Origin of the sequence: Paenibacillus helianthi, from assembly GCF_001909055.1 — a bacterium.
Classification (GTDB): Bacteria; Bacillota; Bacilli; order Paenibacillales; family Paenibacillaceae; genus Paenibacillus_AQ; species Paenibacillus_AQ helianthi.
The window spans coordinates 1-56355 of the sequence record NZ_LVWI01000057.1; the positions used below are offsets into that span (position 1 = coordinate 1).

Annotated in this window: 43 protein-coding genes, 1 rRNA gene and 4 pseudogenes; 18 read left to right on the forward strand and 30 right to left on the reverse strand. The window is 44.3% G+C overall.

Annotated features, from left to right (window positions below; genetic code table 11):
• Nucleotides 1-477: ribosomal RNA gene (locus A3844_RS21365) — 16S ribosomal RNA — on the reverse strand; the annotation flags it as partial.
• Nucleotides 478-952: 475 nt separating this feature from the next.
• Here A3844_RS21365 and A3844_RS21370 point away from each other — a divergent pair.
• The gene (locus A3844_RS21370) at nucleotides 953-1123 is read left to right on the forward strand and encodes a hypothetical protein (protein WP_167374717.1); all 171 of its coding nucleotides are present in this window, start codon (nucleotides 953-955) and stop codon (nucleotides 1121-1123) included.
• Nucleotides 1124-1164: 41 nt separating this feature from the next.
• On the forward strand, nucleotides 1165-1335 hold the full coding sequence (locus tag A3844_RS32840) for a hypothetical protein (RefSeq protein WP_167374718.1): 171 nt from the start codon (nucleotides 1165-1167) through the stop codon (nucleotides 1333-1335).
• A 433-nt stretch (nucleotides 1336-1768) separates the two neighbouring features.
• Here the strand turns inward: A3844_RS32840 and A3844_RS21380 are convergent, their stop codons facing one another.
• The 3 genes from A3844_RS21380 to A3844_RS21390 all read right to left on the reverse strand — a co-directional run bounded on the left by A3844_RS21380 (nucleotide 1769) and on the right by A3844_RS21390 (nucleotide 6037).
• Entirely contained in the window at nucleotides 1769-3976 is a 2208-nt protein-coding gene (locus A3844_RS21380) for an MMPL family transporter (RefSeq protein ID WP_074103448.1), read from the reverse strand.
• Between the two features lie 211 nt (nucleotides 3977-4187).
• On the reverse strand, nucleotides 4188-4841 hold the full coding sequence (locus tag A3844_RS21385; RefSeq protein ID WP_074085761.1) for a response regulator: 654 nt from the start codon (nucleotides 4839-4841) through the stop codon (nucleotides 4188-4190).
• A complete protein-coding gene (locus tag A3844_RS21390; RefSeq protein ID WP_074103447.1) occupies nucleotides 4838-6037 on the reverse strand; it encodes a sensor histidine kinase in 1200 nt (399 codons plus the stop codon). Before A3844_RS21390 ends, A3844_RS21385 begins: the two co-directional genes overlap by 4 nt.
• Nucleotides 6038-6262: 225 nt before the next feature.
• On the opposite strand from A3844_RS21390, the gene A3844_RS21395 reads away from it, so the two are divergent.
• Entirely contained in the window at nucleotides 6263-8209 is a 1947-nt protein-coding gene (locus tag A3844_RS21395) for an ATP-dependent DNA helicase (protein ID WP_244169820.1), read from the forward strand.
• Here A3844_RS21395 and A3844_RS21400 read toward each other — a convergent pair whose 3' ends face one another.
• Nucleotides 8210-9280 (reverse strand): SGNH/GDSL hydrolase family protein, encoded by a 1071-nt coding sequence (locus A3844_RS21400; RefSeq protein WP_074103445.1) that lies wholly within the window; start codon nucleotides 9278-9280, stop codon nucleotides 8210-8212.
• 116 nt (nucleotides 9281-9396) lie between these two features.
• On the opposite strand from A3844_RS21400, the gene A3844_RS21405 reads away from it, so the two are divergent.
• Together A3844_RS21405 and A3844_RS21410 are read left to right on the forward strand one after the other, a co-directional pair.
• Complete coding sequence (locus A3844_RS21405) at nucleotides 9397-10278, forward strand: AraC family transcriptional regulator (protein WP_074103444.1); 882 nt, start codon at nucleotides 9397-9399, stop codon at nucleotides 10276-10278.
• Between the two features lie 108 nt (nucleotides 10279-10386).
• Nucleotides 10387-11667, forward strand: coding sequence for a glycoside hydrolase family 27 protein (locus tag A3844_RS21410; RefSeq protein ID WP_074103443.1), 1281 nt, complete (start codon nucleotides 10387-10389; stop codon nucleotides 11665-11667).
• A gap of 146 nt (nucleotides 11668-11813) precedes the next feature.
• Here the strand turns inward: A3844_RS21410 and A3844_RS21415 are convergent, their stop codons facing one another.
• From A3844_RS21415 to A3844_RS21465, 11 genes are all read right to left on the reverse strand, one after another.
• On the reverse strand, nucleotides 11814-13157 hold the full coding sequence (locus A3844_RS21415; RefSeq protein WP_074108402.1) for a GH1 family beta-glucosidase: 1344 nt from the start codon (nucleotides 13155-13157) through the stop codon (nucleotides 11814-11816).
• Nucleotides 13158-13163: 6 nt separating this feature from the next.
• A complete protein-coding gene (locus A3844_RS21420; protein ID WP_074108403.1) occupies nucleotides 13164-14744 on the reverse strand; it encodes a glycoside hydrolase family 43 protein in 1581 nt (526 codons plus the stop codon).
• A 26-nt stretch (nucleotides 14745-14770) separates the two neighbouring features.
• A complete protein-coding gene (locus A3844_RS21425; RefSeq protein ID WP_074108404.1) occupies nucleotides 14771-17443 on the reverse strand; it encodes a glycosylhydrolase-like jelly roll fold domain-containing protein in 2673 nt (890 codons plus the stop codon).
• A 36-nt stretch (nucleotides 17444-17479) separates the two neighbouring features.
• Entirely contained in the window at nucleotides 17480-19060 is a 1581-nt protein-coding gene (locus A3844_RS21430; protein WP_074108405.1) for a type 2 periplasmic-binding domain-containing protein, read from the reverse strand.
• Nucleotides 19061-19126: 66 nt separating this feature from the next.
• Nucleotides 19127-19996, reverse strand: coding sequence for a carbohydrate ABC transporter permease (locus A3844_RS21435; protein ID WP_074085770.1), 870 nt, complete (start codon nucleotides 19994-19996; stop codon nucleotides 19127-19129).
• 2 nt (nucleotides 19997-19998) lie between these two features.
• Nucleotides 19999-20904: an ABC transporter permease gene (locus tag A3844_RS21440; RefSeq protein WP_074085771.1), complete on the reverse strand. Its 906-nt coding sequence runs from the start codon at nucleotides 20902-20904 to the stop codon at nucleotides 19999-20001.
• Between the two features lie 164 nt (nucleotides 20905-21068).
• Nucleotides 21069-22838 carry a family 43 glycosylhydrolase gene (locus A3844_RS21445; RefSeq protein ID WP_074108406.1) on the reverse strand — a complete coding sequence of 590 codons (1770 nt, stop codon included), beginning with the start codon at nucleotides 22836-22838 and terminating at the stop codon, nucleotides 21069-21071.
• Nucleotides 22839-22946: 108 nt separating this feature from the next.
• A complete protein-coding gene (locus tag A3844_RS21450) occupies nucleotides 22947-24527 on the reverse strand; it encodes a type 2 periplasmic-binding domain-containing protein (protein WP_074108407.1) in 1581 nt (526 codons plus the stop codon).
• Between the two features lie 144 nt (nucleotides 24528-24671).
• Nucleotides 24672-26255, reverse strand: a complete 1584-nt coding sequence (locus A3844_RS21455; RefSeq protein ID WP_074108408.1) for a response regulator — start codon at nucleotides 26253-26255, stop codon at nucleotides 24672-24674.
• A gap of 39 nt (nucleotides 26256-26294) precedes the next feature.
• Nucleotides 26295-27908 carry a sensor histidine kinase gene (locus A3844_RS21460; RefSeq protein WP_341864899.1) on the reverse strand — a complete coding sequence of 538 codons (1614 nt, stop codon included), beginning with the start codon at nucleotides 27906-27908 and terminating at the stop codon, nucleotides 26295-26297.
• A gap of 407 nt (nucleotides 27909-28315) precedes the next feature.
• Nucleotides 28316-28879: a PadR family transcriptional regulator gene (locus A3844_RS21465; RefSeq protein ID WP_074108409.1), complete on the reverse strand. Its 564-nt coding sequence runs from the start codon at nucleotides 28877-28879 to the stop codon at nucleotides 28316-28318.
• Nucleotides 28880-29135: 256 nt separating this feature from the next.
• Between A3844_RS21465 and A3844_RS21470 the strand changes: the two genes are divergently transcribed.
• The 6 genes from A3844_RS21470 to A3844_RS21495 all read left to right on the forward strand — a co-directional run bounded on the left by A3844_RS21470 (nucleotide 29136) and on the right by A3844_RS21495 (nucleotide 33315).
• The gene (locus tag A3844_RS21470) at nucleotides 29136-29612 is read left to right on the forward strand and encodes a tautomerase family protein (protein WP_074108410.1); all 477 of its coding nucleotides are present in this window, start codon (nucleotides 29136-29138) and stop codon (nucleotides 29610-29612) included.
• A gap of 48 nt (nucleotides 29613-29660) precedes the next feature.
• Entirely contained in the window at nucleotides 29661-30185 is a 525-nt protein-coding gene (locus A3844_RS21475) for a histidine phosphatase family protein (RefSeq protein WP_074108411.1), read from the forward strand.
• Nucleotides 30186-30398: 213 nt separating this feature from the next.
• Nucleotides 30399-30896, forward strand: a complete 498-nt coding sequence (locus A3844_RS21480; protein ID WP_074100503.1) for a DedA family protein — start codon at nucleotides 30399-30401, stop codon at nucleotides 30894-30896.
• 30 nt (nucleotides 30897-30926) lie between these two features.
• Nucleotides 30927-31502, forward strand: coding sequence for a class I SAM-dependent methyltransferase (locus A3844_RS21485; RefSeq protein ID WP_074100504.1), 576 nt, complete (start codon nucleotides 30927-30929; stop codon nucleotides 31500-31502).
• 18 nt (nucleotides 31503-31520) lie between these two features.
• Nucleotides 31521-32201 (forward strand): response regulator transcription factor, encoded by a 681-nt coding sequence (locus tag A3844_RS21490; protein ID WP_074108412.1) that lies wholly within the window; start codon nucleotides 31521-31523, stop codon nucleotides 32199-32201.
• The gene (locus tag A3844_RS21495; RefSeq protein WP_074108413.1) at nucleotides 32194-33315 is read left to right on the forward strand and encodes a sensor histidine kinase; all 1122 of its coding nucleotides are present in this window, start codon (nucleotides 32194-32196) and stop codon (nucleotides 33313-33315) included. The genes A3844_RS21490 and A3844_RS21495 overlap by 8 nt, the downstream gene beginning before the upstream one ends.
• A gap of 11 nt (nucleotides 33316-33326) precedes the next feature.
• On the opposite strand, the gene A3844_RS21500 is transcribed toward A3844_RS21495, so the two are convergent.
• Together A3844_RS21500 and A3844_RS21505 are read right to left on the reverse strand one after the other, a co-directional pair.
• Nucleotides 33327-33971: a phosphatase PAP2 family protein gene (locus A3844_RS21500; RefSeq protein ID WP_074108414.1), complete on the reverse strand. Its 645-nt coding sequence runs from the start codon at nucleotides 33969-33971 to the stop codon at nucleotides 33327-33329.
• A 443-nt stretch (nucleotides 33972-34414) separates the two neighbouring features.
• Nucleotides 34415-35644, reverse strand: a complete 1230-nt coding sequence (locus A3844_RS21505) for an NADH:flavin oxidoreductase/NADH oxidase family protein (protein ID WP_074108415.1) — start codon at nucleotides 35642-35644, stop codon at nucleotides 34415-34417.
• A 165-nt stretch (nucleotides 35645-35809) separates the two neighbouring features.
• Here A3844_RS21505 and A3844_RS21510 point away from each other — a divergent pair, with 165 nt between their 5' ends.
• From A3844_RS21510 to A3844_RS21530, 5 genes are all read left to right on the forward strand, one after another.
• Complete coding sequence (locus A3844_RS21510) at nucleotides 35810-36403, forward strand: TetR/AcrR family transcriptional regulator (RefSeq protein ID WP_074108416.1); 594 nt, start codon at nucleotides 35810-35812, stop codon at nucleotides 36401-36403.
• Nucleotides 36404-36443: 40 nt separating this feature from the next.
• Nucleotides 36444-36830: a MerR family transcriptional regulator gene (locus A3844_RS21515; protein ID WP_074100510.1), complete on the forward strand. Its 387-nt coding sequence runs from the start codon at nucleotides 36444-36446 to the stop codon at nucleotides 36828-36830.
• A gap of 62 nt (nucleotides 36831-36892) precedes the next feature.
• Entirely contained in the window at nucleotides 36893-37747 is an 855-nt protein-coding gene (locus A3844_RS21520) for an oxidoreductase (protein WP_425270619.1), read from the forward strand.
• Nucleotides 37748-37965: 218 nt separating this feature from the next.
• The gene (locus A3844_RS21525; RefSeq protein WP_074108417.1) at nucleotides 37966-38784 is read left to right on the forward strand and encodes an oxidoreductase; all 819 of its coding nucleotides are present in this window, start codon (nucleotides 37966-37968) and stop codon (nucleotides 38782-38784) included.
• Nucleotides 38785-38879: 95 nt separating this feature from the next.
• The gene (locus A3844_RS21530) at nucleotides 38880-39557 is read left to right on the forward strand and encodes a TetR/AcrR family transcriptional regulator (RefSeq protein ID WP_074100513.1); all 678 of its coding nucleotides are present in this window, start codon (nucleotides 38880-38882) and stop codon (nucleotides 39555-39557) included.
• A gap of 127 nt (nucleotides 39558-39684) precedes the next feature.
• Here the strand turns inward: A3844_RS21530 and A3844_RS33540 are convergent.
• From A3844_RS33540 to A3844_RS21545, 3 genes and pseudogenes are all read right to left on the reverse strand, one after another.
• A pseudogene (locus A3844_RS33540) lies at nucleotides 39685-39891 on the reverse strand (sigma factor); the annotation flags it as partial.
• 156 nt (nucleotides 39892-40047) lie between these two features.
• Nucleotides 40048-40659 (reverse strand): hypothetical protein, encoded by a 612-nt coding sequence (locus A3844_RS21540; protein WP_074108418.1) that lies wholly within the window; start codon nucleotides 40657-40659, stop codon nucleotides 40048-40050.
• Nucleotides 40660-40856: 197 nt separating this feature from the next.
• Nucleotides 40857-41054: pseudogene (locus A3844_RS21545) on the reverse strand (sigma factor); the annotation flags it as partial.
• A gap of 265 nt (nucleotides 41055-41319) precedes the next feature.
• Between A3844_RS21545 and A3844_RS21550 the strand changes: the two are divergent.
• Nucleotides 41320-42285, forward strand: coding sequence for an NAD(P)H-dependent flavin oxidoreductase (locus A3844_RS21550; protein WP_074085784.1), 966 nt, complete (start codon nucleotides 41320-41322; stop codon nucleotides 42283-42285).
• A 485-nt stretch (nucleotides 42286-42770) separates the two neighbouring features.
• Here the strand turns inward: A3844_RS21550 and sigK are convergent, their stop codons facing one another.
• From sigK to A3844_RS21580, 6 genes and pseudogenes are all read right to left on the reverse strand, one after another.
• On the reverse strand, nucleotides 42771-43319 hold the full coding sequence (gene sigK / locus A3844_RS21555; protein ID WP_143192125.1) for an RNA polymerase sporulation sigma factor SigK: 549 nt from the start codon (nucleotides 43317-43319) through the stop codon (nucleotides 42771-42773).
• A 10-nt stretch (nucleotides 43320-43329) separates the two neighbouring features.
• Complete coding sequence (locus tag A3844_RS21560) at nucleotides 43330-44172, reverse strand: sugar phosphate isomerase/epimerase family protein (protein WP_074108420.1); 843 nt, start codon at nucleotides 44170-44172, stop codon at nucleotides 43330-43332.
• 103 nt (nucleotides 44173-44275) lie between these two features.
• On the reverse strand, nucleotides 44276-45361 hold the full coding sequence (locus A3844_RS21565; RefSeq protein ID WP_074108421.1) for a Gfo/Idh/MocA family protein: 1086 nt from the start codon (nucleotides 45359-45361) through the stop codon (nucleotides 44276-44278).
• A gap of 11 nt (nucleotides 45362-45372) precedes the next feature.
• Nucleotides 45373-46269, reverse strand: a complete 897-nt coding sequence (locus A3844_RS21570) for an AraC family transcriptional regulator (RefSeq protein ID WP_074108428.1) — start codon at nucleotides 46267-46269, stop codon at nucleotides 45373-45375.
• A gap of 8 nt (nucleotides 46270-46277) precedes the next feature.
• Entirely contained in the window at nucleotides 46278-47282 is a 1005-nt protein-coding gene (locus A3844_RS21575; RefSeq protein ID WP_074108422.1) for a Gfo/Idh/MocA family protein, read from the reverse strand.
• A 268-nt stretch (nucleotides 47283-47550) separates the two neighbouring features.
• Nucleotides 47551-47880: pseudogene (locus A3844_RS21580) on the reverse strand (sigma-70 family RNA polymerase sigma factor); the annotation flags it as partial.
• A gap of 40 nt (nucleotides 47881-47920) precedes the next feature.
• Here A3844_RS21580 and A3844_RS21585 point away from each other — a divergent pair.
• Nucleotides 47921-49225, forward strand: a pseudogene (locus tag A3844_RS21585) (transposase).
• A gap of 399 nt (nucleotides 49226-49624) precedes the next feature.
• Here the strand turns inward: A3844_RS21585 and A3844_RS21590 are convergent.
• The 3 genes from A3844_RS21590 to A3844_RS21600 all read right to left on the reverse strand — a co-directional run.
• Nucleotides 49625-50338 (reverse strand): thioesterase II family protein, encoded by a 714-nt coding sequence (locus A3844_RS21590; protein WP_074108423.1) that lies wholly within the window; start codon nucleotides 50336-50338, stop codon nucleotides 49625-49627.
• Nucleotides 50339-51679: 1341 nt separating this feature from the next.
• Nucleotides 51680-54847 (reverse strand): non-ribosomal peptide synthetase, encoded by a 3168-nt coding sequence (locus A3844_RS21595; protein WP_074108424.1) that lies wholly within the window; start codon nucleotides 54845-54847, stop codon nucleotides 51680-51682.
• A gap of 204 nt (nucleotides 54848-55051) precedes the next feature.
• On the reverse strand, nucleotides 55052-56355 hold a 1304-nt coding region (locus A3844_RS21600; RefSeq protein WP_244169821.1), incomplete at its 5' end, for a condensation domain-containing protein.

Below are 56355 nucleotides of genomic sequence, written 5' to 3' on the forward strand. Positions count from 1 at the left end.
GGTAGCAGTTACTCTACCGGACGTTCTTCCCTGGCAACAGAGCTTTACGATCCGAAAACCTTCATCACTCACGCGGCGTTGCTCCGTCAGGCTTTCGCCCATTGCGGAAGATTCCCTACTGCTGCCTCCCGTAGGAGTCTGGGCCGTGTCTCAGTCCCAGTGTGGCCGTTCACCCTCTCAGGTCGGCTACGCATCGTCGCCTTGGTAGGCCATTACCCCACCAACTAGCTAATGCGCCGCAGGCCCATCCTCTAGTAGCAGATTGCTCCGCCTTTCATCCCTCGCCCAGGAGGGTGAAGGAATTATCCGGTATTAGCTACCGTTTCCGGTAGTTATCCCAGTCTAGAGGGTAGGTTGCCTACGTGTTACTCACCCGTCCGCCGCTAAGCTTACCCCGAAGGATAAGCTCCGCTCGACTTGCATGTATTAGGCACGCCGCCAGCGTTCGTCCTGAGCCAGGATCAAACTCTCCAAATTGGTATTTAGAAAGAGCGATTGCTCATTTTGAAACATCTGACGAGAATAAAATATTCTCTATTTTTGGATCTCACTTGCGTGAAATCCCACTCACTCGTTGTTCAGTTTTCAAAGATCAAGCTCGTCGTCGGCGCCGATTATCTCGTCACCAGCAACTCTTATAATATATCACGTTCGACCGAGTAATGCAAGCTCTTTTTTTCAACTTCTTTTCGAGCTCGGCGTTGATGTTTCTTGGCCGGACTAATAATATACCTCGACTTCCCTATATCATGCAACCTGTAATTTTTACCATTTAAATCAGAACATATAGACTAACGATTGGATATTAATAAAGCTCGAGTCACCTTAATTGATCTGCAAAAGAGGAGACCTACAAAATAGTGCAAACCTGCTCCGCAACGGTGTGAAGGTTGAGAAGACTGTCCCTCCGTTAAGCGTGGATGGTATCACTTATCCGGCAGGGACATATATAGTGAACATGCATCAGGCTAAACGCGGCTATGTCAACCTTGTCTGTAGATCGACTAACGAATTGCTTGTGATCAAAATGGCCATAACTTTGCTCTACAATGCTGGAACCGGGTATAAAAAAGGAAGCTGCCTGATCTCCAGATCGAATCTGAGAACAGTAGCTTCCAAATAGTTGCTCGACCTAGTACCTTTCAGCGCATCAGCGGACAAGATATGCAAGCTGCTCAAACCAGCGGAGTAGGCATTGCCGGAGCACCTTTATTCATATTGTCCGGTCTTGGATTTAAAGTGACAAATACGGCTACTGCAGACGTGCTGGTCAATGTTGACACGGGCTTGATTGCCGGCGTTAAACCTTTCATCGATATCGACGTACGATGCTGAGCAGTATTAAATCTCTGAATATCTTGCCGGGCTTGGATCACTCCAATCCGGTGAACCAGACGAAGAGCCGCAGCACATGAAGGCTTGTTCCATCTTCGCCATTATCGGCAGAAAACGATGCATCCCGTAATATTAATAAAGGCTATCAGCAACCTCACGCTTAAATAGCTTCATCAGAGAGTCTGTATCATCATTTCTTTTCAATAGAAGGGCATGAGCTTAAAAATATCCTTGGGATCTGTGCAGGTTGAGTTCTTCACTCCGGCCCAGATCGAAGCTGTTTGCCCGTAATTTCGCTCAAAATAGCTTTCTATTCTTCCCTTTAACGCGTCAGTGATGCTTAAGTACAGATCATATATATTTCCCTCTTCGTTATAGACAAGTGTGAACACCGAAAGGCGGATCATAGAGTGGTACCTATTGTTCCAGATTATTAGCCAAGGAGTCTTACTCTAGGCTCAATCTCTGCGGCCAGCCGCTTCTTCTCCACTTCCTCCATCACTCCCTCACCTTCCACATCGAGATTCGGAAGCAAGCGGTCCAGCCATTTTGGAAAATACCATGCCGACTTCCCAAGCAAGGTCATCACGCCGGGAACAATGAGCAGCCGGACAATGAAAGCGTCAAAGAGAACACCGAAGGCGAGCGCCAACCCCATAACCTTAACCATAGGCTCTTCTGCGAGAATGAATCCGGTAAAGACTGCAACCATGATCAGGCCTGCTGCCGTTACGACTCCGCCGCTGTTACGGATTCCGGCAAGAACGGACTTTTTGGCATCGCCGCTCTTCTTGAATTCCTCACGCATCCGGCTGACCAGGAATACTTCGTAGTCCATCGCCAGACCGAACAGGACGCCGACTACAATGATTGGCAGGAAATTAAACACCGGTGCCTTGGTATAGAAGTTGAACAGATTCTGGAAATGTCCATCTTGAACGACATAGGTAACGAATCCCAGGGTTGCACCAAGCGACAGGATGAATCCGAGCACTGCCTTGATCGGAACGAGAATCGAACGGAATACCAGCATAAGCAGTACAAAGGCCAAGCCAACAATAATGAGGCAAAATTTAGGCAATGCCTGGTTTAATTTCTGGGTGATGTCGATGTTGACAGCTGTGCTGCCGGTTACACCGATCTTAATATGATCCTGCCGTTCTATTTCCGGTGCCTTATCACGAATCAGATGGACAAGGTCTATGGTTTTCGAATCATTGGGTCCCGTTGTCGGCATAACAGTAATCAGCGAGATTTTTCCGGAAGGTCCAGTGACTGCCGGGTTTACCACCGCGACATTGGGATAAGTTTTTACTTCTTCAATAACTTTATTGAGATTAGCTGCTGCCTCTTTACCGCCATCCGTTTCGGCCAGAATGACTAACGGACCGTGGTATCCCTCACCGTAGGCTTCGGACAGGAGATCGTAGGCCCGCCGTTCAGTTTTATCCGGAGATTTTTGCCCGTCATTACCGAGCCCCGTCTCCATGTGGAAGAAGGGCAAAGCAATCGTTGACAGCAGGGCTACACCCAGTACTACAGCCATTAAGGGCTGCCCGGTAACAAATTTTCCCCACAGATTGGCGCGGCTTGCCGGCTTCTGATTGCTTCCTTTGCGCTTGGAACGCTTGGTGGGCACTTTAACCTTGCTCCCCAGCAGTTCCAGAATCGCCGGAACGACGAATATGGTCATAAGGATTGCGGTCAATACAGTAAGTGCTCCAGCTGTACCCATAGCGGTAAGGAACGGTACTCCAACGAATGAAAACCCGACAAGCGCAATAATGACCGTTACTCCAGCAAACACAACCGCACTCCCGGCTGTTCCGTTCGCGATGGCAATTGCTTCCCGTCTTTCGTAGCCTTCGGCAAGCTGCTGCCGGTATCTGGCGATAATGAACAGTGCATAATCAATACCGACAGCCAGTCCCAGCATCCCGGCCAGCGATAAGGCAAACGAAGGAATATCTAAGAAACTGGTTCCGATAATAATCAGCATAATCCCGAAGCCTAGGCCTAAACCCGCTGTAAGGATCGGCAGAACGCCAGTAATGATAGAACCTAATGCTACTGTAAGAATTACCAGGGCCAGCAAAACTCCGAGACCTTCGGTAGGACTGCTGGTTGCCATTTTCACATAGCCGTCTCCGATCAGTTCGGCCTGCCAGCCCGCATCCCGCAGACTTTCGGCAATCTGATTCACTGAATCCTTCGAAACGTCGGTGACATCTGCACCCGGAACTTTATAAGTAATTGTGGCATAGCCAATAGTGCTGTCCGCATTTAACGAATGGTTCTCGTACGGACCTACAACCGAAGAAACCTCCTGATCCGCTGCCACTTCTTTGAGCTTCACGGTTATAAGCTGCTGAGCTGCTTCAGAGGATAACGTCTCATTGTCCGGTGCCTTCAGCACCAGCTGGGTCTTGCCAAGGTTACCCTGTGGGTTTGGAAATTCCTTTTCCATAACTTCAAGCGTTTTTTGCGAGGCAAGCCCGGGTATACTGGTCTCCTCACCAAAATGGATTCCCATCGACAGCGCCACAATAGCGGCTACTACTAACAGAGTAATGCTTCCTATAAGGACTTTAATCCGGTTCTTCGCTGACCAAAACCCCAGCCGGTATAATAATTTAGCCATTTCAGTATCGCTCCTCCTTACTAATGTTTATCTATGTCTTAATCTTACAGACTGGATGACTGTTCAACATCGTCCAAACGGGCAGACCGCATTTGCCCATTCGGGCAGCCCGTTATCCCAAAAGAAAAAGCCCTACACACACCGTAGGGCCTCGCTTCAAAATGTGAATATAAAACAAAAACATGCGAAAGAATTCCTTCGCATGTCCAAGTTACATATGTAAGATCCCTCGTTCCAGACCGACAGCCACCGCCTGAGACCGCGAATCCACTCCAAGTTTGTTGTAAATACTCGTTAAATGTGCTTTTACCGTTCGTTCTGCAATTCCCATATCTGAGGCGATTTCCTTGCTTTTGAAACCCTGAGCTACGCTCTGCAGAATCTGAGTCTCTTTATCGGTCAGCAGGGATGCTTCCTCATTAGCAGAGTTATAAGCTTTGTGGTTCCCACGGGCGGCTATGACTCTTTCCATAATCTCTGGGGTAAGCAAGGTCTCCCCTCTCACCGCTGATTCAATATTCCTGAACAGATTCTCCCGGCTTGTATCCTTTAACAGGTATCCCCTCGCCCCCAAAGCCAGACCGTTAATCATTAAATCATCCTCGTTGTAGGTCGTCAGAATGATTACCGGAACGGGGCTGTTCTTGCTTTTCAATACCTTCATCGCTTCCAGTCCGCTCATCACCGGCATATTTAAGTCCATGAGGACAACGTCCGGCTGCAACTCATCAATGAGGTGTATCGCCTCCTGCCCGTTTCCTGCTTCCCCGACAATTTGAAACCGTTCGTCGGTTTCCATAATCAGCTTCAAGCCTTCCCTGACAACGAAATGATCGTCTACGATCAGGATTTTATACCGGTTCATATAGATTCTCCCTCGGTGAATGATACCTCAATTTGTATACTCGTACCTGCCGAACTGCTACGCACCTTCATTTCTCCTCCAATCAACCGCACCCGTTCCTGGAGGCCCAGTAGACCATAATGTCCGGCATCCTTTCCAATAGCGTCCGTGTTGAATCCAGATCCGTTATCCCTGATCTCCATAAATAACAGGCCTCTTTGATCAGACAGGGTAACCCATACCTTGTCTGCCTTGGCATGCCGGGCGATGTTGGTGAGACACTCCTTCACAATATGCAGACTGTGTTCCATTACCATCCTGGACAAGCGTTTGTCGAGTTTAAGATACGTTGCAACGGCTATACCTGTGGCCTCCGTAAAATGCTGGACCTCATCGTCAACGGCTTCCCTAAAATCAATCTCGGACGCTGATTTCGCCCGAAGATTATCAATAGCCCGGCGGGCTTCTGCCAAGGTTGTACGGGCCTGTTTCATGGACTGCTTGATGATTTCCTGAGTCCGCTCCATACGGCCTTGTGCCATGTGCGCATCTGCCGCTTCGAGTTGCATAATTAATCCAGCCACCCCCTGTGCCAGGGTATCGTGCAGATCGCGAGCCATACGTTGACGTTCATTGGAGAGTGTTAACTCCTCCACTTTCTTGTGGGCCTCCTGAAGATCCCGCAAGAAATTCTGGGTCTTGAGCCTTTCGTGAACCTGCTGAAAGAACAACAGGGCATAGGCCACAACAACAATCAGCATCAGGGTAAAAAAGGGAAGGAATAATATGAGTTCATCCGTATCTCCTAAAGTAAGCATTGCATCAAAAAACAAGATAATACTGATAAAGGCAACGAGAACGACTCTTTTGATCCGATAGGAAAAACCCAGACTTTGAGCGACTAAGACTGGAAGCAGGCCAATTAAAACGGCTTGATAACCGTCTGGCATCAGAATCGCGCATAAGTAAATCAGGATGCCTTGGATCGAAAAGTATAACCAGAATTGCTTGTTAGTCCTAATCCGAAATGAGTTCCAGTGTATTAAGACATGAACTGTGAAAAGACAAGTGAACGCTGAACTGGATAAAATCAAAGGGTCCTTAAAAAACTGCATGATTATTGCCGATACATAAACCGTTGACATCCAGATCAAAACTGAATGTCTGGATGTGAACAATTCATTAATAGATTGCATTCCAGCTCTTTGTTCTTTCACTTAGATATTCCTCCTTATCATCCATTATATATGACTTCTATTCTGACACTTGACTGTTAAGGTAGCATCGAAGATAATTACAACCTCACCAAAATACTCCAGCAGGAAGATCATTGATATAGAAAAGGGGCGGTTGTCATCAGTTGGTTAAGTGATCTCTATAAATTACAGAAGCGGGAGCTGAAAAAGGACGTCGAACCCTCTTTAATTAATGCCGTCTTCCGGATGTATGACAGATTCCCCAGGATCGGACTGAAGGAGCGGATCGGCCAGCAGGATATGTCTCTGGATATCGCTGACGCCTATATTAATGGCTATAACGCAATGATTGAAGCCGGAGTCGGCATCGGCAAGTCCTTTGCCTACCTTATTCCCGGCCTGCTCATTAACCAGGTCTCCCGGCAGCCGATCATTATTGCCACCTCCTCCATCCAGCTTTCAGAACAGATACATAAAGATCTCAGATTCATTGGAAGCCGTCTCGGATTCACCACGGTCCGCTCCGTTGTCGGAAAAGGCATGGGGCAATATGCCTGCCGGTACAGGGCAGCAGAGCTGTTCAAGCCTGATGATTCAAGCTCCTCCCCTCTGTCTACGCTCGCCGGGCGTATTTTGAATTACGAGATTGATGAAAGAGCGGACATTGAAGGTGGAACCAGTGATGCAGTATGGTCTAACGTTTGTGTAAATGACTGTAAATTTGAACATTGCCATTATAAAAGCACATGTACGTTCTACGAGATGAGAGCGAAGATTAATGCCAGCGCCGGCGATATGGATTTCATTATCGTAAACCAGGACCTGCTTATCCGTGATCTGATCAAGAAGAAAGAAGGAACCAAGGGCTTAATCACGGAACGGCCGGCCCTGATCGTCATAGATGAAGCTCATAATCTGGAAGCAAAGGTCAGAGATGCAAGAACACTCGAGTTCACCTTCCGGGGCACCTGCCGTATTCTGGACGACGTCTTGCAGATTCTCTTCAAGCAATCCGCAGATACGGGTCTTATGGGGCAATTCAAATTTGTAAAAAGATGCGTTAGCCATGTCTTTAAACAGGTAGAGGCGGATCTGCTTCACACAGCCAAACAGGACAATGACCGGATAAAAGTATCAGAGATCACAGGAATTCCGTTAAGACGGGCGGTGCAGATTTTGAAAGAGCTCAGTCTCAGCCTTTCCGTCTTAACTTCCCGGCGTGAGCGGGAAATCGACAATGCTTTTGAAGCCATGAATGGACTTATCGACCTCTTCGATGTGCTCGCCAGAGCAAAGGACAACTATCTCATCTGGGCAAGCAACAGCCAGCGGGAGAGTACCATTAGTATCTGTCCAAAGGGCATAAGCCAATTTCTAAAGTATACTTTATTTAACGGGAAGACATCCGTGATCTTAACGTCAGCAACCATGTGTCAAGGCGGAGAAACCCTGGAGGAACAATACGCTTATCTGACTGAGTCCCTCGGGTACAGGGGAGATTATATGGAGCGCCAGGCTTCACCGTTTGATTATGACGACCACACCATGATGTATATTGCCAAGGACGTCCCCTACTATAGCCATAAGGACCGGAAAAGTTATCTTGATGCGGCCTACAAGGAAATGCTTAGGCTCTGTAATTTAACGGGCGGGCGGACATTGGTCCTTTTTTCAGCTAAGGAGGATATGAAGTACATCCATGAGAAATTAAACTCTGAGGCGCTTACTTGGACGCTACATATGCAAAGAGAAGGATCGTCCCAAGACGGGGTGATCGCTGAATTCCGGGGCAGTAAAGGCGTCCTTCTTAGTACCGGTGTATTCTGGGAAGGCGTGAATATCGAAGGTTCCGATTTGTCGCAATTAATCATTTTCCGGCTGCCTTTCCCTGTTCCTTCCGATCCTATCTATGAATATAAGGCATCTCTGGCCGAGAATCCCTTAAAAGATGTGTTTGTACCGGACATGCTGCTTCGGTTAAGACAAGGAACCGGCCGTCTGATCCGCAGTGAAACTGACCTTGGTGTACTCAGCATACTCGATTCCCGGCTGTCCGCTGCAGCCAAAAAGGATTACCGGGAACAGGTGCTGGATGCTTTACCTTTTAAAAAGGTTACAGAGGATTTCAGGGTTCTGGAGAAGTTCGTAAACGAAAAAGGGATACAGCGTAGTGATCCGCACTCCCTCGCTTAATCACCACTCCATGAGCTCTTTAATTTGAGCAGTCAGTTTGTCCGCCGCTTTACGGTGAGTGGCCTGGGACGGGTGGAAGTCGGCTGCGTATCCGTCAGCTTCCAGCTGCACATCAAATTTCATTGCATTAATATTACTGTCGCCTGTTTGCAGGGTATATTGTTTCACGGCTAGTTCGACAAAAGGATACAGCCTGTCTCCCATGATACCCAGCGTACACAGAATCGGAGCATGCGGATTGTTGCGTCTGACCATTTTAAGAAATTCAACATATTGTTCAGCATATTCCGTCTGCTTGCCGGTATCCTCTTTGGTGTAGGAATCGTCATTCGTTCCTAGGTTAATGACAATCAGACCGGGCACAAACTTCCTGAAGTCCCAACGCAGATCCTGGGGCAGCACTCGATCATCAAATTTCCCCTCAGACTTCCCCACTTTTTCATAATAATCCGGGATCAGGTGCGTGCTAAGCTTTTGATCGTTTTCCGTATAGCCTGTAATGATGCCGTATCCGCTGTACGAAACCATGCTGTAGTCCGCATGGAGCTGCTGCGCGGTGAGGTAAGCATAGGTTTTGGTAACATCTTCCGTAGCCGTAGAAAAAGAATGCAGCCCAACCTCATCATCAACGCCATAGCCGCAAGTGATGGAGTCGCCGATAAATTCAATTTTATGTACTTCATCCGGGGTTGGCTTAATTCCATCCGCTGCATCAACAGCGATTTCCTGAATCCCTACCGTTGACATCGCCGCCTCTGATAATTTGATGAGCCTTATCGTGACGTTCTGCGCAGTTTCGCTTTCAAATACAGTATACGATTGGAGCGGTTGATCCACCTGATCGTCAATAACCCTTTTGCCGTTTACACTGATGCCGACTCTTGCGAGATTATTGCCGGATAAGGCAATAGCATCACCTCTTAATGTGATCTCCGCTTTTGTACCATGGAAGGAAAATTCCACGCCGCCGCCTGAGAGCGCCAGCCACAGTACATCGTTGGAATAATGAGTCCGTCCGATGATTTTCACATGTTCATTCGTTGCTTTATAACTTTGAGTTTTGGGGGACATAATAACCTTCCTTCGCAGCATTTATATGTGTAACAGTAACAAAGGTGCTTTCTGTTTTCAACAAGTCGCGTTAAAATCAATGCTGAAGCATCTTCACATACTGCTAGGAGGACATTATGGACATTCCCAGAGGTACCTATGGCTTTCGGTTCGCGGAAGATAAGGAGCTCCAGTTGTGCGTATTATTTGCGGCCGGGTCTGATTCAATCAGCACGCCTTCTTATCGCTGGGACGGTCTGGAACGGAACGATGGGCCACTTCTGTTGTTCCAATACACCCTCTCCGGAGAAGGCGTATTTGAGTCGGGGGACCGGACGCACCGTGTTACCGCCGGGCAGGCTTTTCTCGCCGAAATCCCCGGACCCCACCGCTATTATTATCAACCGGAATCAACAGAGCCTTGGGAATTCCTGTTCCTGCTCTTCCGGCCCGATCTGATTCTGCCTCACTTTCGCAAATTCTTGCGTGAAGCAGGAGAAGTTCCTTATCTGCCCGCAGACTGTGCGCCGATCCGGGTCTTACGGATGATTGTAAACGATGCCGCGGCCGGCAGAATCTCCGACCCTCTTATTGCCTCGTCGTGCATCTATCAGTTCATGACAGAGCTCTCCAGACTGCAGGTAACAACACTGCGGAACCGGGACAACTGGTCAGTGAACGTAAGGCGTGCAGCCGAATTTATTGAGCATAACTACTCACGAATGATCAGCATCGATCTGCTTTCCGAGCATGTAGCCCTGTCCAAATACCATTTGATCCGCCGCTTCTCGGCCAGCACGGGTCTGACTCCCGGCGCATATCTGACCCGTGTCCGTACGGAGAAGGCCATGGAGCTGCTCAGAGGAACCGGTCTCAGCATAGAAGCCATTGCTGAGCAGATTGGCTACTCCAGCGGCAGTTATTTCATCAAGGCGTTCCGCAGCTTAACCGGACTTACACCGGGAGAATTCCGAAGCGGGGGCGAAAGCCTAACCTACCGCAGGCTGTTTTTTGATTAACCGCAATATAGTGCTATTCGACTCGCAAGATTACTATAGATATCGCTAATCTCCTTTATTATGATGGAACTAGAAAGAGCAATAATACATCAGTAAAGGAGATTCACAATGGATCACAAGCTTGCAGCACCTACTCCGCCGCTGGGCTGGAACAGCTGGGACTGCTACGGCGCGGCCGTAACGGAAGAAGAAATACGCGGAAATGCACAGTATATGGCAGAACACCTCAAAGCCTTCGGCTGGAGCTATATTACCGTTGATATTCAGTGGTACGAGCCTTATGCGAACTCTTCACAATACCGGCCGTTTGTTCCGCTGATTACCGATGAATATTCCCGGCTGATGCCCGCTGAGAACCGCTTCCCTTCCGCAGCGGGCGGCCTTGGCTTCAAGCCCTTAGCCGATTATGTACACAGTCTTGGACTGCAATTCGGCATTCATATCATGCGCGGCATCCCGCGGCAGGCTGCCCATGCCGCCACACCGGTCTTGGGTACAACTGCGACGGCACGCGATATTGCACATACGAACTCCATCTGTCCATGGAATACAGATATGTATGGAGTGGACGCCTCCAAAGAAGGGGCACAGGCGTATTATAATTCTCTCTTTGAACTGTATGCAGAGTGGGGCGTTGACCTGGTGAAGGTGGACGACATCGCCGCTTCCAGGCTGTACGATACTCATCAGCCTGAGATTGCTCTAATCTCCCAGGCGATTGAGCGTTGCGGCCGGCCCATGGTGCTGAGCCTCTCTCCTGGCCCCGCTCCGGTGGAATACGCAGAATTCTTCACCGGACATGCCAACATGTGGCGGGTTACAGATGACTTCTGGGACCTGTGGCCGCTGTTGCTGGATATGTTCGACCGTTGCCGGAAATGGCAGGGCGTACCTCAAGCCGGCTGCTGGCCGGACTGCGATATGCTGCCGCTCGGCCATATTGGTATCCGCTCTGTGGATGGCGGCGGGGAGGACCGCTGGACCCGGTTCACGCGTGATGAGCAGCTGACGATGATGTCGCTTTGGAGTATCTTCCGCTCGCCGCTCATTTTTGGCGGTGAATTGCGGGACAATGATGACTGGACGCTTGCGCTGCTTACCAACCGTGAGGTTCTGCGCATGCACCGGGAGAGCCACGGAGCCAGGGAAGCGCTCTGCAAAGATGATCTTATCGTCTGGACCGCTGAGCACTCCGATGGCACTCGTTATGCTGCTGTATTCAACGTTGGTGAAAGCCCGCTGCAGTTGGATCTGGCCCTTGAAGAGCTTGGCCTGAGTGGTGCAGCCGCCGGCACCGAGCTGTGGAGCGGAACGCCTGCCGAACTTGCCGCAGGTGCGCTGAAGACCACAGTTGCACCGCACGGCGTACGACTCTATAGCTTCCTGTAGGGAAAGCCGGTTCTCCAGATTCGTCTGGAAAGCCGGCTTTCTTTTGGTGCAGAGGATTAGGCCTGGGTTATGCCAATGGAGATCAGGTCCTTCCATGTCTTCTCCCATATTGTCAGTTCCAGAAAACCTTTAATAAGTCAATCCGCTCAGACTTCTATCCACCCGTTGGTTATCACTTTTTCATACCAGAAAAAGCTGTCTTTTGGCATTCGTACTAATGAATTGAAATCTACATGAATCAATCCGAAACGCCTGCTGTAACCGTCAGCCCACTCGAAATTATCGAGCAAAGACCAGGCGATATAGCCCTTTACCAGTACCCCTGTCTCCATTGCCCGGTTTAACTGGGTTAAATGCTTGCTCAGATATGCAATACGCTTGTTATCCTGAACTTTTCCCTGATCCGGATTGTCATCATAACATGCTCCGTTTTCGGTGATGTAGATAGGGATTTGACCATAACGTTCCGTAATGTGTACTAGCACCTTATATAGACCTTCAGGGTAAATCGGCCAGTTAAAGTCTGTTCTTTCATAACCTTCATCTATGTCTTCAAGCTCAAATAGGCCGATATCCTTCTTATAGCGCCCCAAGGAGCCGGTATAATAGTTAATACCAAGGAAATCTATCGGCTGCTTAATATCTTCCATGTCCCCTTGCTGAACATTCACTTTCGCACCCTCGACCTCAAAGGCTGCAGTCATGAATTCAGGATATTCACCTTTAAAGATAGGGTCCATGAACCATTCAACCATCCACCCTATTCTGCGGCGGCAAGCACCGGCATCTTCCGGTTTAGAGCTAAACGGTTCACGCCAGCTTACATTGGGAGCATAACCAATTTGCCCAGGAACCCCCAGCTGCCGGAATAGCTTCACTGTTCTGCCGTGAGCGATCATCAGATGATGAGCAACATCAAGTGCGCTTTGCAGATTCTTCTCACCCGGAGCCAGGTCTCCAATATAATGGGCTTTGAAAGAGACACACCAAGGCTCATTGAAGGTAGTCCAGTATTTGATTTTTCCCTGGAATGATTTGAACATCTCTCCGGCATACAGGGCAAAAGCATCAATGGTATCACGATTCTTCCAGCCTCCTGTATCCTGAAGGGCCTGTGGAAGATCCCAATGATAAAGGGTACAAAAAGGCTCAATTCCGTTGTCGAGCAGCTTGTCCACTAGCCTATGGTAAAAGTGAAGCCCTTCCTTGTTAAGCTCTCCCGTGCCGTTCGGGAAAACTCTGGACCAGGATATGGAGAACCGATAAGTACGTAGCCCGAGCTCTTTCATATAAGCAATATCTTCCTCATAGTGATGGTAATGTCCACAAGCGATATCACCGTTATCACCATTTCGTATATTCCCGGGAGTATGTGCGTAGGTATCCCAGATTGAAAGGCCGCGTCCACCCTCGTTCCAGGCTCCTTCTACCTGATAAGCAGCAGTAGCTGCCCCCCACAGGAAGTCCTTAGGAAACTGTATAATTGACAATACAATTCACTCCATTTCCCTGTATATAAAATAATCAAAGTCTGCCTGCTTTCGGGTACCTCTCAAATCCTGTGCACACACTCCAACGAATGTCCCTGTAAATCTTAAAGGCTCAGCAGCTTCATCCGAAAGATGCAGAATATTAATCTCTTCGCCAACCGGGCACCAGTTATTATCCTCAGTTGCATAATAAAATTGCAGACGGTCCCGGTGGACTATAGCCTTTAAACGAACCGGACCATATTGCGGCAGCTGCAGATCAGCTGCGAGCAGCTCATCGTATACCCCATGCTTCGATTCAATAACTCCAATTACTCTGCCGTGCTTCTCGAGATGGGTAATCCTTAAGTACACATAATCTTCCGTGTTGTAATATAGAATTAGGCCTGCCATCTGCTGAAAGCTCTCCGGCTCGAACTCAATTACCGTCTCTGCCTCAATACTAAATGACTGCTGCCGACGGGCAATCAGACTCTGCCTGTGCAGAGAGCTTAAAGACTCCATTCCTTTTAAGCGCAGAAAACCCTCCCGTTCACTAAGGGTGAGCCAGCTTGAATCCGGCGGGATTCGGAGTGTGCTCCAATGGCCACTAAGCAAGGGTTCATCAAAATCATCCCGCTCCAGTTCCGGTTTAAACGGATGAAGCGGGAGGGCTGGAGCCTGTACCGTAGCAGAAGGAGCGTTCCCTCCCCCTTCCAAGCGGAGCCAGCCTTTCTCGTCCCAATAACATTTCTGCAGTGCTGTCTCCCTGCCCAGCGTACAATGATGACCATCCGCCGGTCTTGCGCAAAGATGGGCCATATACCATTCGCCATTTTGGGTTTCAACTAAGGAAGCATGCCCTGCTTTTTGGAGAGTCAACCCGGAATTACCACTGCTGGTCAGCACCGGATTAAGCGGATCAATTTCGTAGGGTCCATGAAGGCAAGCCGATCGCGCGACAGTAACGGCATGCTGGTACCGGGTTCCACCCTCCGCAGTAATCAGGTAGTAGTAGTCACCCTGCTTATACAGGTGCGGCCCTTCCGTAAATCCTAATTCTGTTCCTTCAAAGATGGTTGCAGCCGGACCCACCAGTCTTTGCTCCGAGTGTGAATATTCCTGAATGACAATGCCTCCGAACTTGTTCTTCCCCTTCCGGAAATCCCATAACATGCTCAGCAGCCATTTCAGTCCGTCATCATCATGAAATAAAGAGGGATCGAACCCGCTGCTGTTCAGATATACCGGTTCCGACCATGGACCTTCTATATCTGCTGCGGTCACAAGGTAGTTGTGGGTGTCCTTAAAAGCACCTTTGTGAGACTTAACATCTGTATAAATTAAATAGAAAAGACCGTTATCATAAGTCAGGCAGGGTGCCCATACACCGTCGGAATCTCCGTTCCCCTGCATGTTCAGTTGCGATATCCGGTCCAGTGGCCGCTTTAGCAATCTCCAGTGAATCAGGTCCTTGGAATGGTGAATCTGAACGCCCGGGAACCACTCAAAAGTGGAAGTGGCAATATAGTAATTGTCTTCTACGCGTACAATAGACGGATCAGGGTTGAATCCGCGTAGTATGGGATTAGTAATGGAATTCGTCATATTAATTCCCTCCTCATCAGGTCCCGTTAATGAGCTTCAGTTACCGATATCTGTGAAATTGTCACAGGACCAATAAGTCCGCTTGGCTCCTGCTGAGAGAAGGAAGACAAAAAGTCCCGCTGGTTTTTAACAAGCGTATTCGTAACCTCGATAACCAGGCTGTTGGTCCCTTTACGAATTGGACCCGCTATCTCCATCCGATAAGGCGGGCACAGGTTAACGCCTGCGTGTTCACCGTTAATCCACACTTCTGCCGTTTCATAGACCTCGCCTAGTTCAAGAAATGCGTTGTTACATGAAGCATTCCATTCAAACTCTGTCTCATAACGGAACGTACCGGAAAAGCTGGGCAGATCACCGGGACCACTCATATTCTGCAATGTGGTTAGTGTCCCCCACTCCTTGAATTGCGGATAATGATCAGCATCGGCAATGGAAACTGCCCATTCTCCACTCATTTCCAATATCGGACCCTCTGCCCTCCGCGGCAGACGGGCAGGATAATCTATTAGGGAAGGCCCATGCAAAAGGACAATGGATTCATATGGATGCAGAACAAGCTCCACCCTTCTTGCACCGGACTCTCCAGCGGCCTCCAGCCTGTTCACCTTATTAAGAAAAGCATGATAGGCATAAACATTACCTTGCACCGGCAGAACAATATTCGTAGAGATAATCTGATGCGGACTCTCGTTAAAAAACATAAACACATCTAAATCATCATGAGTATAGTGATAATTCCGGAGATAAGGTTCATATCCTTCAACTTTAACCTCAAAGTATCCATCTGCAGTCAAATCATCCGCCAGTTTGTCTAAAGCTACCATCCTCACGTTTGGATGAGCCGAAAGCAGTGACAGTTCACCGGTTACATTGATTCCTTCACTTGAGCGTTCCGGCAGTCCTTCAACAAAACGGACGGATAAACCTTGCTCAGCGAACTGGGCCAAGCGTTGTATCATCGCTGCCGGGAGTGCTTCCGCATAAGGTACAATCAGGCATCTATAATTTTCAAGATTGACATGCAGCTTGTTATCCTGAACATGAGCTGCCTCCAGAAGCACATCAACGGGAATCACTTCACAATCGATTTGATGCTGCATCAAGGCCTTGACCGGCTTATGAAAGTACATCGTGTTCCCTGACCATTCGGCTTCAGCATGATAGACGATGGCCGCAGACGCCACATGTATACCACCTGAGATCAGGTGACTAATCCGGTTAATGTACTGGTTCAGATAGCCATAGTAGCGGTACTGCGGATTCTGTCCGCCCGCATACATATGCGGCGGACAATCCGGCTCCGGAAAAGCTTTTTGGGTAAACGCATGCGGGACAAAATGATTGACGCCGCGGACGAGCATATGGTCTGTAAGCCACTTCATCAGCTTCAAGCCTTCCGTCCAGCCATAGGCCCCATAGACTTCACACATCGTCCGGCCTTGTTTCTTCGGATCCATGTGTCCCAGAGATACACCGAGCTTAGCGAGACCATAGTGGAAGAATTCACTATCCGTCTCTCCTCCCGTTGGCTGGCGGAAAGATAATTCATCAAAGCCGGGAACGATTTGCCACAGCACCACATCAATACCCGACATGTCTTGACCCCAGAGTGAGCGAAAGAAGTGTCCGGTGCCTGGACCCAGCCTTGCATGCACGTTGTTATCTTCAAGAACATGTCCGATGTATTCCACACCGCGGGCTCTGCACCAGTCTCCGATCTGACCGCAGAAATGTTCTGCATACAGCCTGCTGACGATATTCATATAGGTGTAGCGGATAATGTCCGATTGTTCCCCGGCATCATGCCAGAGAAGATACAGCTGTTTACGGTAGTCCTCTCCGAGCGCCTGCTCGAGCAGGGCCGGCATTTCATTGCTCCAAGGAAGCGGTACCCCTTGTTTACCTGGCTTTGAATTGAAATCAAAAGTCGTCTTATCATTATAAAATCCGGGTTCGTCTGAAAAGAATCCGGCAAATGTCTTGCCGAAATCATCCTTATAACGCTCATAAACAGGCTCATAAACCGTATCAAGCAGAATACGGACTGAATTTCGGACTAGCGGGTTCAGATAATCTTCCTGCTCCTTGCTGCCGCCATCCTTATTTTCCGAGATCATAAATACCCGCCAATACCCCTCTGGGATATCCCAATACAGAGTACCTTCATGTACAAATTCAGTGAGATCAACACATTCACTGAGTAATGTTCCACTCGATGGATCGCGGCGGACCGCAACCACTGAGATCAGTTTATTATTCCCTTTAGCGTTATGGCGCAAGGAGAAGGTTGGCCGGAGTCCGGTCATCAGCAAGGTATCCAGCAGCAGAGAGGTTCCTTGGGCAGGACCAATTGTATCGATATAGCGTTCACCCAAAAACTTACGCTGAAGCTCCTCTGGAGCCTCCTTCACCTTGCCTGCCGCATGCCCCGTAGGGAAATGATCATCATCCAGCAGCCATACCTTCATGCCGCGATTTCGCGCCTCATCCATAATGATATCCATATCCAGCCACCACTTTGGTCCAAGAAAGTCTGGATGAGGCCGTGCCTCCACGCACAACGCTCCAATTCCGGATTCATGGACACGGGCGATTTCTTCCCGGATTACAGCTTCTTCCTCCCCATGCTGCCAGAGAAAAGGAAGAATATAATTGTGTTCCTTGCCTTGCAGCACTTCCGTTATACGACTGCTCATGTTAACCTCCTGCAGAATCTAGTTCTGTTCTATAGTTTACTGCTGCACTTTGCTGTACCATTCTCTGGCACGCTTCGTGACCTCTTCACCGCCTGATTTGTTCCATTTCTCTACAAACTCATCAAACTTGCTGATGGGGTACTGTCCAATAATAATCTTGGCGGCATATTCAGCATAAAGGGTGCGGTTGTTAATGTCCGGGAAGCCGTCGTATACACTGGCAGGCATACCGTCACCGGCAATGACTTTGGCATACTTCTGAGCCTCCTTCATATTCCGGGTGACCTGATCAATGGCCCACTTACTGTCTTCTGATACCGTGCTGTTGAAAAGATCTATCGTAAGATCCAGTGTCGATATGCTTGTAGCCGGATTCAGAATCTGATTCTCCTGTGTGCTCTTGTCATCCGGGAGCTTAATGGCTTTTCCGTCTTTCATTGTATAGTGCATTCCTTCTACACCAAGAAACAGGTCTTTCCAGTTTTTCTTATCGTACACATTGTTAAGCAGCTTTAGCGTGGCCATCAGCTTTTCCTGATCCTTGTTGTTCTTGACAACCCACAGAGGAGAGGCAAATTTCTTCATCGTATAAAATCCTTTATAGCCTGCGACCTCAGGTACAGGAAGTACGGAAAACTCTGCCTTCACACCTGTGTTCTTATACAGGTTCTCAAACACCAAGTTCCCCTGCTCTACCCAGTGGAAGTAATTCCCCACCTTATTGGATTGGATCTTCCCTTCCCACTTGTCCTTACTATTAAGAACCGACTCCTTATCAATCAAGCCTTCCTTATATAGCTTGGCTATGAATTCCAATGCGGCTCTCATATTTGGCGTAACCGCAGAATAAGTCAGCTTGCCATCGTAAATATCCCAATCCGGATAACCCTCGAACATAGCCACACCATACATGGCGAACAAATGATCCATCCAGCGCACCTGCTCCCGGCCGCCAGTTGGAATCTCATCCTTCTGGCCGTTGCCGTTAGGGTCCTTGTCCCGGAAAGCCTCCAGCACCTTTACATATTCATCCTGTGTTTTTGGCATTTTCAGCCCCAACTTATCCAGCCAATCCTGGCGGATCAGCCCGGCGTATCTGCCGTATTCAACGACATTGGGAATATAATAAATTCTCCCCTGACCTGTAGGGTCATTTGCCTTGACCACTTTCCAGATATCTTCCGGAATAGCCTTCCACACGTTCGGCGCATATTTAGGCAACAGTTCAGTCAGATCGACAATCGCCCCGTTCTTCGCGAGACTGTCCTCAAGTCCTTGCTGAGGTACGAACAGATCCGGCATTTCGTTAGCGGCAATCTTAAGGTTCAACTGATTGAGATAGTTAGTTCCCCCGTTCCACTCCACATACGGATTAATAACCCCAACACCCAGCTTTTCCTTATAAAATTCGTACAGTTTGCTACCTTTGGTAACCGGCTGATACCCGATGTTGGTACCCCATACCTCAATATCAACTACTTGATCTCCGTTCGAAGCCTGATTCTGATTGGCGTTTGCGTTACCCGCTGAATTGTTTTCGTTCCCGTTACAACCGGTTACAGCAGTAACAGCGAGAGCGCTTGCGGCTAAGAATAAACCAACCTTTTTAAAACTCATGTTTCTGTATCCCCCCTCTAAAGCTATTTGTTACGGACTGAAGTCCTGATATCTTGTCTTAAGAAATCATCCTTTGACCGAACCAATCATTGCCCCCTTGACGAAATACTTCTGCAAGAAAGGATATACCACAACAATCGGAACAATTGCAAAGATAACCGTTGCTGCTCTCAGCGTTCGCTCATTGTAGTTAAGACTCATCGTCGATGAGGCCCCCGCCATAATAACGCTGTCATCGGTGATAAATTGGCGGATTTTGATTTGCAGCGGGAACCAGTTGGTGTCCTGAAGGAATAACAACGGATGCTGAAACTGATTCCATAGCACGACACCATAAAACAAAGCAAGGGTTGCCAGTACAGCCTTGGACAATGGAAGCACAAACTGGAACAGCATCCGGAAATATCCGCAGCCCTCCAAAAAGGCCGCTTCCTCAAGCTCCTTAGAGAATTGCTTGAAGAAGGTTCGCATGATGATCAGATTGAACGGATTCAAAATATGAGGGATAACCAGGACCAGCGGATTGTCATACAGGCCGATACCACGTACGGTCAGGAAATACGGTATGATAGGTGCCTTGAAAATCATCGCAACTACAACAGCCATCATAATGACCGAACCCCACCGGAATTCCGGCTTTGACAGCGGATAGGCGAACAAGGCTGTCATCAGAAGGGCCAGTACTGTTCCAATCACAGTCGTACTGAGCGTCAAAAAGAAGGACTTCCATAAATCAGGACGGTCGACAATGTACTTCCAGGAGTCCAAAGTAAATTGCTTCGGCCACAGAGTGACAAGGTTCATATCTACTGCACTTTTGGAGCTCAAGGAAGTAGAGATTACGGATACAAGCGGTACTAGCGCTACGACAGATAACAGGATGAGTAAGCCGGTAATGACTCCTACGAATACTTTTTCTCCTCTTGATGCAAGCATAGTCACCAGAGCCCCCCATCCGAAACCTTATTGGACAACTTGTTAAACGTATAGACCATGATAAATCCAATTACCGATTGGAACAATCCAACTGCTGTTGCAAAACTATACTGTCCTTGCTGAATGCCCGTTCGGAACACATAAGTATCCAAGATATCTCCCACGTTGTAAGTCATCGGAGTCAGCAGGTTATATACCTGATCGAATCCGAGATCCAAGAAATTCCCGATATCGAGCAGGAACAGTACAAGCACGGTAGGCAGCAGAATCGGGAATGTAATATGTCTGATTTGTCTGATTCTGGAGGCCCCATCGATCATCGCTGATTCATAGAGCTGAGGGTCAATTGCACTGATTGCGGCCATGTAGACCACGGTTCCCCACCCAGCATCCTTCCATATGGAAGCCAGCACATAAATCGGTCTGAAGTATGCGCTTTCCTGCATCGCCAGTACAGGCTCGGCACCAAACCATCCAAGGATAATGTTGAACATTCCGCTTAGTGAAAAGAAATCGAAGAGAATCCCTCCTACGATTACCCATGACAAGAAATGCGGGATGTATAGTGCAGTCTGAATTCCTTTCTTCAGTGCCGATTTCCGGATCTCATTAATCATTAGCGCCAGCAGAACTGGAACCGGAAAAACAATCGTAAGCTTGAATAATCCCAGCAGTAGAGTGTTGCTAAATACATTGAGAAAGTCAGGATGCTGCAGCAGGGTTTCAAAATGCTTAAATCCTACCCAAGGACTATCAATAAAGCCCTGGAATACGGAATAGTCTTTGAAGGCGATTACAGCACCAGCCAGCGGAATGAATTTAAATACGATGAGAAATATAATTCCCGGAATCGCCATCACATAAAGCGGCCAGTATAACTTCATCTGATGAGATGCAATAGATTTCAATGTTTTCCCTCCTAATATCTCGTGTTGAATTCGTTTACAATGTAACTATATAATTATCAGATTCATCGCTCAATCAGGCGTTTTTAAGTTCCTACCAGGTCATTTAAAGGAATATCTGATACGTATTTCTTAGGAATCCCTGCGAGCCGAGCGGCCCCCTTCTCTCAGACTGCCCGGTATACACACCCTTCAGTTATCCCTGTTTCATTAAAGGCATCAACTCTTACATACAGCGGCTGATCTTCAATCAACGCTTTAATTGTTAATTCATTACAGCCGAATACCATATGGCTATGGTACAGCTTGTCCGGAGCAAATCCCCAGAGCACATTATATCCTGCAGCTTCATCTCTCTCCCAACTTACGGAAAGATCAAGCTTGCTTATCCATTCTGTTTGGACGCCACTGACTTGTCCCGGGGACGTTCCCTTGCCGATCCCAAACACTCTAAGTCCGGAAATACAGGCAGACTGATTAAAGGGTAATGAAATTACTGTACATTTGATAAATCTGGCTTTCGTCCCCTCCTCTTGCAGGACTAGATCATGCGGCAAATTGGTATTTGCTTCAGATTTATCTTTCATTACAAAGTATTCCTTGCCGTCCGTTGAGCCTTCGAGAAGCCATCTGGTATAATACTGACGATCATCTATCAGTCTTTCACCTTGCAGCGTTGTTTCCATAGGAAGGGTTGCATTGATCTGATCATCAGCAAAATTGATCTGCACCGCATGCACATCGCATACATGCTCCAGATCGATTTCCAGCCATTCTCCAGGGGAGTTGGACTCCGCCCTCCACCAGGTCTGTACATTTTCGTCCGTTGCCTGGAATGCCTGTCTACCTTCTTCATGAGAAGAGGCTTCAGCCGGTTTGCCGTAAGATAGCAGCATCCACTCCGGATGGCTCCATGGATTCATCTGCCTTTGCTCGATTTTATAGGGCCAGTCTCCATACCGTTGATTACAGAATAACTCTCCGTCCTGATCAAATCCCGCCAGCCAGAGCCCAAGTCTTCTTTCGAATATATAATTCATACTGATTCTCATGGAAGAGGCATGCCATAGATTCCCATAATTATCTGTCATGGTTGACCCGTGTCCGGCCCCTGGTATAAATCCTCCCGGCTTGTAAGAAAACGGGTTATTGGCTGCCAGCGTAAATGGCCCTAGAGGTTTGTCCGAAATATAGACACCGTCCGAGTAGATGTTATGTTCTGTCCCGGGGCTGGCATATTGAAGATAATATTTCCCGTTATGCTTCTCCATCCAGGCTCCCTCAATGTAAGGATCGTTTCCTATAGTGTTTTTAAATTTAATCAAAAGTTCTTCCGGAGCATCAGGATGCATCCCGGCAAATTTTTGAACGATTTCTTCAATCTCTTCTGGTGATCTGAGGTTATGATTTTCACCTTTTCTTTCATAGCCAATCTTAGTACTGTTACCATAAATAAGCGGAGATGCTTCTCCTATAGGCTTCATATCCTCCAAATTAAGCTCTACTCCGTAAATAGGCGTCTGGTTGGAACACCCCCAGTAGAAATAGATCCTTCCGTCATCATCCAGGAACAAATTGGGGTCCCAAAAAGGGAACGTCCCCTGGATTTCCTCAAATTCACCGCTGATCGGATCTTTTGTCCTGTAAAATGAGCAGTTTCTTGATTTATTCGATGCTGAAAAATAAAGATACTCCCCGATTACCCGCACATCAGGAGCGTAGTCGTAAACCGGCACTCCCTTGAGCGGGTGGAAGGTCCAATCGGTCATATTGCTGCTTGTCAGAAATCCAGCCGTCATCGAAGGAAACAGATAATATTCTCCATGAAAGATAACCAGCGACGGGTCCGCAGCTTCCCTGAAGGTAACTCGGGTCCCTGCTGTCTCTACGATCTGATATTTATATTCAATATTCAGCGGATTACATACATAAGTCATTTCTCTTCACATCCCTTTACTTTGGTATCAACACCTAAATCTACAGGTTTTACACAGAAAATCCGCCCGACTGTAAAATGTGTCGAGCGGAATTTTAGCGTTAATCCTTTATTTCTTGACTTTTGCGTACCATTCTCTGGCCCGCTTAGTGACCTCTTCACCGCCGGACTTATTCCATTTCTCTACGAACTCGTCAAACTTGCTGAGCGGGTATTGTCCAATAATAATTTTTGAAGCGTATTCCACGTAAAGTGTACGATTGTTTATGTCCGGGAAGCCCTCATATACACTGGCTGGCATGCCATCACCAGCAATGACTTTGGCATATTTCTGGGCTTCCTTCATATTACGGTTCACCTGATCAATCGCCCACATTCTATCCGCTGAAGCAGTGCTCTTGTTGAGATCCATCATGAAATCAAGGGTGGATATTTTGGAATAGGGATCAAGAATCAGGTTTTCCTGTGTGCTCTTGTCATCCGGCAGCTTCGTGGCTTGGCCATTCTTCATCGTATAATGCATGCCCTCTACGCCTAAATACAAATCCTTCCAGACTTTTTTGTCATACATGTTGTTCAGCAATTTTAGAGTAGCCATCAGTTTTTTCTCATCTTTGTTATTTTTCACTACCCAAGCAGGAGGAGTGAATCTTTTCCAGGTATAGAAGCCTTCATAGCCCTCAACTTTTGGAACAGGCAGTACAGTGAAATTAGCTTTTACGCCGGTATTTTTGAACAAGTTCTCCAGAGGCAAATAACCCGATTCTACCCAATGGAAGTAATTCCCTACTTTATCGGATTGAATCTTGCCATCCCACTTGTCTTTGCTGTTCAGCAGCGACTCCTTGTCAATTAATCCTTCCTTATACAGCTTCGACATGAACTCCAAGGATGCTTTCATGTTCGGAGTCACCGCGGAATAAGTCAGCTTACCGTCATAAATATCCCAGTCCGGGTAGCCTTCAAACATCGCTACACCATACATCGCGAACAATTGGTCCATCCACCGTACCTGCTCCCGTCCGCCGGTAGGAAGTTCATCCTTCTGCCCATTGCCATTAGGGTCCTTATCCCGGAAAGCCTCCAACACCTTTACATACTCATCTTGGGTAGTAGGCATTTTCAAACCAAGTTTGTCGAGCCAATCCTGGCGGATCATGCTGGCGTATCTTCCGTAGTCAACCATACCCGGAATATAATAGATTTTGCCCTGGCCCGTAGGATCATTTGCCTTTACGATATCCCACATATCCTGCGGGATGGCATTCCACAGATTCGGTGCATACTTAGGCAGCAGTTCTGTCAGATCGGCAAGTGCACCGTTTTTGGCCAAGCTGTCCTCGAGACCTTGCTGCGGCAGAAAAAGGTCCGGCATTTCGTTAGCAGCAATCTTCAGGTTCAACTGGTTAAGATAATTCGTTCCTCCGTTCCATTCCACATATGGATGGATGACGCCAACACCGAGCTTTTCCTTATAGAATTCGTACAGCTTGCTTCCCTTCTCAATCGGCTTATACCCAATGTTAGTGCCCCAAACTTCAATATCGACAATTCCATCTCCGCCAGCAGCCTGATTCTGGTTAGCAGCTGTTGAACTTCCGGAATTGTTATTGTTCCCGCCGCAACCGGATATGGTTGTAATGGCCAAGGCGCCTGTCGCTAACATCAACCCCATTTTTTTGAATATCATCTTGTTCCCCCTTAACATTTTTTGAATCCGCTTACAATTAAAATGATACAATCAGTCAATTCCACACTCAAATGGGCATTTTTAAGTTTAAACATGTCATTTTCAATAAAATAAAAGCCATTCCTAAGGAATGACTCATTACGTTTAGCTATTCGGCAGATTTTTGCGAAAATCTCTGGGCTTGTATCCTGTAAACTTTTCAAACATCCGCGCAAAATGCTGCGCATCAGAATATCCAACCATCCGGCAAATTTCGTACACTTTCAAATCTGTATTCTCCAGCAGTTCTTTTGCTTTATCGATCCGCAGTTGGGTCAAGTAATTCAAGTAGTTGTCTCCTGTTTTTCTTTTGAACAGCTGGCTTAAATAAAAAGGACTGATAAAAAAACGCGCAGCCAAATCAGCAAGACTGATTTGTTCATTATAATGTTTAGACACATATAGCTTAATTTCCGATATAATATCTTTTCTATGAGATAGATTATGTTCCAACTTGAAATGGATGATCCCTCGAATGACTTGTATCATCCATTCCTCCAAATACTCAAGCGTCCTAAACCGCGAAAAGCCTTCCAAAGACAGAATGTGTCTGCCTACCAGTTCATTCTGCTGTAGCTGCTGGAATGACAGCCTTCGGATGCTTGACAGAAGGATGTTTAAACACCATAGTTGCAGATCTGCGGGAGACATTCCCGGTTCGGCTACCATTCCCCTGAAAATTTCGTGGATGATGTCCACACATTCTTCCTCGTCCATATTATCAAGTGCAGTTTCCAGTTTGGATATCATCTCCTCCGGCACCGGATGACTGTGGTCTGTCATTGTTATAATTTCATTATAGGAAATTACAGGATCTCCTGCCTTAATCACTTTGTAGCTTAGTGCATTCCGTGCTTCTTCGAAAGACTGGCACATCCCCGTTGTCCGCTTATACACTGCACCAATGCCTACGCTGATCGTCAGATTCAGATCACGGTAGACCGCCTGTTTCAGTTCTTGTATCACATGAAGCAATCTGCCATGCAAAATATTGCTGTTATGTGCAATCACAATCGCAATTTGCGGGCCGAAATACCGGAAGCAGTATACTTGATGGTAATTTCTTAAAGCTTGGTCTATCAGATGTAACAGTGGCTGAAAACCAATCTCCTTCAGCACATCCGTACTGCCCTCAATCTCAATCAGGATAGAATTGAACCAGATGCCTGCTGTAGGAATTTGAGCACTGCGAAGCAGCTCATCCACCAGACTGGTCTGATCATTCCCGATATCAAGAATGTCCCGTAGGGTTTCTTCCTGAATCCGGCTATGCATTGCATTCTTTAATTCGTCTAAACTCTGAAGCTTGATCCTGTCTGCACGAATCCGTTCCATGACCTGGTTCACACTGTCACGCAACTCTTCTTCCTCAACCGGCTTGTTAATGTAGAACTGTACTCCCAGCTTCATCCCTCTTCTGGCATACTCAAAATCTGCATATCCACTTAACAGAATGAATTTAGTCTGAACTTTCGTTTCTTCCAGCATTTTAATCATATCGAGACCATCTGCTTTGGGCATACGTATATCCGTTATTGCAATATCCGGGCGGAGCTTTTGTATGATTTCGTATCCTTCAAGCCCGTTATAAGCTACTCCAACAACCTTACATTCTGGAAGATAGCGGCCTATGATCTTTTTGAGTCCTTCCACGATACCTTTTTCGTCATCTATGATTACTACTTTCATCCCAATCTCCTCCTGCTGTCTGTTCATTGCCGTTGGTATTCAATTCCCTGGTATCAGGATTTCAATGGTTGTTCCCTCCACATTTCCGGGAACGATGGTTAGATAATACCGGTCGCCGTAATGGAGCTTGATACGTTCAGCAATATTTAAGAGACCCAGTCCTTTTTCCGTTTGTTCACCAATGATCTCCAATTTGTATTTATGTGAATCCGCTCCGTCTAAAAGCGCACGCAGTTCGGCTTCCTTGTCCGGGCTCATACCCATTCCGTTATCCATAATCCGAAATAACATTTCTCCTTGTTCTGTCCAACTGCCCTCAATCCTGATATCCATAATACGGCTGTAGTCCTCAAAACCGTGATTAATGCTGTTTTCAACAATCGGTTGAAAGACCAGAGGGATGATGCTGCACCCCAGCATTTCATCAGGTATCTCGAACTCAAACTTGAACATGTGATCAAAACGGATATTCTGAAGCTGCAGATAATTTGCTGTATATTCCAGTTCATGTTTAACTGAATGCTGCTTACCTTCCTTGGCTAAGACCAGCCGGAACATGCGTGCCAGAATTTTAATCATATCCGCGGTCTCATCATCATCTTTCATCAAAGCCTTCATACGAATGGATTCTAAGGTATTGTAGAGCATATGAGGATTGATCTGATTCTGGAGAGCGATGAATTTTGCCTGCCGCTGTTTGATTTCTCCGATATACACATCCTCTATCAAAGTTCGGATGGTTGTAATCATTTTGTTGTAGCTGTGCACCAGACTTCCGATTTCATCATTAGCCTGCTCTTTCTCTATAGCCAGATATTGTCCCACTTCTGCTTGCTTCATACTTCTCCGGAGAGCCTTGATGGGCTTGGTAATCGTATAGCTCAAACCAAATGAGAACAGCGTTATAACCAGACAACTCATCAGAATGACAACGACAGTCATGACTTTAATTTGATTAATTTTTTGAAGAAGCCTTGAGCGGGGGATATCCGTTCGAATTAACAACTCCCCTTGGGAGGTCCTTCCTAATAAAACAATGTGATCTTTAGTTTCGTTATTCTTAATATAGCTGGCTCCTGAGTCCATAACTTGTTTCCAGGATAACTGTCCGCTGGCAGCATCAGAATGGTAGACGATTTGTTGCTTAAGATTAGTGATAACTACACTTATACCGTACTTATCCCTGGCCAAAATGAACTCATGATCCAGCTGCAGCAATGTAAAGGGGTCTAGATCAATAAGCAGCATTCCTGCATATGCCCCATCTGAGCTGAACAGCACTCTTCCCGCAGTTACGACCGCTCCCTCCCCTTTATCCTCATAGTAGGAACGGTCATGTAGTCCCGTGATGAAGAAGGTTTCATTCGAATCCCTAAGCCCCTTGTACCACTCTTGAGCCAACAGCATGTTCTCATTCACTTTGTTCGTTGAACTGCTGAACTGATACACGCTGTCATCTCTGCTGACCAGCATCACCGTACTCATCTCCGATTTGAGCAATGCGACTCGCATCAGCAAACGCTGCACAGCAAGTCTTTGATTAACTATTTCGTCAAAAGGCAAATTTTTCGTATCGCCGAGACTGTAAATGATATCGTTGTCTACAAGTACCGACTTCGTAACCTCCTCATATTCTTTTAGAAATTCATTCAAAGTACTCCTTATTTGCGAAGTATAGAGTGAAGCAAACTCCTGAGAAGATTCCTCTAACCCCTTTGCAGATTGTTGAAATATGAATGCGCTTACAGATAATAGAGGAATAACACATACCAATACATAACCAAGCATCAGCTTATTTTGTAATTTCATATTTTTTAATCTTGTAAATATTCTTCTTTTCCAAGGATTGCGGGTTCGTTCCATACAGGGCCCTTCCTTCATTAAGATTGCATTTACAAGAAAGTATACTATAGGAGATTCTGAATTGAAGAGGGATTTTTAATTTTTTTCAGGGATATTTACATGATTTTTCCGTTTCTATAAATAAAATAGTGCATGCATAGAAGCCGAACCCTATACGGGCCCGGCTAGGCATGTAATCTTTTCTCACGACAGTGGATTCAAATGGATTTATTAAGCAAGCTAATACTGTCATCACACCACTGAATAAGGCTGCTAAATTGCTTTTTGCCATAATCATTGGTAATTAGCCAGTACTTGATATTAGGGTCATCCGGCTCTTGCTTTAGCAGCCATTCCTCAAGCCCCAAAAAAATCCGCAATGCTTCCTCCAGCTTTTTCTTATGATCCTGGATATGCCCGATAATAATGTCAGATGAAGTATTACTGCCGAAAAATACTTTTAGCAGTAATTCGTTCTTCTTCAGCATCACCATGTGTTCCATAGGCTGGGAGAGCCAATCTTTCAAGTGTTGCTTTCCCTGTTCTGTAATGCTGTATATTTTTTTATCAGGCTTGCCATCCTGGCGCTGAATTTCGACTGCCACATCCCTGTTTTTCAAAAGCTCGGCTAACCCCGGATAAATTTGGCCGTAATTTTCTTTCCAAAAATACTGCGTGCTATCTTCCATATGCTGTTTAATATCGTAGCCAGTGTGCGGACCTATGGAAAGGATACCCAGTATTGCAAGCATCGTATTCTCTTTTGCAGATAGTGAAGCCATTTGTTGTATAACCTCCTATGAAATGCTGCCAGAATCAATCCGCCAATGCACGACGAAGCTGGCATGTTTATTATAAAGCATTTTCAGCTGAAGGCACACTGCTTTAGTCCATATATTAATATAATATATATTTTTATAATAATCTTTATTGACAGGGGTTTATTTGCGATTTAGATTATAAGTATGAGCAGAACACTCATTCAGAAGCTGTACTACTTTTATTGGGCGTGACCTACAAAAAAGGAGCGAAAGTATCATGACTATGATTGCAGTTAACTATCCGGAAGGCCGAATTTCTCTAGAGCAACGCCGTATTCTCGCGGAGACACTGACAGATGCAGTGCTGGTTCCAGAGGTTGGACAGTTTTGCCCGCCGGCACGCGAAGGTTTCCAAGTACGTTTCTCCGAGTTTTCTACCGGACATATGGGGATTGGCGGAAAATTACTAGTGGATACACCGGAAAAGGATATCATCCTCATAAATATTCTGGTCATGGACGGAGATTGGAGAAATGAGGTTCGAAAAGAAGTTATTCAGAATACACTTTCCAGTTTGGCCGAGGCCCTTGACGTAAAGGAGCCCTCTCCGGGTTGGTGGGTATCCTTCCAAGTAATTGATAAGGGCAGCTGGGGTTCCCGTGGAGGAGTATTATCCATATTGGACCTGCTTGATTCAGGCGTCTTTACCGAAGAAAAAGCTAAGGCCATCCGCAACAATTTTTCATTCATCTAAATCTCAAAGAGATCAGGTCAAATTAATAGCTACGACAGGAGGTTAGTCATGCTTTATGTGATCAGGCACGGACAGACAGATCTGAATAAGGAAGGAAGAGTTCAGGGCCGCAAGGGGCTTCCCTTGAACAGCCCTGGAATCCAGCAAGCGGAGAAACTGAAAGAACAGATCAGCGGAATCCGGTTCGATTATATCTTCTCCTCACCACAGGAGCGGGCTGTTCAGACAGCTGAAATTGCAACTGTCATGAAGGCTAACATCGATGAACGTCTTAATGTTTTTGACTTGGGCACAGCCGACGGCCTGAAAAAAGAAGAGGTTAGACTGGCCGGCGGCATTCCCGATCCCAGCCTTTACGAGGGAGTCGAAAATGTCGCCAATTATGTCACCAGAGTGTTTGGATTTATAAAAGAGCTTGAGGAAAAATACGCTGGCAAAGAAATCAATATTCTCATATCCGGACACCAGTGTACCACAGGGACGATTAGAGCCTATTTCGAAGGGATGCCCGAGGATGGAAATGTTCTGAAACTTGCATCAAGAAATGGAGAACTGAAGACTTACGAGTTCTAACTTTCAATTGACCAATGTCCCGCCGCACGGCGTATACCTCTATAGCTTGCAACGAAAAGCCGGTTCCCCAGATTCGTCTGGAAAACCTGCTTTTTTTTATACTCCATCATCAGGTTTAAAACGTCTTCAGAAATCCTTTAGAATTCTTCTACCTAATTCCTCAGATTTTTTAGTTAAGCTTTATTTACTAAAGCAAGCAAAGGAGGTGGAATATTGGTCAGTAATACGATCTTAGAGCTAATCCATCAGTATGGATATCTGATTTTTTATCTTGCTTTTACGTTAGGTCCTTTTGGAATTCCAATCCCTAATGAAATTACAATCCTCACCGGCGCTACTCTGAGCCATATAGGAGTGATTAATCCGTGGATGACTTACCTCTGCGTTTTATCAGGGTTATTAACTGCCTTTACGCTTTCTTTTTTTGCAGGAAAATTCTTTGGTCAAAAGCTGAAGAACAAATTTCTGGAGAATAGACATTTGCAAAGGGCCGAGCAGATTCTAAACAAACGAGGGCATACGGCTATGTATATAGGCATGTTTATTCCCGTTGTACGATATATCATTCCGATGTTAATCGGACTTAGCGGAACAAGCTATAGACGGTTCGCCCTTATTTCATATTCTAGTGCTTTAGGTTGGACCTTACTCTTCTTCTCCGCAGGAACATTCTTTGGAAATCATATCCTCTCCAAATGGTTCAACACCTAAAAATTCCAGAAACTCATGGAGGAAAATCAAATGGGATTAAATGAAAATTTTTTATTCTTACGAAGCTTTATTCAAGATCCAAAACGGGTGGGCAGTGTTACGCCAAGTTCCCGATTTCTGGCGCGCAGCATGGTAAACCAAGCACCTTGGCATGAGATTAATGCAGTTGCAGAGCTCGGATCAGGCACTGGTGCGATTACTCGTATATTGAATACTAAGGTAACTAACACAACTAAAGTCCTGCTATTTGAGATGGATAAAACGATGCGGAATAACTTGAAGATGGAGTATCCTAACTTTTCTTGCCATCGTAATGCTGCTCATTTAGTAGAAACCATGAAAGATGCGAATATCCATCAGTTAGATTGTATTTTTAGCGGATTGCCTTTTTTTAATTTTGAACCTGCAATAAGAAATACTTTGGTTGAACAGATTTATGAATCCCTCAAACCTGAAGGATTATTTATCGCCTTTCAATATTCACTTCAAATGAAGAAGCAGCTTACCAAATATTTTAATATTGATACAATAAAGTATGTACCACTTAATTTCCCTCCCGCTTTCGTCTATGTCTGCCGTAAAAGGGGAAATGTTATAATTAAATGAAGAAGAGGAGCTGTCTAAATGAATACAATCCTTGTTGCGGATGATGATTCTGAAATTCGAGATGTAATTCATGTTTATCTACGGAATGAAGGTTACCATGTACTTGAAGCAGCAGATGGCCAGGAAGCGTTGAATCTAATACAAACAACTTCGGTTCAACTGGTTATCTTGGATGTCATGATGCCTCGGATGGATGGAATCACAGCCTGTCTCAAAATAAGGGAAATCACCAATACCCCAATTCTTATGCTGTCAGCCAAGCAGGAGGACATTGATAAAATCACAGGTCTAACTACCGGGGCAGATGATTACATGATCAAGCCTTTTAATCCGCTGGAACTACTGGCTCGTGTAAAAGCCCAGTTACGGCGTCAGTCTTTAATTGGAAAGGAAGAATTTAATTCTCTGATCATCATTAAAGACCTGATCATAGATAAAAACAAACATTCTGTGAAGATAAACGGTACAGATGTTTCATTGACTCCACTAGAGTTTGCGATTTTAACCCGGCTTGCCAGCCGGCCTGGGCACGTTTTTAGTTCGGAGCAGATTTACGAGAGTGTATGGAAAGAGCCTTATGGGTATTCCGACAATACCGTAATGGTTCATATTCGTAATTTAAGAGAAAAATTGGAGAAGAACCCACGAGAACCTTTGTATATTAAGACTGTCTGGGGAGTTGGATATAAAATTGACTGAATCTGTGCGAAAGCCGCGACAAAAAAAGCGAATTCAGACCAATATCTTAATTAGGATGGTGCTCAGTTTAATTATTACTAGTTCTATAAATATTTCTCTCAGCATTCTAATCATCCACCTTGGAAATGTAACCCAATGGGGATGGGTATTGAATGTCCTCTCCTTTCTTCTGACACCACTTTTTCTAGTGATCTTTGTCTTTACCTTTTTTACGTTGACCCGGGGAATCGTCAGAGATTTAATATCACTGGAGCAAGGACTTCAAATCATAGCGGAAGGCAATTTGGATTACCGTGTATCTGTAGCTCGGGAAGATGAACTGGGACGTGTTGCGTTAAATATCAACCGAATGGCAGAACGTTTGGAACAACAGATTGTAAAGGAACGTGAAGTTGAAAAATCGAAGATGGAGATGATCACGGGGATCTCACACGATTTGCGTACACCTCTTACAAGCATAATCGGATATATTGAGCTTCTACGTACAGAATCATACCAAGATCAAGAAGAATATACGCGTTTTATTCAGAACACCTACAATAAAGCGATTCATTTGAAGAAACTGCTGGATGATCTGTTTGAATATACCCGGCTTACATCGGTGGATTCCCGGCTTATTCTGGAGAGAAGTGATTTGTCACAGCTCTTAAATCAATTGTTGTTTGAATTCGAACCAATTGCTCAAGAAAATAACGTACACCTTGTGAAAGATATTACTAATAGTCCAATTATCACCTTAATCGACAGTGAAAAAATCGCCAGAGCCATTGATAACCTGCTCATGAACGCCTTAAAGTATTCCCTCAAACCAGGCAGCATCTGCATACGAATGATAACGGAACCGCAACAATGCATCATTGAAGTTGAAAATAAGGGAACGCCTCTCTCAAAGGACCAAGAGAAACGTCTATTTGAACGTTTTTATAAAGTTGATCATTCCAGAAAAAGCGAAGGAATTCAAACCGGAGCAGGTCTTGGCCTTTCTATTGCCAGGAATATCGCTGAGCTGCACAAGGGAACCTTATCCCTTGAACATAGCCATGACATCTTCACTTTTCGACTAAGATTGCCTTTCCAAGAGGTTCAAGAAATTAAATCAGAAAAGTATCCGTGAGTTAGATTGTATTATTTGCGGGAGCGTTGTTGCTTTTTTTGCACAAATGAAATAATAGTACCAGATAACCGGTAACATAATTCTGCGACTAGAATACCACCCCCAATATCCGCTAAAACATGTTGTTTTACCAGTACAGTAGAAACAATTATAAGAATAGACATTGCGGTGATCATTAACCAAATCTTTTGTCCGAAAATACGCGTTCCCCTTAGCATCAGATAGCTGGTGAGCACATGAATACTCGGAAAACAATTGTATTGCTGATCATTACTATACACAAAATTAACCACTTTATAGATGAAATCGGGTTCAGAATGAACATCGGGTCGTTGAATCCCGGTTTGAAACAGAGCGAAGAAAACATAAGAGATGATGAGACCGCTGCACTGCGCAATGAGTGTCTGAAAATAGATTTGCCTGTCCTTGAAAGCAAGAGCAATCAGTACAGCCGTAATAAACGGATACCATAGTAAGTAAGGGATAATAAAGGAAGCAACAAACGGGATCTTGAGATCCAGGCTCGTCTCAAGGCTATACACATGAACCCCCGGGTGATTCAGTATATTATAAAAAACATTTATTACAGGAACGATTAAAAGCCATAACAGGGGTAGCCATACTGAATTAGAGGATCCTTTGTTAGAATACTTCAAGTTCTCAACTCCTAAATGGGATTATTCATACACCATTTTAGAGGAAAATTCTGAAGAACTTCAGAGGAGATTTCTAAAGATTTTCTGAATGCAAGATCCGATTCTACAGATTCATCTGGAAACAGGCTTTCTTTTCACACAATCATCATCTTATACAAGCAAATTCCCGCATCGGACTTACCCGGCAATGAACTGCTGCAGGGGAACATATACCATTTTCCACAGAAACCAGGAAATGAGTAAACTTTCAAACCAATAATATCCGCTTTGCAGACCGGCCCCGTTACTGTCCCGGGCGTCGTGCGTTTTTATGAAATAATGTTGAATTCTTATTCTCATTCATTCAACTCCATAACGCAAAAATACTCTCTTTGATCTGCTTACATTCAGCAATTAGAAGAGAGTATTTTTTCAGTTGAAAAACAGGCACTCTTTATAGCGGCTTAATTTGACCGACGTGGCACAAGTGCCGCCAGGCCGTTCTGCATTAAAGCATGAGTTAAGGGACTCCAGGCATTTTGGTGACGTTTGGATTCTTTACCTTCTGCAACCCTTTTCATTTGCTGTTCATAATAGCTGAGCCCAATAATAGAGCCGAGTTTTTTGTCCAATGCTTTTAGACCTGTGGTTAACCTTGGGGTTTTTACAGTTTCATACCGGCCTTGCATAATCCGGTTCGCAATATCCGGAACCAAGACAAACGGACGTGCAATCCCGATCATGGAAGTCTTATTGTTCATAAGAGCTTCCTGCATACTTTCTTGTGATCTGAAGCCGCCGGTAACCACGATCGGAACATCTACGAGTGACTTGATTCTCTGAGCATACTCCAGAAAGAAAACCTCATGCCCACCTTCACCACGATCTGACATCATTTTGGGGTTCTCATAACTTCCGCCCGATACTTCAATCAGATCAATGCCTAAACCAGCCATTGTCTTTACAACTTCAATCGAATCCTCTTCGGTAAATCCACCTTCCTTGAAGTCGGCTGAGTTCAATTTCAGTGCGATCGGAAAATCCGGACCAAGGGCTTTACGCATTCCCTGATAAATTTCCACTAAAAATCTCATTCTGTTCTTCAGCTCTCCCCCATATTCATCCTTTCTCTGATTATCATACGGCGACAAGAACTGATTGACTAAATATCCATGGGCAGCATGAATTTGAACGCCTGTAAACCCTGCTTCTTTGGCGATGGCTGCAGTTATAACAAACCGGTTCACAATACTTTTGACTTCAGCGGTGGTTAACGCTCTAGGTTTTTTAAACGCACTTCCATAGCTGCCGCTGATCGGAACAGCACTTGGGGCTACCGCTTCTCTCGAAACCGTACGCGGAGATTGCTTGCCGGGATGATTAATCTGCATCCAGAGATGTGTATTATTCGCGGTTCCGGCCTCTGCCCATTTCTTCAAGATTTCAATATCTCTTCTGTCCTCGACAACGACGTTTCCCGGCTCGCCCAGTGCATTGCGGTCAACCATCACATTGCCGGTCATCACAATTCCCGCTCCTCCGTTTGCCCACTCCCGGTATAGATTCACATGCAACTGGCCCGGTTGACTCTTCCGGTTGGCCATTGTTTCACTCATTGCCGACTTGAAAAAGCGGTTCTTAATGAACGTCCCATTAGGTAGTGTTAGTCCTTCTGCAGCTTTGATTTTTGTCATTTTATTCTCTCCTTCTAAGCACTCCATGTTTTCAGTCGCAAATATATGGACACGTGCAAATATATTAAGTACAATAAGTGAAAATGTCATCTTCATCAAGAATCAATTAGCGGGTTTGGTCCAAACTTGGACAAAAAGAGAAAATTGCAAAAGGAGGCACAGACCGTGAAATATGATCTTTCCAAAAAAGCAACCAAGGGTGCACAACGGACCTTGGACGCTTTTTCGGCTGCCATGTTCCAAATACTTTCCGGCAAGTCTTTTTATGAGATTACCGTGAATGAACTATGCCAGCAAAGCAATTATCCCCGGGCCACATTCTACAATTATTTTGACGACAAATATGATCTGCTCAATTACTGTTGGCAATGTCTGTACAAGCAGATTCATCTGGAGGAGTATGAGAACCTTAGCCCGGAAGAGCGCTTGTCCGTTTTTTTTGACCGTGCATATGATTTCGTTGAGGCCAATCAAACGAGATTAAAGCAGATTTTGAAATCTAATACGGAAGAGAAGGTACTGCTGCTGCATTTTCGCATTCACTTGGGTGCCAAATTGCGGGAAATCTTTTATCTTGGAGGTTGTATAGAGCGATATGCTCTCCCCTATGAACTTGTAGCCGACCACTATTGCAATACGATCCTTCTGATTCTGGAATGGCGCTTTTTAAAAGAAAACGACTGCCCCAAAGCGCAAGCTTTGCAATATTTAAATCTTTTGCTGGGTGCGTTGAATATGAACGAAAAAAAAGGGGTCTGAACCTTAAAGCCAACTTTAAGATTAGGAGAGGAAGAATCCAATGTTTAGCATAAATGAAATCGTAAAAATAACAGGACTCCCCGCTTCAACCCTACGTTATTATGAAGAGGTTGGAATTCTACCCGTTGTAAACCGGAACTCCGGCGGAAGGAGAGAATACTCGGAGGAGATTTTGGAGTGGCTGGAATTAATTATTGCCCTGAAGAATACAGGCATGACAATCGAGGAGATCAAAGCGTATACAGACCTTATCTTACAAGGGGATGAAACACTGGATGCTCGAAAGAATTTTTTATCGGCGCACAAAATGAAAGTTGAAAAGTCCGTACTGCAAACCCAACTACATTTAGAAAAAATAATACGCAAAATTGCAATATACGATATATTAATGTACAAGCAGACATCAGACAAAAAAGCTTTACTCTAACGTCAGATTTGACTTCAAGTATACTTTAAGTAGTAGACTGAGTTGCATAACTACTTAAAGGAGTGATTATTTTGCCTACGCAGGAAAAAGTTTGGATTATCACTGGATGCTCTACCGGCTTTGGGCGTCACATCGCGAAACATGCCATTAACGCAGGTTACAAGGTGGCAATCACTGCACGTAATGTTGAAGCGATCCGGGATATTACAGAAGGACATGAAAAAAACACGCTTACTTTGCCGTTAGATGTAACAAACAAAGATCAGATTAACAGCGTGGTTTCTGAGACAATTGAAAAATTCGGCCATATTGATGTATTAGTAAATAATGCTGGCATTGGTTATTTTGCTTCCGTGGAGGAAAGTATCGAGGAAGAAACACGAAAGATGTTTGAAATTAACTTCTGGGGTCTTATGCATATGACCAATGCTGTCTTACCGTATATGCGAAACCGGAGGTCCGGCCATATTATAAATTTCTCATCCATCGGCGGATTAGCCTCTTTCCCTACACTTGGTTACTATCATGCTACAAAATATGCCCTTGAGGGTATTTCTGAGAGTCTTGCCCAAGAAGTAGCGTCATTTAATATTCATGTAACATTGATTGAACCCGGCGCCTTCCGCACAGATTGGGGTGGTCGTTCTTCAGTTAAAACTGAGACACAAATTTCTGATTACAGTGAATCCTCAGTAGGCCAGATGTTGAACTATTTACAGCAAGGAGGCGGGCAAGAACCGGGGGATCCTGCAAAAGCTGCAGAAGCAGTTATCATGATCACTCAAGCCGATAACCCGCCGCTTCGCCTGCTTCTGGGTGAAGGAGCCTACCTGGGAGCCACATCTAAATTTACAAACTTACTTGCAAGTATAGAAGAATGGAAAGAGACAACACTCAACGCTGATTTTAAAAACTGATTAAAGTGTTGCCTGACTTATAAAGTTGGGCAACACTTTTTAATTGCTCCGCTGTAATAGGGGCGGAGCCAAGGCGTAAGAGAATGAAAGTGGTGGCAAACGTGTATTTGATACGGTATGGCCCCGCTTCTCATCTGAATAAATTCCCCAATTGACAATTGACTATAAGTCAATTATAGTTGACTCAGAGTCAATTAACTAATATGGAGGTTTCACTTATGAGTCAAAAAGTTGCATTAATTACAGGGGCGTCGTCCGGCATCGGCAAAGAAGCAGCAATTGAACTAAAGAAGCAGGGGTTTACTGTTTATGCAGCCGCCCGGCGTATAGAAAAAATGCAGGAGCTTGAGGCAAAAGGAATTCGTCCAATCTCACTGGATGTGACCGATGACGAATCCATGGTTCAATGTATCAATGAAATTCTTAAAATTGAAGGAAGAATTGACGTTTTGGTCAATAATGCTGGATATGGTTCATATGGAGCGTTAGAAGATGTTCCAATCGAAGAGGCCCGGCGCCAGGTAGAAGTAAATGTGTTTGGTCTGGCGAGAATGATTCAGCTTGTGGTACCGGGTATGCGGAAAAATAAATCCGGGAAAATTGTCAACATTTCTTCTATGGGAGGTAAAGTCTGGACCAGTTTCGGTGGCTGGTATCACGCGACCAAGTTTGCAGTGGAAGGTCTTTCGGATTGCCTCCGACTTGAATTGTCACCCTTTGGTATTGATGTGATTGTTGTTGAGCCGGGGGGAATTAAAACAGACTGGGGTATTATTGCTGCCGAAAATCTTAAAAAGGTATCCGCTAAGGGCGCCTATACTCAGGCAGCTAGCAAAATAGCGGATGGCATGATTAAGAATTATACAGGGAATCAATTATCGAAGCCGGAGCTAATTGCACGTACAATCAGTAAAGCTGTGACCGTACGGAGACCGAAAACCCGTTATCTTGTTGGTTTTATGGCAAAACCCATGGTGTTTATGAAAAACCTTGTTGGAGATCGTGGCTTCGACAGAATCATCAAGATGTTGTTTTGATTGGCCAATATACAAGAATAAAAACCAATGGTTATTTTAGTTTTGACTCCAGATCAATAAGAGATTAAAATTGATCGAAATGGAGTGATGCAGTTATGGCAAAACGCGCGATGTCTCCGGAAGCTAAGGCTTTAAAAGCTCAGGGCATCCTCGATAAAGCAGCTGAAATGTTTATGACAACCGACTACGGAAAAATTAAAATGTCCGATATTGCTAAGCAGACGGGCGTGTCAAATGGTATTTTGTTTGTTTACTTTAAAACTAAAGAGGCATTGTTTTTCAGCCTGTTGTGCCGAGAGTATGACAAAAGGCTTACTCGTTTGACGGAAATGGTGAAAGAAATGCAAATCCGGAATTTTGATGACTTCAAAAGTCTCGTTTTGAATGAACTTACTGAACTGGCAGATCATAACCCCTTGTATATCCTGCTGGAGTCCATGCGAACGGCAGTATTCGAAAAAAATGTTGACGCAGAAACGATGCTGAATCAGAAACTGAAACTGTACCAGTTCATGTCAGAATTAGTCTCAATAATTTGCGAACATAACGAATTAACACAAGAGGATATTATGGAAATCCTTCAAGCGGAAGCCTCAATTATTACGGGCTGTAAATTATCTGCTACCTTACCTCCAGAGGTCATTGATATTATCGAAAAGAACGGTCTGGATGATTTCAAGCGTAATTTTAAGAGTGACGTGCTTAAGACAATGGCTTGTTATTTGGATGGTTATCAAAAGAATCATGTAGCTGATCGTACAAACAAACAATAAAGGAAAACCACCAGTAGACTCGGATGACAATCACCCGCTGCATAGGTTCTTCTTGCCAGTGTAAGCGCCCAACCACCACTTCCGTTTCCAGTCATCAAAAATATTCAGATTACTGTATATTTTGCTCTAATATATCGATTAAGGTGAATTCATTGCCTTCTTTGTCCGTCCCAATCGGATTATTCAGAGATACATCCTTTTTGGTCTTTTTAAGTGATCTCAAATGCATCAGGATTTCATTCTCAATACAGCGGGCAGCAAAAGTAGTGAGCTTCGTGCCCTTGTTTGGGCGGTAGCTCTCAATGGCCTTGATCAGACCGATGGTGCCGATGGACTAGGTCCTTTTGCTGCCTCATATACTTGTTTTCTCTTCTCAATATCTCCTCAGAAAGACCCATATGTCTTTGATCTGGGGTCAAGAAATTCAATCCACTATGTCGATGCTCCGAAGTTGTACCAACGGACAAATTGCTAGGTCCGGGAACTTAGGTTAATGAGCAGCTTGCCGAGAGACTTTGAACGAGCACATTCCCTCTTCTGACATATGAAGGCTGTAGGAAATGTTCCCGATTTTAGCAGTCTTCCAGCTAGCCTTTTTAGGATCTAATCTTGGCGTATGGTCAAACATAGCGATCACTTCTTGTTGTTCCTCTTCAGTGGCATTAGGTGAAATTATCGATAACAGCGTTTGCATTGTCAAAGCTATTTCTACTCCCCCATCACCCTCAATGCCATTTTTCTTCATATCATCCAATGTTTCTTGCGGATAGTACAGGTATTTTTGCTGATATATGAGGTTTCTCAAGCTTTTATCCACATTCATTCCAGCGGTCATCGTACCAGCTCCTCCAAGACTGGCCTGTAACTTAATTACTCCATACTTCTTTATGATCGTATAGGATTCAATCGGTCCAAGCTTGGAATTCTTATTGTATTGATTGATAAAAGCGTTCGCACTGCTGTATATGTGCGGTTCCGTCTGGATTACCTTTGAGGAAGCTTTGACCGTAGCGATTGCGAAGGGATGAGGATGCTTAAGTGTAGCTGCAACAATAGTAGCGCCAATTATAATTGTCATTACCTTTAACCATTTGCTCTTCATACTTAAATTCTCCTTTGTGAATCTCTTTTATTTCTTTCAAATAAATTTTTAATTCCGTTTCATTGATTAATTTAGAAAATCACTTCCTAAGAATCCGAATAGGAAAATAATGTAAAATCTCACCTTTGCTCTTCCTATTATAAAGAAACTTTGGACTTCTTTCAATAAACTGAAGTCCACAAACATTAAGAAGAAGCAGATACATCCTTTTTGGTCTTTTTAAGCGATCTCAAATGCATGAGGATTTCATTCTCTATACAGCGGGCAGCAAAGGTCGCGAGCTTTGTGCCCTTGTTCGGCCGGTAGCTCTCGATAGCTTTAATCAGCCCGATGGTGCCGATGGAGATGAGATCCTCCATGTCTTCGCCAGTGTTATCGAATTTTTTGAGGTTATGGACACGATACGATGAAGTATGACGGTTTTACCGGATTGATGGCTCTTTTTATGTTATTCATTGTCCATTTTTTAATAGTCACTTCGTTTTCTTAAATTTCCACTTGAAATCAACAGCTTAAAGAAAACAGTTGAAAGACATGATAAATAACATAGTTTGAGCATGTTTACAGTCACATCCGAAAAAAACTTAACTGTGTTACTATATATCTTATTACTCTAGAGGAGTTTTAATAATGTCAACAACTTGCGAAAGAGGTGTGTAATTGAAACTTCCAACAATCCAATTCGGACATATTAAATCGAGAGTTCCTGTTATTCAAGGTGGAATGGGTGTAGGCATATCCTTAAGTGGACTAGCCGCTGCTGTAGCCAGTGCAGGCGGGATCGGCACCATCTCTGGTACAGGAATCACTGCTGATGAGCTGAGAATGCATATTCGCAAAACAAGAGAACTCTCTAATGGGGTTGGATATATCGGTGTAAATGTACTATTCGCAGTGAAGGATTTTGCCGAAAAAATGAAGATTGCTTTGGAGGAAAAGGTTGACTTTATTATTTCCGGAGCCGGTATTTCTAGAGATATTTATGCTTGGGGTAAAGAATATGGTACTCCTGTCGTAACTATTGTTTCATCCGCCAAATTAGCGCGAATTTCCGAAAGACTTGGTGCCTCCGCAGTCGTTGTGGAAGGGTTCGAAGCTGGGGGCCATTTAGGTACAGACAGATCCATGTTTGATATCCTTCCTGAAGTCTTAGAGGCCGTTTCGATTCCGGTTATTGCTGCGGGTGGAATTCTGACAGGGGATGATATCGCAAAAGCCCTTCGGATGGGTGCATCTGGTGTTCAAATGGGCACCCGTTTTGTAGCTAGTCATGAGTGTGATGCTCCCTTAGCCTTCAAGCAAAAGTACGTAGATGCTCAGCAAGGAGATACTGTCCTCATCAAGTCTACTGTTGGTCTAGAAGGTAGAGCGATTCGGAATGAATTTACGGACCGGATCAGTAATGATGCCAAATTAAGGATAGTCAAATGCTATGATTGTCTAAAGGTTTGTTCACATCGCTTCTGTACAATGGAATCCCTGCTCACTTCCCTTAGAGGAGATGTTAAGAACGGTTTGGTTTTTGCTGGATCCAGAGTTCATGAGATAAAAGAGATTTTGTCCGTACAGCAGATTATCGACAATTTAATGAATGAGTATCAAGGGGCATTGAACCCGGCAACTTAAGGTTGTTATAAGATTCAAAAGCACGATTAACCACTTAAGCAAGCTTGGGATTTCCGAGCGTAAGTGGTTTTTTATTTCGCTTGATACTCAAATTTAGTTATATTTAATAAGCTTTTGGGTTGTATTTAACTAAAGATTTCCGTACCTTTCTTTTTAATTGCAACAACAGCTAAATATCTTCACAGCCAAATGCAATATGCAGAATACCAAGAATATTCGCAAATGATGACTGGATATATGTACTATTCAGAGCACCACTTAACAATTTGCCCTCTCCCTTTCTCATGTATTTTTATGAGTTGGTTTAATTCAAAAATTCGCTGAACTATATCTTCTGAAAAAATTCTAATATGGTCCTTGAAGCGTTCTTTGAATGCCATCATCATAAAGCCCCCCTAATCTATAAAATAATAAAAGCAACTCGTCCGTAGACAAGTTGCATAATAAACGTTCCTTTTGTAGCGGATGCTACTTGTAATGTGCACTCACCGCTTCGCCTTATAAAACTCATGATACAGCTTCATGAGCGCCCTCTTCTCTATCCTCGAAACATAACTCCGTGAAATCCCCAGCTCCTTCGCAATCTCCCGCTGCGTCCGCTCTTCCCCGCCTGTATCGAGCCCAAACCGCCCAACCACAACTTCCTTCTCCCGGTCATTCAGAATGTCCAGGTTGCGGTAAATCTTACTCTTCTCGATCTTCAGATCCACTTCCTTCACAATATCATCTGCGTCGGAGCCGAGGATATCGATGAGGGTGATTTCATTGCCTTCCTTATCCGTCCCTATGGGGTCATGCAGGGATACATCCTTTTTGGTCTTTTTAAGCGATCTCAAATACATCAGGATTTCGTTTTCAATACAGCGGGCAGCAAAAGTAGCGAGCTTCGTGCCTTTGTTCAGCCGGTAGCTCTCGATAGCTTTGATCAGCCCAATGGTGCCGACGGAGATGAGGTCCTCCATGTCTTCCCCTGTGTTGTCGAATTTTTTGAGGTTGTGGACACGATGCGATGTAAAAAACAAACCAATTACGATCGTTCCTGATTCAAATTTGCTTGTTTTTATATTCAAATACGCGATCAAAACCAGCCTTGGACCGCTTAATCAACTGCTCCGGCGTTTCCACCGGCGCATGCAGAGTAAGTATTTCTTGTGATACGACGCCATCATAACCGATATGCTGCAAAGCCTGCACAAATCCGGCTAAATCAATCACCCCTTCTCCGGGATACAGCCGATCGTTATCCAGCACCTTTTCCACCGGCACATTTCGTGCATCGTTGATATGCACATGAACAATTTGACAGGCCTGCAGCCGTTCGATATCCGCAATGGTCCCACCGTTTGTATACCAATGATAAGCGTCCAGCAGCAAACCGACATTCGGTTCCCCGATGGCATCAATCCAGTCCAGCGTCTCTTCCATCGTCCAAATAAATGGATATTTCCAGAATGTCCGCAAATGATACGGGCCGACGAATTCAAGTCCAAGCCGCAGACCGTAAACGCCGAGAATCTGGGCGCATAGCTTCAGCCGCCGGGTGGCAAGCGCCATGAAATGCGCTGGCTTCATATCTGTTGACGGTAAAATGTAAGTGCAGCAGCATGTGCAGCCAAGGGCTCTTGCCGCTGCAGCTTCTTCTATCAAGGCAGACAGGCCATCCCGGAATTCATCGTCACTCGCCCGCCATTCTACTGGTAATCCAATAGAGCCAATAATAACGCCATGCTTGGCTAGCTTCTCTCTTGCCCCCGCTGTTCCGAGCCGGTCGATCAGCTCTTTGGCACTGAAATCCACCGCCTGAAATCCGGCTTCAGATGCCAATTCGATCATACGCTCCGGACTTTCAACTGCCCCAATCCCCTCCTGTGTCAACCCTCTTAACATTGTCGAATCCTCCCTAAAGTTGTGGTAATTTCCGAACGCCCACACCTTCGAAACTGATTTACTATATTAACCTCAAAAACGAACATTTAAAGGGGATACCCTGTTACTCGTTAAAATAAACCGCTTTACCTGTACGTGCCGATTCGTAGATTGCTTCCAAAATTAATGAAACTGCATATGCCTGCTCAGGTTTTACGAGCGGTTCCTTGTCCTGATCAATGGCCTCAATCCACTTTCTCATCTCCAGGTCAGGCGCGCTTTCCTCTTTACCGTCATAGAAAGCCACTCCGCCCGCTCCAAGCTCAATCTGGTTCGTATACATACGGCCAAATTGTTCACCATTAATGCGCAAGCCATTTTTCATGTCTGCGCCTGCTTCCGTTCCGCTTAAGCTGCATTTGGCCTCATCCACTTCCAGCGAGTTAAGCGCCCAACTGGATTCCAGCATGATTGTCGCGCCATTCTCCATAACAATCATTCCAAAGGCCGAATCCTCAACTTTAAATTTCTCAGGGTCCCAAGGTCCCCATGCGTTGGCGGCATTTTCCCGTTGCGACAGCTCATGATATTTAGTACCCAAGACGACCTTTGGCTTATAATTGTCCATCATCCATAAGGTCAGATCAAGCGCATGGGTGCCGATATCAATCAAAGGCCCTCCTCCCTGCTTTTCCTCATCCAGAAAAACACCCCAGGTCGGTACAGCTCTTCTTCTGATCGCATGAGCCTTAGCATAATAAATGTGACCCAGTTGTCCTTCCTCGCAGAGCTTCTTCAAATACAAGCTGTCTTCTCTAAAGCGGTTGTTGTAGCCAACCGTTAATTTTTTTCCGGTTCTCTCAGCTGCTTCTACCATTCTTTTGGCATCTGCTGCTGTTTTAGCCATTGGCTTCTCACACATTACATGCTTGCCGGCTTCTAAAGCGGCGATGGAAATTTCCGCATGTGATTCGTTCGGTGTCAATACATGAATAACATCTATTGTACCGTCCTCTAATAAGGCTGTGTAATCTGTATAGACTTTGGCGTTTTTGCCTCCATATTGCTTGGCAGCCTGTTCAGCCCGCTCTTCCACAATATCGCAGAACGCAACGATTTCGATATTCTTTAACTTACTTAAGCTTGGAAAATGTTTACCGTTCGCGATTCCGCCACACCCGATTATTCCAATACGATAGCTTTTAGTCATCCTTATCATCCTCACTTTATAGAGTTTTCTTTGCGATATACAGCGGGGGTCATGCCGAGGCGCTTGCGAAAAACATTATGCAGATAGGTCGCATTGGCAAATCCTTCTGATTGAGCAATATGTTCAATAGAGAGAACGCTTTCAGATAGCTTGTGACAGACTCCTTGCAAACGTATATCCTCGAGAATTCTGCTAAACGTTTGTTCAGGGTTAACCTTTTTAAAAACCCTTTGCAACTGCCTGGAGCTGATATTCAGTTTTTCAGCAACAGTGTCCAGGGTTACTCCGCTTGAAATATTAGCCTTCATGTATTGAATGGCAAAATGGTACCTGTAGTTCAACATATCCCGTACTGGAGCTTCTGTAACTATTCCGCCCAGATCATACGCTCTTACGGCCTTCAACAGAATACTGATTACCTGATGCTTGATGGAGGTATAATATCCGGACAGCTTCCCGTCATACGCTTCATAGGCTTCAAGAAAGCAATCCATGGCATGATAACGATCCCGGATAGGAAAAAGGGGCAAATGCCGCAGCTTCCCGACACATTCTTCAGCTTCCGCTACCTCCCATGGGTCCGCTCCATCTCTAGGTTTCTCTTTGATATCAATATGCAGGCAAAATTCATCCATCGCCTCTTCGCAGTTCGCTTCCTGATAATGCATAACACCTGGTCCGGTTAAGTAAAGCATCCCCTCTGCTAATGCATACTCCTGCTCACCCAAGATTACCTTTCCCTTACCTTTGGGGATGAAATGAAATTCAAACTCGGCGTGATTATGGAAATCAATGATTTTCCCAGGCGGAAAGGATGTTAAGTGAAACCTGAGCACTGTAATTTCATAATGTCCCCATAGAATCGAGATATCAAGCCTTTCCAGAATATCCGGTTTTTGAGACATCATTTGGTAGATCAATTGTTTACCTCAGACAAAGCAACCACACGTCCTTCTTTAGCCGAGCGGTTAGCGGACTCCATTAAGGCAGTAAGTTCAACAGCTACCCGGATATTCTCATCAGCGCGTGTATCATGTTGAACATGGCCCACCCACTGCTGAAAAGCGCTCTCCCTATGGTCTTTCAGAGCTATTTCCGTCCAGTTGCCAGAGATTCCGTTACCTAAATTGGTCTTAAGCAGCAATTTTTCTTCCGGTGTTCCAAATAAAAGAGACCCTTCGGTTCCATGGACCTCGATCGTAAACGGGGAATGACTGTTCACAAACCCGGCTTCTACAACTCCGATCGCACCTGATTTCGTAAAAAGTGTCACAACAGCATTATCTTCTACTTCTTTGCCTGTGATGTAGCCGAAATTCGCATTCACCCCGGTAACTTCTTCGCTCAAAAATAGCCGGGATAAATACATAGGGTGGCAGCCAAGGTCAATTAGCGCGCCTCCTGCGCATTGCTCCAAACTATAGAAATGATCAGGCAACCAGTCCGCAAGCGCCCCATTATGTGATAAACGGACCCGGACATATGTGATCTCACCGAGCAAGCCTTGACTTATCAGTTCTTGAATGGATAGGGTATATCCATCGTTTAACCGTGGCAATGAAACCGTTAATTTCAGCTGTCTTGCTTCAATCGTCGAAATGATATCATTAACTTCCTTTACCGTTGGAGCAATCACCTTCTCAGTGAATATATGTTTTCCCGCCCCGGCAGCAGCCACCAGTACTTCTGTGTGCCTATTGGTTGGCGCATCCACAATTACAGCATCCACATTTTTTTGCGCAAGCATATCATTTAATGAAGTGAAAAAGGGAACTCCCAAAGATTCAGCCGCTTTCTTCCCACGCTCTGCATCTTCATCCCATACTGCTGCAATAAAAGTATCCTCATGCTCTTGTGCTTGTTTCACATAGTCCCAGGCATGGACATGCCAAAAGCTAATTACTCCTATCCCAATGCTCATCAGCCTTACCCTCCAATATATATAATCATGACATCTATTTATAAAGTATCATGATCGCAACTATTTTTTAATAGAGAATAACGACAATCAATATATAATATTACGACATTTGTTATTTCACAATTATTACTCTCTTAATGCCCCTTAAATGGTATTTTCCTATCATATCCCCTTGACCTGATCCATCAAAAACCAAAAAGCAACTCATCCGCAGACAAGTCGCTTTCTATTGGCTCTATTATTAACGAATACCGCCTTAATTTTAAGCTTACCGCTTCGCCTTATAAAACTCATGATACAGCTTCATGAGCGCCCTTTTCTCTATCCGAGACACATAACTCCGCGAAATCCCCAGCTCCTTCGCAATCTCCCGTTGCGTCCGCTCTTCCCCGCCCGTATCCAGCCCAAACCGCCCCACTACCACTTCCTTCTCCCGATCATCTAGAATGTCGAGATTGCGGTAAATCTTACTCTTCTCGATCTTCAGATCGACTTCCTTCACAATATCGTCTGCGTCAGAACCGAGAATATCGATGAGGGTGATCTCATTGCCTTCCTTGTCCGTCCCGATCGGATCATGGAGGGATACGTCCTTTTTATGTATAGAAAGTCTATTTTCCTTGTCCGATTTATTAGAAATGTCACCCCAAAATACGTATGCTTACCTGTTCGAGACATTGGATATTACGCCTTTCTTACGTCTGGTATCCAAGAAAGCCTTTCTGGGTGCACCGACTCAGTTGAATTATGCGGCCATGTTGAAATCCTTGTTTATTCGAATTGTAGAGTGAATCCCGACGATTAAAGATCTAAGGAGACGTTTGACAAGAAGTATCGAATTCAGCACGGATTGCGGCTTTAGTGGTTCCGATCGAATTCCAAGTGAAGCTTCGTATACCCGGTTAATTCAAAAGCTTCAAGCATTTCAGCAATCGCAAGAAGCATTGGTTCAGCAAACCTTTCAAGAGGGCTTTAACGATGCCTCCATGATCGCCATGGATGCCGCTCATATCGAGGCTAGAGATCGCCAACCCGAGAAGAAGAAAGACGATGCAAACCACCAGCCACGCCACTTCCCAAGAAAAACGCGGGCGTAAACCCAAAAGTGAGCGAGAGCAATGGCTAAAGGAACAGCTAGAACTTGAAGAAAATCGTGCCCTGTTCGAGAAGAAGGTCGAAGCCCAATTGCCATAGACCTATGACGAGTAACTGAAAGAAATTCCGCTACCCCCCGTTGGGGAGTGAAAAAGAACTCCGAAGGCAAAAACGTGTTCTTGTATGGCTTTAAAGCTCATCTTCTAGTGGACTGCAAAAGCCAATATATCCTTACCGCTTTACCGTCCTCCGGCAACATCAATGACGGAAATGGCTATCCCTTTACTTAAAGAACTCGCTGAGAGACATCCGGACCTCACTGTGACGCATGTGCTTGCGGATGCGGGCTATGATTTGGTACCGATTTACAAGCAAGCAGAGGCGATGGGAGCGCGAGCCCTCATCGATTACAATCGCCTCAATGAGTAACCCGATGTAGAAGTGGACAAATATTTCCGCCCTCTCTGTAAGGAAGGTCATTCGTATCGCTACGACAGCTTTGATCCGAAATATGGAACCCTAAAATACACACAGCCTAAAGCATGTACCGAATGTCCATTTAACGATGGTCAATGCCAAAAGGTATTTAAGAAAAAATTAGCGCTAGCCCTAAAAAATATACCATCCTTACACGTGGTAATGACAGTTATTACGAATTGTACAAGAAGTGAACCTCCGTCGAAAGCATCAACGCCTACTTGAAAGAATACTTTCAGTTGAACAATATTCGTCATCTCGGAGCCTTTGCTAAGGTTGATTTCGAAATGACTTGTCTGACCTACACGGCTTGTAAATTAACCGTGGATCGCTTGAACCAATCACTGAAAGTTAGTAAGTTGGCAGCGTAGTCCACATTTTCTAAAAAATAAGTTTTCACAATTCGATTAGTCTGATTATCGAGAAGATGCTTTATCAAATTGACTCATATAGTATCCAATCATTCGATTCAAAGAACAGCTCCTATCTATTCAAATGCAAGTGGAATGGCTCATCGCTTCGGGAAAAGTGTGGATAAACATATCCTTATCGATCGACACTTTATAACCTAAAAAATAACTAATCATTTTACCTCATGATAAAAAACTTCTTTAAATAGGATATCCATCACCCCCATATCCTTCCTTCTATCTTTTTGAGAACATAAGTCGAGTTGTATATAACAATAACCTTATTGGTAGCCTTGAACTACATTCGAATCAATTAATAGTTTGTATACACCTTTTTCGTATAAGGTACACTAACCTTCATTATTTAATACTATTTGAAGCTACTAAAATTGAATTTATATAATTCAGTACCTCAGCCTCTTGATCTATAATAAAAAAATGCCCTCCTTCAAATTTTTGGAAATCGCAGTGACCACTAGTTTCATTTTTCCAATTAATTAGTTTTTCCCCTTTACTACCCATATCTGAATCTCCATATAATATAAACAAATCGCTTTTTATTTTTCTATGATTATTTGCTACATACTCTTCCGTTATTTTATAATCAGCTCTTAGAATAGGTCCAAAAAGATCTGTAAGTTCATCATTCTCAAAAACCAATGCATCAGTTCCCCCAAGTTCAAATATTTTATTGAAAAAAAGCTCTTTTGGTAGTAAATGAACTTGTTTATTTTCTCTTTCTCTAGGGCAGGTACAACCTGATATAAATATTTTTTGTGGCATTTTAATCTTTTCATTAATAATTCGATGAACCAATTCGAAAACAATCAACCCGCCCATGCTATGTCCAAATAAAGAATACTCAGAATGAGCATCAATTTGATCAATAATTCTTAAATAAACATCGTCTACTGCCTCTTTCAAAGTCTTATACAAAGGTTCCCTCATTCTTGAGCCCCTACCTTTTAATTCAATCGGCACTATCCCTATATCTTTATTCATTCTCTTCCATTTATTGAATATCGTCGCTGAAGCGCCCGCATATGGAATGCAAAATAACTTTGTATTAATCATTTTGTACCTCCTCTTATCATAGTGTTTGAAGTTAAATTTTCAGTTCCCGAGGGGCCAAAAATCATCAGCAAAATTTCCTGCGAGATCTTTGACCTGCCTGTGGGACAATAGAATTGGTAAGCTTGTTTCAGGATATTTCCTTGTACCCTGCTGATCAAAAGATACTGCTTATTTAAGCTTGCCACACAAGAACCACTACTATTTTCTAACCACAACGTTATACTGCTTCGGATGATGTAGCTCAGACTATCATGAATCCCATCATGTACCATTTATGAGTGGAACCGGGGATTCACTTGCTTCCTTTTACAAACCATATAACCAATCAGATACCTACCACCTTCTAAAATGCTTGCTTGATACAGCCAAACGCAATAATAACAGCTTGACATAGAAGGTATGGAAGCCAAACGAATCTTTATTGGCAACTCGCTCATTACCTACAATCCAACTTGAAGTTATGAACTGAAATTGAATATATACACAATCAATACAAAAAGGTAACCAGTTTACTATTTTTTCCATAAAAAAAGAACGATCCCATCGATGCCTGGGTGATTGCAGACCATCTGCGTTTCGGGCCACTTCTGCGTGACAGGTAGGATAAAATTGAAAATCAAGCCTTCCAACGGCATACACCTTACTCATTTCTACTTGATGCAGAGTATTGCTAAGGATAAAACTCACTTCCTGAATCAAGTCTTTTTAAAGTTCAGTGAACTCCATTAGTTATTCAGGAATCATGAATCTGAATAAGTAGGGGAAAGGGATTAGACATTTATGCTACTGGAATCCTCGCTGAAATAGCTGATGTTCCCCGGAAAACATTCGCTGATACAAATATGACAGGCTTGAGCCAGATCCGTCCCACGGTTTTAAAATTAAGCGAAAAAATCAATTTGCTAGAGTCCATAAGTTCGCAAATCTTCGAGCTTATGGCCAGTAAGCGGATCTGTCAAGTTTTACCCCGTAGATTAGATTCTGAATTTCGATGTGAACGTATGTCCTTATGTAGTCAATGTCTAGCACAAGACCTATCGTGAATTTTGTATCATTCTAATCTGTTTTGTAATGCGCTCACTCTGTAGGAAGGTATTCCTGGCACATTCGCTACACTATAACGTTGTTTGATTAAAAAAATTACTAGTTCCACAACAAGCTTATTCTTCATTACGAGCAAGCTAAGCAATTGTCGGGCCATGCAAATAGCTATTCTGGTAATTCGTTGATATACTGAAGTTCCATCTGCATAACCCCCTTTTGTTTTAGGTATTAATTCCAGAAATACAATCTTTTTATATTTCAGCTCAGTTTTATTCCATTAACAGCTGATTTTGGCTTTCACTCACTTTTTAAATTCAGATTTTTAAAATGAAAGGCCATTTCTTTAATAGTTCTATATGAATAAACTATAATTTCTTCAACTTGGAATCCATTTTTTTCTAGCTCTAATTCTAATTGTACTGCTTTTATTGAATGACCACCTAACTCAAAGAAATCATCTGTTCGTCCTACTTGCTCAATCCCCAAAACTTTTTTCCAGATCTCAGCGAGTTGCTCTTCTAGTGCTCCTTGGGGTGCAACATACTCATTTCCTCGCATCCACCCCTCTTTTGGTAAAGGTAATGCCTTCCGGTCCACTTTTCCGTTTGAAGTCAATGGTATTCGCACTACATCGATAAAGTAGGCAGGTACCATATAACTTGGTACGAGTTTCTCCAAATGCCTTCTTAATTCGGTTACATCTATGGTGGTCTCACTAACAAGATAAGCGCATAGATACTTGCTGCCATCGTCTGACTCTCGTGCCATAACCACGGCCTCGTTAACCGAATCATGCTTCAACAGCTGCGCCTCAATCTCACCACATTCTATCCGGTATCCACGAATCTTCACCTGATGATCCATCCGACCCATATATTCCAGAGTCCCATCTGGTAACCACCGTGCTAAGTCTCCACTTCGGTACATCTTTTCTTCGGGTTTAAACGGGTTCGCAATAAATCTATTCCTTGTGAGCTCCTCGCGATTCAAATAGCCACGAGCAATCCCTTTTCCACCAACAAAAAGCTCTCCAATCACGCCTACAGGGACAAGTTTTTGCTGTTCATCGAGTATATACATAGTGGTTGTGGGAATAGGATGACCGATATTACTTTTCTCACTTTCAATATCCTCCATAGTCACTTCCCTATAGGTCGTGTGAACAGTTACCTCTGTGATCCCGTACATATTAATTAATTTCGTATGTGGATACGCTATTTTCACTTTATATATTTTTTTTGGACTTAGTGCTTCTCCAGCAAAAATGATATAGCGTAGTGCCAAATCATTTCCAATGAAATTGCTTCCCTCTTGCATAAGGGCATAAAATGCTGTCGGTGTTTGATTCAAAACTGTTACTTCCTCTTGTAATAATAAATCTGTCAACGCCTCTGGAGATTGTGCAATAAACTTTGGTACGATAACAAGTTTTCCCCCATACAGTAAGGCACCGTACATCTCCCAAACAGAAACGTCAAAACAATAAGAATGGAACATTGTCCATACATCATTCGCATTAAAGTCAAATTCCATTTCATCATTTAGAACTAAGCGAATGACATTTCTGTGTTCGATGATAACCCCTTTAGGTAAACCTGTAGTACCTGAAGTGTATATGATGTATGCAGCATCTTGGGGGCTATTTATACCCTCTAAATTTGTTATCTCCTCTTCCGATATGACATCCAGTTCCTCTGAGAGATTGAATGTTACTCCACTAAATGTAGTAGCAGCAACATATTCACCTGTTGTAATTAAGAATGAAGCCTTGCTATCTTCGAGAATGTATTCTACTCTTTCCGCCGGATAATCTGGATCAATTGGGAGATATGTTCCTCCTGCTTTGAGAACGGCTAATATACTAATAATCATTTCAATCGATCGGTCTAGCATAAGCGCAACAATAACATCTGGTTTAACTCCATGAGACCTTAAAGCTCTTGCTAGTTGGTTAGAACGCTCATTTAACTGACGATATGTTAACTGTCGACCTTCAGCTGCAACAGCAATATTCTCTGGTGTTTTTTGAACCTGTTCCTCGAATAACTGATGTATGGTCTGATGAGATGGATAACCTGCTTTTGTTTGGTTAAATAAGTATACAAGCTGTTCTTTTTCCTCTGCTGTAACCATTTCAATCTCATCAATCGTTGCGTTCGGATTTGCTATGATTTGCTTAATAACATGTTGCAAATGACCTTTCATTCGTTCCACACTTCCAGGTTCAAACGCGTTCAGATTGTAACTGAATTTTATAGCAAGTTCCTTTTCAGGTATCAAAATCACATTAAAGTCATAATTCGTTTGCTCAAACGTATTGAAATTAGATAGTTCCAATCCTACTCCTGCTGTTTGACCCATGTCCTTCAAGCGATCATCCATCGGGTAATTTTCAAACACCATAATATGATTGATCAAATCTTGTTTTAGTGTACATTGATTTTGGATCTCATATAAAGGATACGAACTATATGCATCTGACTCGCTCGCTGCATATTGAACTGCCTTCAGTACCTCCGTAAACTGTTGAGTCGGACTATTTGAAATTCGGACAGGAATAGTATTAATAAACAAGCCTACCATCTTCTCGATTCCTGGTATCACTGCAGGTCTCCCCGAAACGACTGCACCAAAAACAACTTCATTCGTTCGGTTATATTTCTGAAGGACTATTCCCCAAATCGTCTGCATCATGGTATTTAATGTGACCTGGTATTTGTTCGCTAACTGTTGTAGTATTCGCGTCTGCTCCTCACCTAACGCAAAACACAACTCCTCTTGTTCATATCTCTCTTGTCCCACTGTCTTTTTATACCCCGGCAGGGTGGTTACTACATCGATAGTTTTTAAATAATTCTGCCAGTAATCAGATCCCTTTGCTTTATCCTGTTTTTCTAACCACTGAATAAAACGACTATAAGGCTGTGCCGTCTCCAATTGTAAGCGTGTTCCCTTATTTAAGGATTCGTAGATTTGGAGTAATTCACCAAACAAAATACCTAGACTCCAACCATCTATAACAATGTGATGGAAGCTCCAAATCACCTCGAACTGCTCCTCACCCATCTCAAAAACAGCTACTCTCATTGGAACATCCTTCGTCAACCTAAATGAATTCTTTTTATCTTCTTTAATATAATCAGATATCATATTAATCCTAACATTTTCTAACTCATGAGAGATGTTTTTATATTTTATATGAAGATTTTTCTGTTTTTTTAAAACAATTTGTAGTGGATTCTTAGTATTTTTATAAGAAAAAATTGTTCGTAATACTTCATGCCTCTCAATAAGTAAATTGAAGCATTTTTCCAAAATTAAAACATCAAAACTCCCCTTTACACTAAATCTTATCTGCTCATGGTAGGCTTCATTCTTCTGATAAAGGGAATGGAACAACATTCCTTCTTGCATCGATGATAAGTGATACACATCTTTAATATTATCCTTAGAAAAAAGGTTCATAAATTTTAATCTCTCCTAACTCCTAATATAAATCAATATTTTTCTAGGGCAGTGATTGAGGAGATATTTCGGAAATTCACTTTTTTATCTCCGCACTTACTTAGAAAATTTCATCAATAACATTGGTTTCTGCTGGGATTATTCTTAGGGTTCCGAATTTGTTATATTCGGAACCCTGTCAGTACTCAAAACTCAAGGAATAGCTCAATCTATTAATGATTGATACAATGCCTCTAAATCTTCAAATGAAATATTCTTACTGCTCAAATCACTTGGAGTCAGCTCGGTATTTTCTTTCTCCACACAGTGCTTAATAATGGCTGTTAGCTTCTGCATGTAACTGCTCGCAAGATTCTCCGTCTCCTGCTCACTGTACTGCTTTCCGTTGTAACCAAACGTAAATCGCATTCTTCCTTCTTTCACAATGCCACTCACTTCTAGTGCACTATTTCGTTGCAAATCAGAACTTGCCATAACCCCTCCAGATAACGAAGATCCTTCGAAGATCTCTGTCTGGAAGTCTTGGTCAAACTGTCCTAAATAGTTGAAACTAATTCCAGATACTTTCCGTCCATCGCCTTGGCCTTCCTCACTCCAGTAGCGGTACATGCCGTACCCGATTCCTTTGTTCGGAATAGAACGTAGTGCTTCTTTTATGGTTTTTATTTGTCTTCCCAGTTCCTGTTCTTTGACTTGAAGAATCACTGGATAGATACTTGTAAACCATCCTACCGTTCGAGTAATATCTAATCCTTCAACCAATTCCTCTCGGCCATGACCCTCCATATCAATACATATTTCTTTCCTTCCATCCCATTCATGGATTGCCATCGCAAGGGCCGTCATTAGAATATCGTTGATTTCGGTATTGTAAGCTTGGTTTACCTGACGGAGCGCTTTTTCCGTCATGTCCTCATCCAGTTGTACCTCGATATACTTTCCATCGCCAATTTGTCCGACTTCTTCCGCCGTTACTTCCGCTCCTACCCCATTGGCCTGGTTTAATCGTTGTTGCCAGTAGCTTTTTTCTGCCGCGAATGCTTCACTGCGGACATATTCCTTCATCCGACTTGACCATTCTTGGTATGATGCGGTCTTCGCCTGGAATTTGATCTCTTCACCCTTCAGCGCTTGAGCATATCCTGAAGCGAAATCTTCTAATAATATCCGCCATGATATACCGTCGACTACCAAGTGATGGATCACAATGAGTAAGTGATCGCCATCGTCTGCTCGGAACAGCCCCAGTCGCATCATTGGACCTTTTTCCAGGTCGATACTTTCTTGAATACGCGTGGCTTGTCTCTCTACTTCTTCCAGGCCTTGGCCTCTTACTTCTAGCACCGGTACCTCTACCAACAATTCTTGGATGCCCTTATTGTACTGATGCACCGTGGTTTCTGTTTGTTCATACACCATTCGCAGAGCATCATGATGCTCCATCATACGCTGCATCACTTGTTGCACAATATCTTCACGATAACCTTCCTTGCGATATAACATCACGC

Excerpts from the sequence above, each read along its gene's own strand:
- A3844_RS32840 (WP_167374718.1), top strand. The coding sequence starts at position 1,165 with ATGCAAGCTGCTCAAACCAGCGGAGTAGGCATTGCCGGAGCACCTTTA.
- A3844_RS21380 (WP_074103448.1), bottom strand. The coding sequence starts at position 3,976 with ATGGCTAAATTATTATACCGGCTGGGGTTTTGGTCAGCGAAGAACCGG.
- A3844_RS21385 (WP_074085761.1), bottom strand. The coding sequence starts at position 4,841 with ATGAACCGGTATAAAATCCTGATCGTAGACGATCATTTCGTTGTCAGG.
- A3844_RS21395 (WP_244169820.1), top strand. The coding sequence starts at position 6,263 with ATGTATGACAGATTCCCCAGGATCGGACTGAAGGAGCGGATCGGCCAG.
- A3844_RS21400 (WP_074103445.1), bottom strand. The coding sequence starts at position 9,280 with ATGTCCCCCAAAACTCAAAGTTATAAAGCAACGAATGAACATGTGAAA.
- A3844_RS21405 (WP_074103444.1), top strand. The coding sequence starts at position 9,397 with ATGGACATTCCCAGAGGTACCTATGGCTTTCGGTTCGCGGAAGATAAG.
- A3844_RS21410 (WP_074103443.1), top strand. The coding sequence starts at position 10,387 with ATGGATCACAAGCTTGCAGCACCTACTCCGCCGCTGGGCTGGAACAGC.
- A3844_RS21420 (WP_074108403.1), bottom strand. The coding sequence starts at position 14,744 with ATGACGAATTCCATTACTAATCCCATACTACGCGGATTCAACCCTGAT.
- A3844_RS21425 (WP_074108404.1), bottom strand. The coding sequence starts at position 17,443 with ATGAGCAGTCGTATAACGGAAGTGCTGCAAGGCAAGGAACACAATTAT.
- A3844_RS21430 (WP_074108405.1), bottom strand. The coding sequence starts at position 19,060 with ATGAGTTTTAAAAAGGTTGGTTTATTCTTAGCCGCAAGCGCTCTCGCT.
- A3844_RS21435 (WP_074085770.1), bottom strand. The coding sequence starts at position 19,996 with ATGCTTGCATCAAGAGGAGAAAAAGTATTCGTAGGAGTCATTACCGGC.
- A3844_RS21445 (WP_074108406.1), bottom strand. The coding sequence starts at position 22,838 with ATGACTTATGTATGTAATCCGCTGAATATTGAATATAAATATCAGATC.
- A3844_RS21450 (WP_074108407.1), bottom strand. The coding sequence starts at position 24,527 with ATGATATTCAAAAAAATGGGGTTGATGTTAGCGACAGGCGCCTTGGCC.
- A3844_RS21455 (WP_074108408.1), bottom strand. The coding sequence starts at position 26,255 with ATGAAAGTAGTAATCATAGATGACGAAAAAGGTATCGTGGAAGGACTC.
- A3844_RS21465 (WP_074108409.1), bottom strand. The coding sequence starts at position 28,879 with ATGGCTTCACTATCTGCAAAAGAGAATACGATGCTTGCAATACTGGGT.
- A3844_RS21470 (WP_074108410.1), top strand. The coding sequence starts at position 29,136 with ATGACTATGATTGCAGTTAACTATCCGGAAGGCCGAATTTCTCTAGAG.
- A3844_RS21475 (WP_074108411.1), top strand. The coding sequence starts at position 29,661 with ATGCTTTATGTGATCAGGCACGGACAGACAGATCTGAATAAGGAAGGA.
- A3844_RS21485 (WP_074100504.1), top strand. The coding sequence starts at position 30,927 with ATGGGATTAAATGAAAATTTTTTATTCTTACGAAGCTTTATTCAAGAT.
- A3844_RS21490 (WP_074108412.1), top strand. The coding sequence starts at position 31,521 with ATGAATACAATCCTTGTTGCGGATGATGATTCTGAAATTCGAGATGTA.
- A3844_RS21505 (WP_074108415.1), bottom strand. The coding sequence starts at position 35,644 with ATGACAAAAATCAAAGCTGCAGAAGGACTAACACTACCTAATGGGACG.
- A3844_RS21515 (WP_074100510.1), top strand. The coding sequence starts at position 36,444 with ATGTTTAGCATAAATGAAATCGTAAAAATAACAGGACTCCCCGCTTCA.
- A3844_RS21525 (WP_074108417.1), top strand. The coding sequence starts at position 37,966 with ATGAGTCAAAAAGTTGCATTAATTACAGGGGCGTCGTCCGGCATCGGC.
- A3844_RS21530 (WP_074100513.1), top strand. The coding sequence starts at position 38,880 with ATGGCAAAACGCGCGATGTCTCCGGAAGCTAAGGCTTTAAAAGCTCAG.
- A3844_RS21540 (WP_074108418.1), bottom strand. The coding sequence starts at position 40,659 with ATGAAGAGCAAATGGTTAAAGGTAATGACAATTATAATTGGCGCTACT.
- A3844_RS21560 (WP_074108420.1), bottom strand. The coding sequence starts at position 44,172 with ATGTTAAGAGGGTTGACACAGGAGGGGATTGGGGCAGTTGAAAGTCCG.
- A3844_RS21565 (WP_074108421.1), bottom strand. The coding sequence starts at position 45,361 with ATGACTAAAAGCTATCGTATTGGAATAATCGGGTGTGGCGGAATCGCG.
- A3844_RS21570 (WP_074108428.1), bottom strand. The coding sequence starts at position 46,269 with ATGATGTCTCAAAAACCGGATATTCTGGAAAGGCTTGATATCTCGATT.
- A3844_RS21575 (WP_074108422.1), bottom strand. The coding sequence starts at position 47,282 with ATGAGCATTGGGATAGGAGTAATTAGCTTTTGGCATGTCCATGCCTGG.
- A3844_RS21590 (WP_074108423.1), bottom strand. The coding sequence starts at position 50,338 with ATGATTAATACAAAGTTATTTTGCATTCCATATGCGGGCGCTTCAGCG.
- A3844_RS21595 (WP_074108424.1), bottom strand. The coding sequence starts at position 54,847 with ATGAACCTTTTTTCTAAGGATAATATTAAAGATGTGTATCACTTATCA.